This window comes from Myroides phaeus (assembly GCF_900099675.1).
Taxonomy (GTDB): domain Bacteria; phylum Bacteroidota; class Bacteroidia; order Flavobacteriales; family Flavobacteriaceae; genus Flavobacterium; species Flavobacterium phaeum.
In genome coordinates this window covers 115,343-173,013 of record NZ_FNDQ01000004.1, presented here as the reverse complement: position 1 = coordinate 173,013, position 57,671 = coordinate 115,343, and the positions used below count along the sequence as shown (strand labels likewise).

Annotated in this window: 46 protein-coding genes and 1 CRISPR repeat array (2 of these 47 running past the window's edge); of the genes, 40 read left to right on the top strand and 6 right to left on the bottom strand. The window is 35.8% G+C overall.

Going from position 1 to position 57,671, the window contains the following annotated elements:
• From BLT46_RS03645 to BLT46_RS03570, 16 genes are all read left to right on the top strand, one after another.
• Window positions 1–1,084: the 3' portion of a PH domain-containing protein gene (locus BLT46_RS03645; RefSeq protein ID WP_245722935.1), read on the top strand. It extends 413 nt beyond the left edge of the window; only the last 1,084 of its 1,497 coding nucleotides appear in the window; its start codon lies off the left edge, out of view; it ends in the stop codon at window positions 1,082–1,084.
• A gap of 476 nt (window positions 1,085–1,560) precedes the next feature.
• On the top strand, window positions 1,561–2,418 hold the full coding sequence (gene hisG / locus BLT46_RS03640; protein WP_090406361.1) for an ATP phosphoribosyltransferase: 858 nt from the start codon (window positions 1,561–1,563) through the stop codon (window positions 2,416–2,418).
• A gap of 20 nt (window positions 2,419–2,438) precedes the next feature.
• A complete protein-coding gene (hisD, locus tag BLT46_RS03635) occupies window positions 2,439–3,731 on the top strand; it encodes a histidinol dehydrogenase (RefSeq protein ID WP_090406358.1) in 1,293 nt (430 codons plus the stop codon).
• Window positions 3,721–4,779, top strand: a complete 1,059-nt coding sequence (gene hisC / locus BLT46_RS03630) for a histidinol-phosphate transaminase (RefSeq protein WP_090406354.1) — start codon at window positions 3,721–3,723, stop codon at window positions 4,777–4,779. The genes hisD and hisC overlap by 11 nt, the downstream gene beginning before the upstream one ends.
• Window positions 4,751–5,842 carry a bifunctional histidinol-phosphatase/imidazoleglycerol-phosphate dehydratase HisB gene (gene hisB / locus BLT46_RS03625; protein WP_090406350.1) on the top strand — a complete coding sequence of 364 codons (1,092 nt, stop codon included), beginning with the start codon at window positions 4,751–4,753 and terminating at the stop codon, window positions 5,840–5,842. The genes hisC and hisB overlap by 29 nt, the downstream gene beginning before the upstream one ends.
• Window positions 5,839–6,417, top strand: a complete 579-nt coding sequence (gene hisH, locus BLT46_RS03620; RefSeq protein ID WP_090406348.1) for an imidazole glycerol phosphate synthase subunit HisH — start codon at window positions 5,839–5,841, stop codon at window positions 6,415–6,417. Before hisB ends, hisH begins: the two co-directional genes overlap by 4 nt.
• Entirely contained in the window at window positions 6,414–7,127 is a 714-nt protein-coding gene (gene hisA, locus BLT46_RS03615) for a 1-(5-phosphoribosyl)-5-[(5-phosphoribosylamino)methylideneamino]imidazole-4-carboxamide isomerase (protein ID WP_090406346.1), read from the top strand. The genes hisH and hisA overlap by 4 nt, the downstream gene beginning before the upstream one ends.
• Window positions 7,121–7,873, top strand: a complete 753-nt coding sequence (hisF, locus tag BLT46_RS03610; RefSeq protein ID WP_090406343.1) for an imidazole glycerol phosphate synthase subunit HisF — start codon at window positions 7,121–7,123, stop codon at window positions 7,871–7,873. The genes hisA and hisF overlap by 7 nt, the downstream gene beginning before the upstream one ends.
• On the top strand, window positions 7,870–8,469 hold the full coding sequence (gene hisIE / locus BLT46_RS03605; protein WP_090406340.1) for a bifunctional phosphoribosyl-AMP cyclohydrolase/phosphoribosyl-ATP diphosphatase HisIE: 600 nt from the start codon (window positions 7,870–7,872) through the stop codon (window positions 8,467–8,469). Before hisF ends, hisIE begins: the two co-directional genes overlap by 4 nt.
• A 330-nt stretch (window positions 8,470–8,799) precedes the next feature.
• Window positions 8,800–9,018, top strand: coding sequence for a hypothetical protein (locus BLT46_RS03600; protein WP_090406337.1), 219 nt, complete (start codon window positions 8,800–8,802; stop codon window positions 9,016–9,018).
• A 1-nt stretch (window position 9,019) separates the two neighbouring features.
• A complete protein-coding gene (locus BLT46_RS03595) occupies window positions 9,020–9,748 on the top strand; it encodes an ATPase (RefSeq protein WP_245722934.1) in 729 nt (242 codons plus the stop codon).
• 267 nt (window positions 9,749–10,015) lie between these two features.
• Window positions 10,016–11,932: a histidine kinase gene (locus BLT46_RS03590; protein WP_090406334.1), complete on the top strand. Its 1,917-nt coding sequence runs from the start codon at window positions 10,016–10,018 to the stop codon at window positions 11,930–11,932.
• Between the two features lie 10 nt (window positions 11,933–11,942).
• Window positions 11,943–12,680: a LytR/AlgR family response regulator transcription factor gene (locus tag BLT46_RS03585; protein WP_090406331.1), complete on the top strand. Its 738-nt coding sequence runs from the start codon at window positions 11,943–11,945 to the stop codon at window positions 12,678–12,680.
• Window positions 12,681–12,882: 202 nt separating this feature from the next.
• Window positions 12,883–14,481 carry a DUF3137 domain-containing protein gene (locus tag BLT46_RS03580; RefSeq protein WP_090406328.1) on the top strand — a complete coding sequence of 533 codons (1,599 nt, stop codon included), beginning with the start codon at window positions 12,883–12,885 and terminating at the stop codon, window positions 14,479–14,481.
• Window positions 14,482–14,516: 35 nt separating this feature from the next.
• Entirely contained in the window at window positions 14,517–15,155 is a 639-nt protein-coding gene (locus tag BLT46_RS03575; protein WP_090406325.1) for a hypothetical protein, read from the top strand.
• Window positions 15,156–15,172: 17 nt separating this feature from the next.
• Window positions 15,173–15,532 (top strand): DUF3592 domain-containing protein, encoded by a 360-nt coding sequence (locus tag BLT46_RS03570; protein ID WP_090406322.1) that lies wholly within the window; start codon window positions 15,173–15,175, stop codon window positions 15,530–15,532.
• 466 nt (window positions 15,533–15,998) lie between these two features.
• Here BLT46_RS03570 and BLT46_RS03565 read toward each other — a convergent pair whose 3' ends face one another.
• Window positions 15,999–16,631 (bottom strand): DUF6266 family protein, encoded by a 633-nt coding sequence (locus BLT46_RS03565; RefSeq protein WP_090406319.1) that lies wholly within the window; start codon window positions 16,629–16,631, stop codon window positions 15,999–16,001.
• 657 nt (window positions 16,632–17,288) lie between these two features.
• Here BLT46_RS03565 and BLT46_RS03560 point away from each other — a divergent pair.
• The gene (locus BLT46_RS03560; RefSeq protein ID WP_090406316.1) at window positions 17,289–18,017 is read left to right on the top strand and encodes a toxin-antitoxin system YwqK family antitoxin; all 729 of its coding nucleotides are present in this window, start codon (window positions 17,289–17,291) and stop codon (window positions 18,015–18,017) included.
• 113 nt (window positions 18,018–18,130) lie between these two features.
• Complete coding sequence (locus tag BLT46_RS03555; RefSeq protein ID WP_090406313.1) at window positions 18,131–18,439, top strand: hypothetical protein; 309 nt, start codon at window positions 18,131–18,133, stop codon at window positions 18,437–18,439.
• A gap of 128 nt (window positions 18,440–18,567) precedes the next feature.
• Window positions 18,568–27,097: direct repeats of the CRISPR family, unit length 50 nt; unit sequence GTTGTGAATTGCTTTCAAATTATTGTATTTTTATCGTGTAATCACACAGC.
• A 106-nt stretch (window positions 27,098–27,203) separates the two neighbouring features.
• On the opposite strand, the gene cas2 is transcribed toward BLT46_RS03555, so the two are convergent.
• From cas2 to cas9, 3 genes are read right to left on the bottom strand one after another with little or no spacing between them, the layout of a single operon-like run.
• On the bottom strand, window positions 27,204–27,542 hold the full coding sequence (gene cas2, locus BLT46_RS03550) for a CRISPR-associated endonuclease Cas2 (RefSeq protein ID WP_090406308.1): 339 nt from the start codon (window positions 27,540–27,542) through the stop codon (window positions 27,204–27,206).
• A complete protein-coding gene (gene cas1 / locus BLT46_RS03545; RefSeq protein WP_090406305.1) occupies window positions 27,539–28,429 on the bottom strand; it encodes a type II CRISPR-associated endonuclease Cas1 in 891 nt (296 codons plus the stop codon). The genes cas2 and cas1 overlap by 4 nt, the downstream gene beginning before the upstream one ends.
• A gap of 15 nt (window positions 28,430–28,444) precedes the next feature.
• Complete coding sequence (gene cas9, locus BLT46_RS03540) at window positions 28,445–32,671, bottom strand: type II CRISPR RNA-guided endonuclease Cas9 (RefSeq protein ID WP_090406302.1); 4,227 nt, start codon at window positions 32,669–32,671, stop codon at window positions 28,445–28,447.
• 532 nt (window positions 32,672–33,203) lie between these two features.
• On the opposite strand from cas9, the gene BLT46_RS03535 reads away from it, so the two are divergent.
• A complete protein-coding gene (locus tag BLT46_RS03535) occupies window positions 33,204–34,229 on the top strand; it encodes a hypothetical protein (protein WP_143021854.1) in 1,026 nt (341 codons plus the stop codon).
• 273 nt (window positions 34,230–34,502) lie between these two features.
• Here the strand turns inward: BLT46_RS03535 and BLT46_RS03530 are convergent, their stop codons facing one another.
• Window positions 34,503–35,729 (bottom strand): MFS transporter, encoded by a 1,227-nt coding sequence (locus BLT46_RS03530; RefSeq protein ID WP_090406296.1) that lies wholly within the window; start codon window positions 35,727–35,729, stop codon window positions 34,503–34,505.
• Window positions 35,730–36,637: 908 nt separating this feature from the next.
• Between BLT46_RS03530 and BLT46_RS03520 the strand changes: the two genes are divergently transcribed.
• The 21 genes from BLT46_RS03520 (at window position 36,638) to BLT46_RS03420 (ending at window position 57,190) form a co-directional block, all read left to right on the top strand.
• On the top strand, window positions 36,638–36,982 hold the full coding sequence (locus tag BLT46_RS03520; RefSeq protein ID WP_090406290.1) for a hydrogenase maturation nickel metallochaperone HypA/HybF: 345 nt from the start codon (window positions 36,638–36,640) through the stop codon (window positions 36,980–36,982).
• 11 nt (window positions 36,983–36,993) lie between these two features.
• Entirely contained in the window at window positions 36,994–37,704 is a 711-nt protein-coding gene (gene hypB / locus BLT46_RS03515) for a hydrogenase nickel incorporation protein HypB (RefSeq protein ID WP_090406287.1), read from the top strand.
• Window positions 37,705–37,711: 7 nt separating this feature from the next.
• Window positions 37,712–38,194, top strand: coding sequence for a UreE family protein (locus tag BLT46_RS03510; RefSeq protein ID WP_090406284.1), 483 nt, complete (start codon window positions 37,712–37,714; stop codon window positions 38,192–38,194).
• Window positions 38,184–39,188 carry an ABC transporter substrate-binding protein gene (locus BLT46_RS03505; RefSeq protein ID WP_090406281.1) on the top strand — a complete coding sequence of 335 codons (1,005 nt, stop codon included), beginning with the start codon at window positions 38,184–38,186 and terminating at the stop codon, window positions 39,186–39,188. Before BLT46_RS03510 ends, BLT46_RS03505 begins: the two co-directional genes overlap by 11 nt.
• 15 nt (window positions 39,189–39,203) lie before the next feature.
• Window positions 39,204–40,211, top strand: a complete 1,008-nt coding sequence (locus BLT46_RS03500) for a FecCD family ABC transporter permease (protein ID WP_090406278.1) — start codon at window positions 39,204–39,206, stop codon at window positions 40,209–40,211.
• Complete coding sequence (locus BLT46_RS03495) at window positions 40,208–40,981, top strand: ABC transporter ATP-binding protein (protein ID WP_090406276.1); 774 nt, start codon at window positions 40,208–40,210, stop codon at window positions 40,979–40,981. The genes BLT46_RS03500 and BLT46_RS03495 overlap by 4 nt, the downstream gene beginning before the upstream one ends.
• Before the next feature lies 1 nt (window position 40,982).
• Window positions 40,983–41,483, top strand: a complete 501-nt coding sequence (locus tag BLT46_RS03490; RefSeq protein ID WP_090406401.1) for a GNAT family N-acetyltransferase — start codon at window positions 40,983–40,985, stop codon at window positions 41,481–41,483.
• A gap of 26 nt (window positions 41,484–41,509) precedes the next feature.
• Window positions 41,510–43,942, top strand: coding sequence for a TonB-dependent receptor (locus BLT46_RS03485; protein ID WP_176770715.1), 2,433 nt, complete (start codon window positions 41,510–41,512; stop codon window positions 43,940–43,942).
• Window positions 43,943–44,906: 964 nt separating this feature from the next.
• Window positions 44,907–45,287 carry a hypothetical protein gene (locus tag BLT46_RS03480; RefSeq protein ID WP_090406270.1) on the top strand — a complete coding sequence of 127 codons (381 nt, stop codon included), beginning with the start codon at window positions 44,907–44,909 and terminating at the stop codon, window positions 45,285–45,287.
• 134 nt (window positions 45,288–45,421) lie between these two features.
• Window positions 45,422–45,724, top strand: a complete 303-nt coding sequence (gene ureA, locus BLT46_RS03475) for an urease subunit gamma (RefSeq protein ID WP_090406267.1) — start codon at window positions 45,422–45,424, stop codon at window positions 45,722–45,724.
• Window positions 45,725–45,741: 17 nt separating this feature from the next.
• Window positions 45,742–46,116 carry an urease subunit beta gene (locus BLT46_RS03470; protein ID WP_090406265.1) on the top strand — a complete coding sequence of 125 codons (375 nt, stop codon included), beginning with the start codon at window positions 45,742–45,744 and terminating at the stop codon, window positions 46,114–46,116.
• On the top strand, window positions 46,113–47,834 hold the full coding sequence (ureC, locus tag BLT46_RS03465; RefSeq protein ID WP_090406263.1) for an urease subunit alpha: 1,722 nt from the start codon (window positions 46,113–46,115) through the stop codon (window positions 47,832–47,834). The genes BLT46_RS03470 and ureC overlap by 4 nt, the downstream gene beginning before the upstream one ends.
• A 132-nt stretch (window positions 47,835–47,966) precedes the next feature.
• Window positions 47,967–48,461: an urease accessory protein UreE gene (locus BLT46_RS03460; protein WP_090406260.1), complete on the top strand. Its 495-nt coding sequence runs from the start codon at window positions 47,967–47,969 to the stop codon at window positions 48,459–48,461.
• Between the two features lie 8 nt (window positions 48,462–48,469).
• On the top strand, window positions 48,470–49,159 hold the full coding sequence (locus BLT46_RS03455) for an urease accessory protein UreF (RefSeq protein ID WP_090406257.1): 690 nt from the start codon (window positions 48,470–48,472) through the stop codon (window positions 49,157–49,159).
• Between the two features lie 14 nt (window positions 49,160–49,173).
• A complete protein-coding gene (gene ureG / locus BLT46_RS03450; RefSeq protein ID WP_090406254.1) occupies window positions 49,174–49,812 on the top strand; it encodes an urease accessory protein UreG in 639 nt (212 codons plus the stop codon).
• 2 nt (window positions 49,813–49,814) lie between these two features.
• Window positions 49,815–50,603, top strand: coding sequence for an urease accessory protein UreD (locus BLT46_RS03445; RefSeq protein ID WP_090406251.1), 789 nt, complete (start codon window positions 49,815–49,817; stop codon window positions 50,601–50,603).
• A 36-nt stretch (window positions 50,604–50,639) separates the two neighbouring features.
• On the top strand, window positions 50,640–51,533 hold the full coding sequence (locus BLT46_RS03440; protein WP_090406248.1) for an urea transporter: 894 nt from the start codon (window positions 50,640–50,642) through the stop codon (window positions 51,531–51,533).
• A gap of 157 nt (window positions 51,534–51,690) precedes the next feature.
• Complete coding sequence (locus BLT46_RS03435; protein WP_245722933.1) at window positions 51,691–52,524, top strand: helix-turn-helix domain-containing protein; 834 nt, start codon at window positions 51,691–51,693, stop codon at window positions 52,522–52,524.
• A gap of 1,487 nt (window positions 52,525–54,011) precedes the next feature.
• Window positions 54,012–54,599, top strand: a complete 588-nt coding sequence (locus BLT46_RS03430; protein WP_090406243.1) for a Panacea domain-containing protein — start codon at window positions 54,012–54,014, stop codon at window positions 54,597–54,599.
• 11 nt (window positions 54,600–54,610) lie between these two features.
• A complete protein-coding gene (locus tag BLT46_RS03425; protein WP_143021853.1) occupies window positions 54,611–55,039 on the top strand; it encodes a hypothetical protein in 429 nt (142 codons plus the stop codon).
• 759 nt (window positions 55,040–55,798) lie between these two features.
• Complete coding sequence (locus BLT46_RS03420; protein ID WP_090406236.1) at window positions 55,799–57,190, top strand: aminopeptidase P family protein; 1,392 nt, start codon at window positions 55,799–55,801, stop codon at window positions 57,188–57,190.
• A 129-nt stretch (window positions 57,191–57,319) separates the two neighbouring features.
• Here BLT46_RS03420 and BLT46_RS03415 read toward each other — a convergent pair whose 3' ends face one another.
• Window positions 57,320–57,671, bottom strand: the 3' portion of a protein-coding gene (locus BLT46_RS03415) for a Crp/Fnr family transcriptional regulator (protein WP_090406231.1). Its footprint extends 224 nt past the window's final position; 352 of the gene's 576 nt are visible here — the last part of the coding sequence; its start codon lies beyond the right edge, outside the window; it ends in the stop codon at window positions 57,320–57,322.

The window sequence follows — 57,671 nt, the reverse complement described above, 5'->3', positions numbered from 1 at the left end:
GGCGTGGGCTGATGCAAATAACTTGAAAAAGATATTGTTAGAATATCAAAAGGAACAACAGCCAGCGAATGTTGATGAAGGTGCAACCGCTTCTACAGTTCAAAATACAAAAGAAATAGGTGTTGGAACCTTGTTAAAAGTGGGGTTAACAACCAACTATCTATATACAGCCGGACTTATCTTCGTATTTGTCAATATGTTTTTAGACTCTTTTGTTGGCAAGAAAGTATATGAAGAATACTTAGATGAAGAAAGTGTGTCCGAGTATGTAAGCAATGGTTTTTCTGCTGTTTACGGATTGTATATTGTCGCGTTTATCATCCTATTGGTATTGGTTGTTAATGTGTTTAGAACTTTGATGAAGTTTTGGGATTTCAAGATTACAACAACTAATAATACGTTGGTTTTATCACACGGATTGGTGTCAACAAGAAATACGATTATCCGTCCTAATCGCGTTCAAAAGGTTGTTTTAATACAGAATTACTTCCAAAAACTATGGGATATCACCAGTTTAAAGATTATTCAGGTTGCCGGAGTAGAAGGCGAAAACAACAAAACAGGATTAGAAATACCGGGTTGTTCTGCTGTTGAGAAAGCAGCTTTTTTTGATATTATTTACAACAAACAGGCAGAGAAAAGTACATTCTCATTGAAATACAACTACCGTTTCTTAGGCTTTAGAGCGTTTATGTTTATAGGTTTACCCTTGGCTATTTTCGCGTTTATGTATTACGGACAACTACCTTTCCAAAAGTTTATTAGCCTTGCATTAGGGTACAGTACCGTTGTTTTTGCTATACTATTTCGAATGTACAAAGTAGGGCGACTGTTTGTTAATGACCACTTTATTGTTTTGCGAACAGGCGTTTGGGACATCAAACACACGTACTTAGAGCCTCATAAAATACAGAAAATAACCCTATCTCAATTGTGGTGGCAACAATCGGCTAATGTTGGTAGTTTAACTTTACACACAGCTGGAGGCCCCTTGCGTTTCAGTACTTCAAAGTACAATGAATTAAAAAAACTACGCGATTTAATGCTTTATAAAGTAGAAACAGCAGAGAAGAGTTGGATGTGATATAGGGATATATCGGGAACTGAAAACTGATATACGTGATACGTCTGTGTGTGCGTGTATATCGTATAATTACCACTTTGTTAATCGGCCTGTTTTATCTATAGACCACGCTAATTAGCGTCTTCAGATTGCACATTTACACATAATATGACAATATATAGCAGTCTGTATATCCTTGCTTTTCATCACGTTACATTGAATAAAAAACATCTTTTTTTCAAAAAAAACACAAAAAAAGTTTGTGTAATTAAAAAAAACACTACATTTGAATTATACAAAAACAGAAAAAATGTTTACAAATAAATTACATCATCATCATCATTTAACTTGCACTCACGCGAGCAGATAATGTTATGATGTAAATTTAAACAACAATATATCTAATTATCCCGTTTGAGTAAGTCAAACGGGATTTTTGTTTTTATAAGCATTCTATACACCTGTATTGGTTTACTCAGACATTTAAAATTGAAACTATGAGTAAATTAAAAATTGCAATCCAGAAAAGTGGTCGTTTAAGCGAAAAGTCCTTAGAACTTATCAAAGAATGTGGCATTAAGATTCCAAACGGAGGAGGAAAACTAATCTCCGAAAGTACAAACTTCCCAATCGAAATCTTGTTTTTACGCGATGATGATATCGCTAAATACGTTGAACAAAATGTAGCTGATATCGGAATTGTTGGTGAGAATGCCTACTTAGAGGCTAACCAAAACGTAGATATTGTAGAATACCTTGGTTTTGCTTCTTGCAGATTGAGCTTAGCTGTATCTAAAAACACAGCATACACCGATATCTCCTTCTTCCAAAATAAAAAGATAGCAACGTCATATCCGATTATCCTTCAAAAATACTTGGAAAGCAAGAACGTACAAGCCAACATCGAGTTTATCTCAGGTAGTGTTGAAATTGCCCCAAGCATCGGATTAGCAGACGGTATCTGTGATATCGTAAGTAGTGGGTCAACCCTAATGTCAAACGGACTAAAAGAAGTAGAGAAAGTAATGGATAGTCAGGCTATTCTTATCGCAAGTCCGGGGTTAGCAGATGAGAAGCAAGCTATACTACAAAAACTGTTGTTCCGCATTAAAGCCGTTTTAAGAGCTAAAGAAAACAAGTATATCCTACTTAATGCACCTAATGAAAAGTTAGATGAAATCGTCAGAATATTACCCGGAATGAAAAGTCCAACCATACTTCCTTTAGTAGATGAAGGGTGGAGTAGCCTTCACTCTGTTATTCAAGAAGACAAGTTTTGGGATATCATAGACGAACTCAAAAAAGCAGGAGCAGAAAGTATTCTTGTCGCTCCAATTGAAAAGATGATTTTTTAAGCCAACCAACAGAATTACAGATGAAAACAGTACAATTTCCCCCACGTGAACAATGGGTAACGCTTTGTAGACGACCAAGTATACAAGCAGAAAACCTAACGGATAAAGTAGCCGATATATTACAACAAGTACGCACACAAGGCGATAAGGCAGTTTACCAATTAATAGAGAAGTACGACAAGGCGAGTCTTGACAACCTAAAAGTGAGCAATCAAGAGTTGTGTAACGCTATTGGTCAGGTAGATGAACAGTTGAAAGCAGCGATAAAAGTAGCTTATACCAATATCAAGAAGTTTCACGAATCACAACAAACACCAGAAGCAGTAGTAGAGACGAGTCCTGGGGTAAGCTGTTGGAGAAAGAGCAAACCAATTGAAAAAGTGGGATTATACATTCCGGGAGGAACGGCTCCTTTGTTTTCAACCTTACTGATGTTGGGAATTCCAGCGCAAATAGCAGGTTGCAAGCAGATTGTGTTGTGTACACCGTGTAATGCAGACGGCGTAGTTAATCCAGTTATTCTATACACCGCATCGTTCTTAGGCATCACCGAAATATACAAAATAGGAGGCGCACAAGCCATCGCCGCTTTTGCTTACGGAACAGAAACCGTACCTAAGGTGTACAAGATTTTCGGACCGGGTAATCAATTTGTAACCAAAGCAAAAGAGTTGGTGTCAAGTCAAGGAACGGCAATCGATATGCCGGCTGGTCCAAGTGAGGTGTTAGTCATTGCCGACAAAAATGCGGATGCAGATTTCGTAGCGGCAGACTTGTTATCTCAAGCAGAACACGGTACCGATAGTCAAGTTGTCTTAGTCAGTGATAACGAAGCAATATTAAACAAAGTACAACAAGCAATTGTGGCGCAAACAAAGGAGTTGCCAAGACGTGAATTAGTTGAGCAAACCCTGACCAATAGTCTGGTAATTCAGTTAAACAACATAGATGAGTGTATCGAACTGAGCAATGTCTATGCGCCTGAACACTTGATATTGGCAGTGGACAACTTCGAACAATACACTGATGCGATTGTCAATGCAGGTTCAGTATTCTTAGGGAAATACGCTTGTGAGAGTGCCGGAGATTACGCCAGTGGTACCAATCACACCTTACCAACAAACGGGTATGCAACAAGTTACAGTGGCGTGTCTTTAGATAGTTTTGTCAAGAAGATTACTTTTCAAACCATCACCGCAGCCGGAATCCAACAACTCGGACCAACTATTGAAATTATGGCAGCAGCAGAGCAGTTGGTCGCTCACAAAAATGCCGTTACCATTCGCTTAAAAAAGTTGAACAATGAACAGTAATATCACCGCTTTAGTGCGACAAAATATACAAAGTTTAGTGCCTTATGCCAGTGCGCGAGACGAATACAAAGGGAATGAGGGGGTCTTTTTAGACGCTAATGAAAACCCTTTCGGTTTGACCAACCGATACCCAGACCCGTATCAAAAGGAGTTGAAACAGGTAATTGCCGATATTAAAAACATAGACGCGGCCAACTTGTTTTTGGGAAATGGAAGTGATGAGGCGATTGACTTGGCTTACCGCATTTTTTGTGAACCGAAACAAGACAAGGCATTGGCATTTACGCCTACATACGGAATGTACGAGGTGTACGCTAATATCAACAATGTGGACTTATACACCTTGCCGTTGAACGATTTGTTTCAGATTGACAAGGCAAGTCTAACCCCGTATTTGCAAGACAACAGCATCAAACTAATGTTTATCTGCTCGCCTAACAATCCAACCGGAAATGTAATTGCAACGGAAACAATCGAGTGGATATTGGCTAATTTCAAAGGGATAGTTATTGTTGATGAGGCGTATATCGACTTCAGTAATAGCGTATCGTGGACACAGCGTTTGGGTGATTATCCTAACTTAATCATTCTACAAACCTTGTCAAAAGGATGGGGAATGGCAGGTTTGCGAATAGGAATGGCGGTGATGAATCAAGAGGTATTACAGTATTTCAACAAGGTGAAGTCGCCTTATAACATCAGCCAAATCAACCAAATGGAAGCAATTAAGGTGTTGAGTGACACCGCGGCATTTGACCAACGCATTGCTTTGTTGAACCAAGAAAAGGCAAGGGTGATTGAGGAACTTAACGCAATGGCAATGACCAAGCGCATTTATCCCTCAGATGCCAACTTTATTTTAGTGGAGGTAACCAATGCTAATGCGGTGTACAGCCAATTGATAGACAAGCAAATTATTGTGCGCAATCGCCATAGTGTCGTGCCTAATACACTGCGTATTTCAATCGGTACACCAACGGAAAACACCCAATTAATCAACACTTTAAAACAAATAGACAATGAAAAAGAAAGTATTATTTATCGATAGAGATGGAACAATCATCAACGAACCAGCTGACTTTCAAATCGACAGCTTAGAGAAGTTGGAGTTCCTTCCTCAGGTAATTACCAATTTAGCGCGTATTGCCAAGGAATTAGACTACGAATTGGTAATGGTGAGTAACCAAGACGGACTGGGTACAGCGTCGTTTCCAACAGAAACCTTTTGGCCTGCTCAAAACAAGATGTTGGCGGTATTGCAAGGAGAGGGAATCAACTTTGTGGACATCTACATTGATGAGTCGTTTGAACAAGAGAACAAACCAACGCGTAAACCTGGTATTGGTATGTTGGGCAAGTATGTGTATGGCAACTACGACTTGGCAAATTCCTTCGTTATTGGCGATAGGCTAACAGATGTTCAACTGGCTAAAAACCTTGGTGCACAGGCTATTTTAATTCAGGAGAACAACAATACAGAAGCCGCGTTAACAACGATGAGTTGGAACGACATCTATCAGTTTTTAAAAGCTAAACCACGCACAGCAACGGTGGTTCGCACTACCAAAGAAACCGATATTAAAGTGCAGGTGAACCTGGATAGTAATAAGGAGTCGCAGTTTGACACAGGCTTACCGTTTTTTGACCATATGTTAGAACAAATCAGTAAACACGGGGAAGTAGGGTTACAGGTGAAGGTAAAAGGCGATTTGCAAATTGATGAACACCACACAATGGAAGACACCGCATTGGCGTTGGGAGAGGCGTTCAAACAAGCCTTAGGCGATAAAAAGGGAATAGAGAGATACGGTTTTTTACTGCCAATGGACGATTGCTTAGCGCAGGTGGCTATTGACTTTGGAGGGCGACCTTGGATTGTGTGGGACGTGGCGTTTACCCGTGAGAAAATAGGAGATGTACCAACAGAAATGTTTTACCACTTTTTCAAATCGTTTAGTGATGCTGCACAGTGTAACTTAAACATCAAATGTGAGGGAACGAATGAGCACCACAAGATAGAGGCAGTGTTTAAAGCCTTTGCAAAAGCGATAAAACAAGCGGTATCACGCACAAATAATTACGAAATACCAAGTACAAAAGGAATCTTATGATAGCGATTTTAAAGTATAATGCGGGAAATATACAGTCGGTTGAGAATGCCGTACAGCGGTTGGGATATCAGACTATTGTAACGGATGATGTCAACGAATTAAACGCTGCTGATAAAGTTATTTTTCCCGGTGTAGGTGAGGCGTCATCGGCGATGGCGTATTTAAAAGAACGCCAGTTAGACGAGGTGATAAAGCAGTTGAAACAACCCGTTTTAGGCATTTGCTTAGGAATGCAGTTGTTGTGCCAATTTACAGAAGAAGGCAATACGCAGGGCATTGGTGTTTTTGACAACAAAGTGCGTTTGTTTCCAAGTACGGATATCGTGCCACATATGGGTTGGAACGATTGTAATACCCTACAAGGCCAGTTGTTTCAAGGCATACAAGAGGGAGCCGACTTTTACTTTGTACACAGTTATTGTGCTGAGGTGAATGAAAATACCATAGCTACAACAAACTATATTCTGCCTTTTTCAGCGGCTTTGCAAAAAGACAACTTTTACGCTGTGCAGTTTCACCCTGAGAAATCGGCAACTATTGGAAACCAATTATTAAAAAACTTTTTAAAATTATGAGAATTATACCAGCAATAGACGTAATAGACGGAAAATGTGTTCGCTTGAGCAAAGGAGATTACGACACTAAAAAAATATATGCAGACGACCCTGTTGAAATGGCGAAACGCTTTGAAGATAGTGGTATTCAATATTTACACTTAGTTGACCTAAATGGGGCTAAGTCAAACAAAGTACAGATAGCCGGATTAATAGAGGCGATTGCCACACAAACTAAGCTGATTGTGGACTTTGGAGGGGGAATTAAAACAGAGGAGGATGTGAAGATTGCCTTTGAATCAGGAGCTAATCAGATAACTGTGGGCAGTGTAGCTTTGAATAATCCAACGCTTTTTTACAGCTGGTTGAAAGAATACGGCAGCGACAAAATTATCTTAGGAGCCGATTGTAAAGACCGTCAAATTATGACCCAAGGTTGGCTTAAAGGCAGTAAGGTTGATGTGGTGGCTTTCATTAGCGAGTATATGGAGCAAGGCGTGAGTACGACCATTGTAACCGATATTGACAAAGACGGAATGTTGAGCGGACCTGCTTTTGAACTATACAATGAGATTATGAGTAAAACAGGTGTTGATTTAATTGCCAGTGGCGGTATCACCACCATAGCCGATGTGTTGAGGTTGAGAGAAATGGGGTGTGAGGGCGCTATTATTGGCAAGGCGATTTACGAAGGAACGATTACGTTAAAACAGTTGAGTGAGTTATGCTAAAAAAGAGAATAATACCGTGTTTGGACATTCAAAACGGACAAGTAGTAAAGGGTGTAAACTTTGAAAACATCAAACAAGCAGGTGATCCGATTGCGTTGGCAAAGCGCTATGTAGCAGAGGGAGCAGACGAATTGGTGTTTTTAGACATTACGGCAACTATTGAAAACAGAAAGACGTTAGTTGATTTAGTACGCGCTATTGCAAGGGAAATCAATATTCCGTTTACAGTGGGTGGCGGAATCAACAGTGTGGAACAAGCGAGGGAACTCATCCGCGCTGGTGCTGATAAGGTGAGTATAAACTCAGCCGCTATCCGCCGTGTGGAGTTGCTGAGCGAGTTGGCACAAGAGTTTGGCAACCAATGTGTGGTATTGGCCATTGACACCAAACAAGAGGATGACGTGTGGTGGGTGTATAGCAAAGGAGGACGTGAGAAAACGGACAAACAGACGTTAGATTGGGCACAAGAAGGCGTGCGTAGTGGGGCTGGGGAAATCCTGTTAACTTCTATGAATCACGACGGAACCAAAGGTGGTTTTGCACTTGAACTAACCAGTCAAGTAGCCGATATTGTTGATGTTCCCGTCATTGCATCAGGTGGAGCAGGGGCTATTGAACACTTTGAAGAAGTGTTTACTCAAACGCGTGCCACAGGTGCTTTAGCAGCCAGTATTTTTCACTACGGACAAGTGCCTATTGTAGCATTAAAACAAGCATTAAAAACAAAAAATATAGCAGTAAGATGAAAGAGAATATAGATTTTAATAAGGGAAATGGGTTAGTAGCAGTTGTAATTCAAGACGCATTAACAATGAAGGTGTTGATGCAAGCCTATATGAACGAAGCTGCTTTTGACCAAACCGTTGCAGAAGGAAAAGTAACGTTTTTTAGCCGTACCAAAAACAGGCTGTGGACAAAAGGAGAAACCTCACAGAACTACCTTTGGGTAAAGCGTATGCAGTTGGACTGCGATGGCGATTGTCTGTTAATTCAAGTAAAAGCAGACGGACCTACTTGCCACAGAGGAACAGAAACGTGTTTTGATACCACAGAAAGCAGTAGCAAAGGATTTGTGTACGAATTACAAGACGTGATTAGCAGTCGCATTGACAACAAAACAGAGGGTTCATACACCTATCAGTTATATCAACGCGGCATCAATAAAGTAGCCCAAAAAGTAGGAGAAGAAGCCGTTGAGGTAGTCATTGAAGCCAAAGATAACAACGCCGATTTATTTAAAAACGAAGCCGCCGATTTGATGTATCACTACCTGCTGTTGCTAAAAGCAAAGGGATTCACCTTAGAAGACATAGAAGCCGTTTTGAAAGAAAGACATCAATAAGAAGAGGGTTAACGGTTTACGTTATGACGTTTCACGTTTATCGGTTTCTGGTTCCCGGTTCCCTGTTTTCAGTTTATCGGTTTATCGGTTTTCAGTTTTCAGTTTTCAGTTCCCGTTTCACGCATATCGGTTTCCGTCAAGATGTTCTCTGTAGATCAGCTATATTGTCACTGAAAGTATAAATCACTAAACTATAGTTGACTTAAATTTGCGAATACGATCTAAATATATTTGTTTTGTTGAAGAATGATAGAGATTTTGTGTTGATTGTAATGTATTGACAAACAATGATTTTTGTTGTATATTTAAAGAAGTAAAAAGGATTAGAAGATGAAAACAAAAGAAATCAATAAGGAAAAACTTAATACGATACATTTAAAGGCTTCTAAAAATGCTATTCGCGTTAATAAAGCATTAGGCTTGTCTTACCAAAAAGTTGAAGGAGGACAATTAATCGAAGTAGGATCTGATGGTACTAAGAAAGTATTAGGTAAGCCGAAATTCGGAACAGTAAAAACAGAAGTGAAATCGTTTAAATTAAAACGATAATATGAAACGTTTTAGAATGTTTGGAGGTCCAAATGGTTCTGGCAAATCAACGTTATTAACGGGAATTGCAGAAGAGTGTTCAATAGGTTATTATGTCAATGCAGATGAAATTGAAAAAGAATTGAGGGCTAATGGGTTTATTGATTGTAGTAATTTTTTTCCTACTGAAGTAAGTAATGAACAGTGGTTGTTGTTTTTAAATAATTTGATAGAGAATGACACTCGTGTACAGCTGAATAGTTTGTCGTCAGTTAGAATTAAAGAGAACGTATTGATTATTGAGGCTCCAATTAATAGTTATATTGCAGCTGTTATTGCTGAATTTATGAGATATATTTTGTTGGATTGTGATGTTTCATTTTCCTTTGAAACTGTAATGTCTCATCCTTCAAAAGTAGAATTTTTGAAAGAAGCCAAAGCCAAAGGGTTTAAAACATATTTATATTTTATTTCGACGCAAGACCCATCTATTAATATTAGTCGTGTTGCTAATAGAGTTGGAAAAGGTGGACATGATGTAGATACAGATAAGATAGTTAGTCGTTATTACAGATCAATGGAATTATTATGTGATGCTTTTTTAAGTGTAGATAGAGCATATATAATAGATAGTTCAATGGAAGATGGTATATCGGTATTTGTTGAGAAAAATGGTGATGATGTTACCATTACAAGTGAAGAGGTACCAGAGTGGATTGGCAAGTATTTATTGGAAAAGTTACAGAAATAAATAGATAATTATAGAAGGGTGAATTGTTATTCATCCTTTTTTTTTATGTATTGTGGAAACGCGAAGTATCGCGTCTGAACCGAAAATTATACGTTACACATATCCACAAAGCCGTTTCACGCATCACGGTTCCCGGTTTTCGGTTTCCAGTTCCCGTCAAGACGTTTCACGCATTACGCATATCGGTTCCCAGTTCCCAATCAAATAAATTTTAATAAATCTTTATGAATACGTAGCTTTGACGCTCTTAAAAAAGCAAAGCAACCTATGGTCAATCGGCAGTTTACCCTATTTTTACTCTTAATTTTGTGTTTTTTCACTTCGTGTAAGCAACAACTTAACAACGAAGAAACCGCTCTTAACAATAAAGAGAAATACACCCGTACAACGGCAGATTACTTGGCGATGCTCCTATCCATAGACACCCTTAGCATTGAGGAAAAGAAGAAAGTAGTACAACAAGAAAAAGACCAATTTACAGCAGTTGCCAACAAAGAAGAAAATCCCTTTTATCACTATATAAGCGGATTAGAAGCATATCAAAACAAAGCGTTTGACGAGGCACAGCAACACTTTACAGCGATGCAAACAACAGCGCAACAAGCTGAAGTAACCCACCTAAAAGAACTGTATATTCTATATTCGGCATTAAACAGCAACGCAATTGCTGACGCAGCGTTGATGGAAGAATTATTGCTAAAAACAAGTGAAGCAGAAAAGGCAAACAGCAGTATTACTTTTCGCTTTTACGACGCTTTAGCACAAGCGTACTTCAAAAACAGAAACCCCGCAAAAGCCTTAGAATACGCAACCTTACACTTTGAAAACCATCCATTAAACAAGTCAGTGGTCGTTCAACAACGCTATTACGAAATATCGTTACTCTTGGCAATTACATCCGGAAACGAAGATAAAATCGACCATTTGAGAGACGAGTTCAAACGCTTGTTAGCACAAACACAAGACCCGTTAGCCACAGCGCGTTATTACGATTTAGAAACCTTTTACTACAACATAAAAAAGGACTACCCACAAGCATTAGCAAGTAGTCAGGAGAGTTTTAACCAATTGAAAAAGCTCGACGCACTAACCGTTGCCTCGTTCAATAACCTGGCTACCAGTTTTATCAAAAACAACTTAGTCGATTCGGCTTTAACCTATTACAAAGAAGGATTACACTGGGCAGACACCCGTAACAAAGGACAAGAAAAAGGAATTATTTACAGTGGATTAAGCAATACGTACAAGATAAAAGGCGACTATAAAAACGCATTAATAGCCTTAGACTCTTGCTATAAAGTAGAAACCGCAAACCAAGAAAAGATAAAAGCAGACTTCATAGCCGAGTTACAAACCAAATACGAAACCGAGAAAAAAGACTCAGAAATAACCTTATTAAAAACGAATAACGACTTAAACCAAAAAGTGATTAAGCAACAATGGCGTATGTTTACGGCATTCGGACTCCTTATTGTCTTCGCGTTTTTATATATGCAAATCCGCTATCGCCAACGCTTGTTAAAAGAGCGAAACCAGCGATTAGAAACGGAAAACAAAAAAATGCAAGTAGAACAACGCGCACTCCAATTGCAGTTAAATCCACACTTCATTTACAATTCCATTGCCAATTTACAAGGGTTAATTGTCAATGACCAAAAGCGACAAGCCAATGAATACCTGCTTGCCTTTTCAACCCTAATGCGCAATATCTTAGAACACAATCGCTGTGAGTTTATCACCTTAAAAGAAGAATTGACTACCATTAGCAATTACGTCAAACTACAACAAATGCGTTATGCTAACAAGTTTGAGTACACTGTCAATTGCCACGATATCCTCATAGACAATATTGAAATTCCGCCTATGCTATTACAGCCATTCGTTGAAAATGCCATTGAACACGGGTTTGCCCATATTGACTATGCAGGAAAACTGTCGATGGAAATAACACAGGAAAATCAGCACATACACATTTGTATAACAGACAACGGAAAAGGGCTGAACACCCCAAATCAAAAGTCACAAACTAAGAAGTCGCTATCCCAAACAATCACACAAGAGCGTTTAGACTTACACTATAATACCACTCAAAAAAGAGCCTATTTTGAGGTTGTAAACAAGGCAGACACCACACAACAAACAGGTGTAGTAGTTCATATTTATTTGCCAATTTTAATCGACTAAACCCAACAAAATGAAAGTATATATACTCGAAGATGAAGCCAATATCTTAAAATACATCCTCTCGTTAATCGTAGATATACCCTACTTACAAGTAGTTGGATATGCGGGGGAAATCAGCAAAGCAGAAGTAGAAATTGAACAACAACAACCCGATTTAATATTAGCCGACATCCACTTAAAAGACGGCAATAGCTTTTCGCTGTTTCACAAAATGGAAGTAAGCGCACAGATAATATTTATCACTGCTTATAGCAATTATGCCATTGACGCCTTAAACTTAGGGGCGTTTTCCTATCTGTTGAAACCCATTGATGAAGCGGAGTTTAAACAGCAAATAGACAGGTGTTACAACAATTTTGACGACCATAAAATCGACAAAAAGCAATTAGAAATAGCCTCTGATTATTACCAAAGTGAACAAGCGCCAACGCGTATTGCACTAAAAAACTTTGACTACACACAAATCGTACAAGTGCGCGATATTATGTATTGTAAAAGTGACAAAGGGTACACGACTTTTTATCTGAATAGCGGACAAAAGATAGTGGTGTCAAAAGTATTGAAAGAATACGAAGGACTATTGCCCAGCAACACCTTTATCCGTTGTCACCAATCCTATTTAGTCAATGTAAACTACATCAGCAAGTATTACAAAAACGGCTTATTAGAGTTGTTTACCAAACAAACCATTCCCGTATCCGATCGTAAAAAGGAAGTAGTCTTAGAATTTATAAGCAGTATTTCCTAAGTAAAATAGGGGTTTGTTAGTTATATTTTACACAATAAATTTGATAATTGTACTAAAATGGCAAAACGATTATTTGTAAAAAGAGTACGATAATTTACTAAAACGTAGCGAAAAAAGATAAGTTCCCTCAATCCATAAAATACCCTTTATTTTTGCGGAAAGTTGATAAATAAGGAAGTCAACTTGGTTAGTCCCCACAGTTATGAACCTGAGTGAAGCCCAAAAAATAATAGTAGCAGAATGTGACAGAGAAAAGAAAATAGCTCTGCGCAACCTTGTTGTCATCGTGGTAGTTGCTCTTATTATAGCGGTTTTACTTGTGGTTTATGCTTTAGACCCCCTTCAAAGTACCTTTTCAAAAACCATAGCTAATTTAGAAAATAGCAAAAACGTTGGTGCGTATTACAAAATTATCTTTCCGATTATCTTCCTTAGTCTGATTGCCTTTCCCTTAAATTCATTGCGCAATGTGATGAATAGAAGTAAGCAAGTTACAACTGTTTTTACGCGCATAAAGCAAGGTGAAAAAGGAGAAGTAGTCGATATTGAGAATGCCTATCTAACCATAGTTCCTCTATTAATTGTCAGGCTCACCTTAGATTCAATCAGTTATATAAAGGTACGTGTGGACCAAAAAGAGTTTACCCTTCCGGTTCCCCCTTTGGTGATTCCCCATATAACCAGAGCGTTAGCCCACGTAGATGTTGGCTATTACGAGCAGGTGATAGGCGCTATTTACGGAGAAAACAAACAAGAAATAGCAATAGAAGAACAAGGACAAACGAACTTAGCTCCGTTGCACACATTTCAAGCATTTTGCAGGCAAACCTTTGGTCAGCAGTTGTCCACTCTTGAAAAAGGACGTCATAAAGCAAACAAAGTACTTTACCTTCAAGTGGTCATTTCCCTTGCTTTAGTAGGCGGAATCATCTATTTTTCTACGGTTAATCCCGACTTTTTTCAGGACTCAGATAACCTATTTATGTTCATAGGTAGCTTTTTTGTAGTAATGACCATTGGTGCATTGGTGTACTATATGGGACAGCAGAATAATACCCCAAAGCAACAAAATACCAGAAATAAAGACACTTCATCAAGTTTACAAGAGGCAAAGAAAACCGTATTTACGAAGATTATCCACTTTATTAATCCCAAGTTTCAATACATTGAAAAAGGGCATTTATCCCTACCCGAAATATTGCAATCAGACCTACTGAAAGTCAAGCAGTACGCTGTATATGGGGGAGAACAATTTGTAGGATATTACAAAGGAATACCCTTTCAGTCGTGTAACCTAACCCTGACCTATCGCCCCAATATGCGCAGAGTCAAAGAAGCTGACGACACCGTATTTACAGGTAATTACTTCGTAGCGAGACCCCCTCAGAAGTTTGCCGTACCCATTTACATACACCCTAAAAAAGGTGTGTTTAGCACTGTAATGGACAACGAAATAGCCACTTATTTGCACAAAAGCGGCGAAAAAGTAGCTGTAAACAATGAAGCCTTTTTACAACAATTTACCGTTTACAGTAAAGACGAAACGGAAGTCAGAAAAGTATTAACTCCTGTGTTTATGCAGCGTTTACTGGCGATTAACAAACGCAGTAAAGGAAATGTGTATGTCGTACTAAGAGAGCACACCATAACCATTGCAAGTAATACATCTAATATAACGGAGGTAGGTTTACAAGCACAAGATGCGTTGTTTACCAAAATAGACCAAGCGTTATTAGACAAAATGTACCAAGAGATAGTAGGACAATTCGAAATAATAGACAACCTACAAATAGTTCAGTAAATAAAATAAGTATTAAATATTAAATCAAAGTAGTTATGAAAAAGATGATTTTGTTTTTAGCTGTTGCCACAACAGCAATGCTAACCTCTTGTGGAGGAAGTACAATTTTTCCACAAAACGAAGATAACGGCAAGCAAGTTAAAGACTTAGTAATTAAGAACTTCGGAGGAGATAAACAAGTAAGTGCAATCACCTTATTATCTCAAGATGAGCTATATGCAGCATTAGGAAGCGTTACAATTCAGTACAAAGACGGAGACAAGAAGTACGAGCAAACGTATGCAGACGGTAAAGTAGGCGAGCCAAAAGAAGAAATGGAGAACGCAATGGCAAAGCAAGCAAGCGAGTTAATTGCAAATATTCAGAATAAAGTAGGCGTTAAAACAGAAGCTAAAAAGGATTATACAGTAGCCTTAGAAAGTATTAATTACGATCAGATTCCGTACCAAGTAGGAGCAGCGGCAGCTATGTTAGAATCAGAATATGAGAAGTTTGTTTTGCGCAGCTACACAGTAAGAGTAGTAGGAGAAAACGAATTACAAGTACGCTTTGTTATACACGCACAAAAAATTGGAGAAGCAAAAGAAATGCGTGGCCGTAAGACAGTAACAAGCTATTACGATTTCACATTTGAAGTACAAAAAGACGGAACAGTTGATTTCGCAGGTATATAATTTAAAACAGATAAAAGATGCAAAGTAATTTAGCAAAAATCATCTTCCTTGTATTAGTAGTTGCAGGAGGAATCGGGGCTTATATGTTGTACAACGGAGGAATGTTTGACACCCGTAAATACAAAAGTGAGTATGTAACTTATGCCAAATCAGAAGCGACTATCGTTGATATTGAAGAAGTAAAAAGAAGAAAGTCGAACGAGCTTACGTGGACATTAGAATATAAAGATTATGCAGGCAATCTAAAAAAAGAGAGAATTGCAGGTGAATCTTTTATGCGTAAAAAAGTAGGTGATAAAATCGTTATTTACTACGACTCTGTTGCAAACCGTTTAGCGGTAACAGAACAACGCTATAAAGAAATAATGAGAGATTAATCTCGTTGTTATATAGAAAACACTTAGTTAGAGAATGAGCAAAAGAAAAAGATCCAATGCTTAAAAGTGAAGTCCACAAAGATGTTTTTGTGGACTTTTTTTTGTTTATAGTTATAAGCAATGTATATCACACCTCACGCTCCGTAGGGGCGCCGCCGCTTGTTGTTTATTAATAAACAACCCATTCCAAACATTTTAATGTATGATTAATTATAAATAATTAATTGTGGGTAAACACGTAGGTTTACCCCTACGTATGCCGCAATGCATCGTTATGATGAATATGATATGTGGAAATACGAAGTATCGCCTTTTTCCGATTAAACTAATAACCCGATTTACACCCACCACTGTTGTAGGGGAGAATTATTATTCGCCCACACGGCATACGACAAAATACATATCTACAAAGAGGCATCACGCCTCACGTATCACGCCTCACGTTTTACGTATCACGCATTACCTTCTATATCAATCCATAAAAATTCACACTTGTACTACATTCACTATCATCCTGTTTAGCAAAAAAGAACCACACAATACAATTTTTTGCTTTCCAATTTTCCGGTAAAGGCGACGTAAATGTACCCTCACTTCTAAACCCTTCTTTGTCAGGTAAGAAGAATAATTTTTGCTTTTTACAAAACAATACCGCTTTCGCCTTATCCGAGTCAAGTGCCAAATCACGCCCTCCATTAGGCGTCCAGTTAATACGCAATTCTTCGTCAGTAAGCGTTACCTCGGTAATCGTTGCAGCAGGCAAGTATCCCTTTGTAATCACAACCTGTTGGTAGTTGATTTGGAGGTTGTCATCAATGTCTTTAATTGCATATAATAAAAGATGAGAAAGCGCCAAGTTCGTACGTGATTTAGCACCTATTTTATGTCCGAAATACAGATCTGTAACACCGCTCAGAGGATATAAAAACTCGTGCGACAATTTAAACTTTTGTTGTTGTTTCAACTGAGCAGGAGTTGATTTGTATTTCTTTTTTCTGGGTTTAGTACGCATACATTTTTGACCTCTGTAATTGTATCCAATCACAGTGCCAATCGAACCGGTAAACTCACCTAAAAGACCATTTGGAATTCTTGCCATAATGAAAGATTATTTTATTTTTAAACAATAGAGTGTTGGTTGTCAGATTCTTATATGGTAAAATTAAATATATTTATAATGTCTTTTTTGGGCTATTGGCTATTTTGGGCTCAAATGACCACTTTTTTCCTTTCTTTTCCTTTTTTTTCCATTCTTTTCCGTTTTTTTCCCTTCTTGTCTCTTTTTCTGTCTTGTAGTCAAATTTTAATCAAACTCTTGTTATTACTGGGGTTGTACGTGTTTTATAGCAAAATGATACACATTGTAAAAAAGGGTATGTGAAAGGCAAAAAAGGTTTTTTTGAGGGGTAAAAAGTCATATTTAGCTAAATCAAAGGCTAATAGCAATCTAATTTTGAAGTGTAATTATTTGTGAATTAAAGGTGTTTTAATTAGCCCATGTTCGAGACATCTCCCACACAAGTACCACAGACCTTCGGAAATCAGCTTTTTTTCGGTAGGTGTGTGGTACAAATGTGGTATTTGTGTGGTACAAGGTCCGTATAAGTCTGTAATGATAGGTGGTTGAGGGGTGTTGGAGGAGGGGTTTTAAGGGGGATTAGAAAACAGGTTGATTTAAGTATTCACTACTTATATAATTGAAATTATCGTACTTTTATCAGCATACACAGTTAGATTTGTTTAAAATTAAGTAGTTATGAAAAGAGTTCTATATCTTTTATTTATATCATTTTCATTGGTGAATTGTTATGCACAAGAAGTTGATCTTAAAGATTTGGAGGAGAGAAATGGGGTGGCTTACGCTATTAAATCAGATAAGCCATTTAGTGGAACAGCGAGGAGTCTTTATTCCAATGGGGAAGTAAAATTTGTGGAGAGTTACAAGAATGGAATTTTAGAGGGAACCGCTAAGCGATATTATGAAAATGGGCAGTTAAAAGCAGAGGGAAATTATAAAAATGGGGAGATTGACGGTGTTCTTAAGGAGTATAATGAGCAGGGGAAAATAGCGTTTGAAACCAGCTACAAAGCCGGAAAGATAGATGGAGCTAAGAAACAGTTTTATGAGAATGGGCAATTGCGTACTGCATCAGATTATAAAAATGGGGAACTTAACGGAGTGATTAAAGCTTATTATGAAGGGGGACAACTTTCTGGTGAATCAAGATATATAGATGGGATAGCGAATGGTGTTACTATTGGGTATTTTGAGAATGGAAAGGTAGAGATAGAAGCAAATTATAAGAATGGGGTTTTAGATGGGGTGGTTAAGAAGTATTATAGGAATGGACAGTTACAGTCTGAGGTAGGTTATAAAGAGGGATCGCTGCACGGAATTATGAAGGGATATGATGAGAAAGGAAAATTAATGGGTGAAGCAAATTATGAGTATGACCTGTTGGTTGGGGAGGTTAAGAGGTATTAGTTTTTAGGTTGGGGTTTTATTGTGTAGAAATATAATTTGAAAGTTTTAAAAATTAAACTTTAGTTATTGGTATTAACTCAAGCTTAAAAGTTATAATTAATAATTTATTAAACATGAAAAAAGTATTATTTAGTTATTTTTTAATTGGAAGTGTACTTATTGCAAGCTGTAGTGATGATAAAGAGAGGAAAGACCAAGAAAAAGCGGATAAGGAAGCTCAACTTGATTTAAAAATAAAAGAAGCTGATAGATTGTTCAAAAAATATGGATGGGAAAACGATCCAGAAATTGATAGAAATTCAAAAGAGTTTAGAGAAGAATATGAAGAGATGGATTTGAAGCAATTAGAAGGTTTCTTAAAACAAATGAAAGAGGGGGTAATTTATAATGATACTATTGTAAACCAAATTGAAGGGGTTTAATGGTTGTGAATTGCTTTATTTCATTGGATAATATTTGTTTTGGTATTTAGTGATTTTACAATTCAAATTGTTGTATTTTTATCGTGTAATCACACAGCGTAATGTTGGTGCTGATATCGTCACGGTTGGTTGTGAATTGCTTTCAAATTATTGTATTTTTATCGTGTAATCACACAGCATTTGACGATTTGCCTTATTGCGTTGTGGTGTTGTGAATTGCTTTCAAATTATTGTATTTTTATCGTGTAATCACACAGCCAATTCCCCGATGCATGATTAAAAGTTTTTGTTGTGAATTGCTTTCAAATTATTGTATTTTTATCGTGTAATCACACAGCTCAGTAGGGGTATGGAATATGTCTTGTTGTGTTGTGAATTGCTTTCAAATTATTGTATTTTTATCGTGTAATCACACAGCATTTGACGATTTGCCTTATTGCGTTGTGGTGTTGTGAATTGCTTTCAAATTATTGTATTTTTATCGTGTAATCACACAGCACTTTTTAAAGATGTAGTTATTACTAATGCGTTGTGAATTGCTTTCAAATTATTGTATTTTTATCGTGTAATCACACAGCTGGCTTTGAAATAGATTATCAGACTTACCTGTTGTGAATTGCTTTCAAATTATTGTATTTTTATCGTGTAATCACACAGCCTAAACGCTTTCAACTGTCCTGCAATAGATGTTGTGAATTGCTTTCAAATTATTGTATTTTTATCGTGTAATCACACAGCAATGAAGGAGTATAAGCGAAGAAGTAGTGCGTTGTGAATTGCTTTCAAATTATTGTATTTTTATCGTGTAATCACACAGCAAAAGCGTAATTAGCACCTGCAACACATATGTTGTGAATTGCTTTCAAATTATTGTATTTTTATCGTGTAATCACACAGCGTTGTTTTCAAAATGATGTTCCAAGTCTATGTTGTGAATTGCTTTCAAATTATTGTATTTTTATCGTGTAATCACACAGCCCGAATTTGTAAATAGTTGTAGGAATAATAGTTGTGAATTGCTTTCAAATTATTGTATTTTTATCGTGTAATCACACAGCTATCGACTTCGGCGCCTACGGAGTCTATTTGTTGTGAATTGCTTTCAAATTATTGTATTTTTATCGTGTAATCACACAGCCCGCGAATTTATCGAAGCGGCCATAGATGCGTTGTGAATTGCTTTCAAATTATTGTATTTTTATCGTGTAATCACACAGCGTAAACTACGTAATGGTTAAAGAACGCCGTGTTGTGAATTGCTTTCAAATTATTGTATTTTTATCGTGTAATCACACAGCATGCATATTGATTAATATTTATTGCACTTCGTTGTGAATTGCTTTCAAATTATTGTATTTTTATCGTGTAATCACACAGCGTAAACTACGTAATGGTTAAAGAACGCCGTGTTGTGAATTGCTTTCAAATTATTGTATTTTTATCGTGTAATCACACAGCTTTCGGGGCTAACGATGTCGCTACCGTGTAGTTGTGAATTGCTTTCAAATTATTGTATTTTTATCGTGTAATCACACAGCGCAAAAGTGCTAATGGGTTACTCCTCAGTAGTTGTGAATTGCTTTCAAATTATTGTATTTTTATCGTGTAATCACACAGCCAGGTGCAAGGCTTGCAGTGTTTGCAAGCTGTTGTGAATTGCTTTCAAATTATTGTATTTTTATCGTGTAATCACACAGCTACCGTTACGGTGCAATGCCTTAACGGGGAGTTGTGAATTGCTTTCAAATTATTGTATTTTTATCGTGTAATCACACAGCAATACGTTTATCAGCCTTATCTCTGACTAAGTTGTGAATTGCTTTCAAATTATTGTATTTTTATCGTGTAATCACACAGCTAATGAGCAAAGGATAATGATAATAAGTGCGTTGTGAATTGCTTTCAAATTATTGTATTTTTATCGTGTAATCACACAGCCGATGAGTATTTATACTCGCATCAAAGTTTGTTGTGAATTGCTTTCAAATTATTGTATTTTTATCGTGTAATCACACAGCTTAAAGTGTTCTTTATCTCTTATACATTGTGTTGTGAATTGCTTTCAAATTATTGTATTTTTATCGTGTAATCACACAGCACGCTGTTTATAAAGTTCTCTTCAGTCCATGTTGTGAATTGCTTTCAAATTATTGTATTTTTATCGTGTAATCACACAGCTTTCGGGTGGTACAGTGTGTATTAATGTTAGTTGTGAATTGCTTTCAAATTATTGTATTTTTATCGTGTAATCACACAGCATTGCTCCAGAATTATCCACATATTTGCCTGTTGTGAATTGCTTTCAAATTATTGTATTTTTATCGTGTAATCACACAGCAGAGGGCAGAATATATGAGCGTTCCCCCTGGTTGTGAATTGCTTTCAAATTATTGTATTTTTATCGTGTAATCACACAGCTTGTGCGACTACGGATGCTGCGGTCGGTCGGTTGTGAATTGCTTTCAAATTATTGTATTTTTATCGTGTAATCACACAGCACATTCCTGAATTTTATTATTGGCTAATATGTTGTGAATTGCTTTCAAATTATTGTATTTTTATCGTGTAATCACACAGCAAATTGAACTTGACGAACATCAATTAAATGGTTGTGAATTGCTTTCAAATTATTGTATTTTTATCGTGTAATCACACAGCTAAGTGTTTTACCACCACCCGTACCGATTTGTTGTGAATTGCTTTCAAATTATTGTATTTTTATCGTGTAATCACACAGCCGCTTCAAAGCTCTTTACCTCGTAACCCATGTTGTGAATTGCTTTCAAATTATTGTATTTTTATCGTGTAATCACACAGCATCTTGAACCAGTCCAACCACACTTTTCATGTTGTGAATTGCTTTCAAATTATTGTATTTTTATCGTGTAATCACACAGCATAGTAATGTCTTCTCAATCTTTCAATATCGTTGTGAATTGCTTTCAAATTATTGTATTTTTATCGTGTAATCACACAGCATGGGTGTGAACCTTCCTTATTGTAAGATCGTTGTGAATTGCTTTCAAATTATTGTATTTTTATCGTGTAATCACACAGCCGCTTCAAAGCTCTTTACCTCGTAACCCATGTTGTGAATTGCTTTCAAATTATTGTATTTTTATCGTGTAATCACACAGCGAAGAAAGCGTAAATCTCAACTATACCGAAGTTGTGAATTGCTTTCAAATTATTGTATTTTTATCGTGTAATCACACAGCATCTTGAACCAGTCCAACCACACTTTTCATGTTGTGAATTGCTTTCAAATTATTGTATTTTTATCGTGTAATCACACAGCATAGTAATGTCTTCTCAATCTTTCAATATCGTTGTGAATTGCTTTCAAATTATTGTATTTTTATCGTGTAATCACACAGCATGGGTGTGAACCTTCCTTATTGTAAGATCGTTGTGAATTGCTTTCAAATTATTGTATTTTTATCGTGTAATCACACAGCTTAAAATAGGTCAAAATAGGTTGTTTGAGTGTTGTGAATTGCTTTCAAATTATTGTATTTTTATCGTGTAATCACACAGCTGACGCACGTAAATGGGTAGTTGCTAAAATGTTGTGAATTGCTTTCAAATTATTGTATTTTTATCGTGTAATCACACAGCTAAGTGTATGGAAGTATTAGACTATGCTTTGTTGTGAATTGCTTTCAAATTATTGTATTTTTATCGTGTAATCACACAGCTAAATTCAGTTGCAAACACTGCAAAGTCTAGTTGTGAATTGCTTTCAAATTATTGTATTTTTATCGTGTAATCACACAGCCCCCGTAGGCTTTGAAATCAAAAAGCAATAGTTGTGAATTGCTTTCAAATTATTGTATTTTTATCGTGTAATCACACAGCTCCAACTATTATTGTATTGTCGGTAGGGCAGTTGTGAATTGCTTTCAAATTATTGTATTTTTATCGTGTAATCACACAGCGTAATCTGCACGGCGTGCATTGTCGCCATGGTTGTGAATTGCTTTCAAATTATTGTATTTTTATCGTGTAATCACACAGCTAATACTGATTATAGTAATACTAAGTATAGGTTGTGAATTGCTTTCAAATTATTGTATTTTTATCGTGTAATCACACAGCTTTATGGCTGGCGCTTCGTATGTGGAGTCTGTTGTGAATTGCTTTCAAATTATTGTATTTTTATCGTGTAATCACACAGCAAAGAGTTACTTTTACCGATAACAGGCAGTGTTGTGAATTGCTTTCAAATTATTGTATTTTTATCGTGTAATCACACAGCAATCAAACAATTATAAAATTTATCTATTTAGTTGTGAATTGCTTTCAAATTATTGTATTTTTATCGTGTAATCACACAGCAATCCTACATTGATTTTTTCGAAGGCACTAGTTGTGAATTGCTTTCAAATTATTGTATTTTTATCGTGTAATCACACAGCCAGTAGAGAGAGAGGTAATTAAAGAGGTTTGTTGTGAATTGCTTTCAAATTATTGTATTTTTATCGTGTAATCACACAGCGTGTTTTTACGTCTACCAACAACTTAAAGTGTTGTGAATTGCTTTCAAATTATTGTATTTTTATCGTGTAATCACACAGCGACAACGCTTACGCACCTGGAGACTACACAGTTGTGAATTGCTTTCAAATTATTGTATTTTTATCGTGTAATCACACAGCAAAGAAAGAACACAAAGTAGATTAGGCTTAGTTGTGAATTGCTTTCAAATTATTGTATTTTTATCGTGTAATCACACAGCGTTATACGCTGTAACAGCAGCTGTATCTAAGTTGTGAATTGCTTTCAAATTATTGTATTTTTATCGTGTAATCACACAGCCGGGTTTGACAAAGAAAGAGCAGACAAGCTGTTGTGAATTGCTTTCAAATTATTGTATTTTTATCGTGTAATCACACAGCTAGCCTACTTTAACAGCATTCAAGGCTGGAGTTGTGAATTGCTTTCAAATTATTGTATTTTTATCGTGTAATCACACAGCCGAGAATTAAGAACAATTAGCGGACGTATAGTTGTGAATTGCTTTCAAATTATTGTATTTTTATCGTGTAATCACACAGCTATTTGTTTTGTTATATTACTCGACCAATTGTTGTGAATTGCTTTCAAATTATTGTATTTTTATCGTGTAATCACACAGCAGCGTTACAACCTAAAGGGAGCGACATAATGTTGTGAATTGCTTTCAAATTATTGTATTTTTATCGTGTAATCACACAGCTAATGATTGAACCAACAACTGGAGACGTTAGTTGTGAATTGCTTTCAAATTATTGTATTTTTATCGTGTAATCACACAGCACATGGAACGCAAGAGAGTGGAGATGTGTAGTTGTGAATTGCTTTCAAATTATTGTATTTTTATCGTGTAATCACACAGCCCAATGGAATAGATATACATAATGACAATAGTTGTGAATTGCTTTCAAATTATTGTATTTTTATCGTGTAATCACACAGCGGTAGCTACTGAATTAATTAAATTAGGTTCGTTGTGAATTGCTTTCAAATTATTGTATTTTTATCGTGTAATCACACAGCTAGTAGCGTAACCACCTTTGTTAATTGATTGTTGTGAATTGCTTTCAAATTATTGTATTTTTATCGTGTAATCACACAGCACCCTGTATATTGATTATCTATATATATAGGTTGTGAATTGCTTTCAAATTATTGTATTTTTATCGTGTAATCACACAGCTTTTTGAACCTGGAATAAACCGAATTGTTCGTTGTGAATTGCTTTCAAATTATTGTATTTTTATCGTGTAATCACACAGCAATTAAAACGAAAACAATATGAAAGCATTTGTTGTGAATTGCTTTCAAATTATTGTATTTTTATCGTGTAATCACACAGCTCTTTAAGCTCTCTATTTCTTCGCTCTTCTGTTGTGAATTGCTTTCAAATTATTGTATTTTTATCGTGTAATCACACAGCTATATATGCGTCAATTATATATTTAATAATGTTGTGAATTGCTTTCAAATTATTGTATTTTTATCGTGTAATCACACAGCTATATGTGCTTATACCCTCCTAAAGCTCCAGTTGTGAATTGCTTTCAAATTATTGTATTTTTATCGTGTAATCACACAGCAACTTGTTAGTGAAATAAGATTCGTCGATTGTTGTGAATTGCTTTCAAATTATTGTATTTTTATCGTGTAATCACACAGCAGCTCCATCATTTAGGCGATAAAACCACCTGTTGTGAATTGCTTTCAAATTATTGTATTTTTATCGTGTAATCACACAGCACTTTACTATTTGTACGTTTTCTTTGCCTTGTTGTGAATTGCTTTCAAATTATTGTATTTTTATCGTGTAATCACACAGCATAATTCATCATACATATTTTTATTTTCAAGTTGTGAATTGCTTTCAAATTATTGTATTTTTATCGTGTAATCACACAGCGATGGGTATCGGTCAATACTTTAATATTACGTTGTGAATTGCTTTCAAATTATTGTATTTTTATCGTGTAATCACACAGCTAAATATAGGCATTATTCAAGTATATTTATGTTGTGAATTGCTTTCAAATTATTGTATTTTTATCGTGTAATCACACAGCTAATGTTTTTAACTTATCAGTGTTATTAGCGTTGTGAATTGCTTTCAAATTATTGTATTTTTATCGTGTAATCACACAGCTGTAAGATTTCTGTCACCTCTTCTTTACTTGTTGTGAATTGCTTTCAAATTATTGTATTTTTATCGTGTAATCACACAGCACAGTATAGATAGTAGGTGCATCAATAGTAGTTGTGAATTGCTTTCAAATTATTGTATTTTTATCGTGTAATCACACAGCTAGTTTTGCAAGTAATTCAACAACAAAGGCGTTGTGAATTGCTTTCAAATTATTGTATTTTTATCGTGTAATCACACAGCACAATCCTTGACCTTGCAATTTAATCATTGGTTGTGAATTGCTTTCAAATTATTGTATTTTTATCGTGTAATCACACAGCCTTTTAGCAATTGCCGACTTCTCTAATTCTGTTGTGAATTGCTTTCAAATTATTGTATTTTTATCGTGTAATCACACAGCTGACCTTTTGCGTAACGTTTAAACATCTTAGTTGTGAATTGCTTTCAAATTATTGTATTTTTATCGTGTAATCACACAGCATTGTCCTCGTACAGATCCTTATAGTTTTTGTTGTGAATTGCTTTCAAATTATTGTATTTTTATCGTGTAATCACACAGCAAAATAGATATTGCTAAGTCGGCTTGGCAAGTTGTGAATTGCTTTCAAATTATTGTATTTTTATCGTGTAATCACACAGCGTTTGAAGTTAAGTTAATGGACACAGATGTGTTGTGAATTGCTTTCAAATTATTGTATTTTTATCGTGTAATCACACAGCTTGCGTTAAGATAGGCAAAACACATATTCAGTTGTGAATTGCTTTCAAATTATTGTATTTTTATCGTGTAATCACACAGCTCTAATTCCATAATTCTTTTAATGCGTCTTGTTGTGAATTGCTTTCAAATTATTGTATTTTTATCGTGTAATCACACAGCTTTTGAAGCTGTAAATAGAGTACCGACCAGGTTGTGAATTGCTTTCAAATTATTGTATTTTTATCGTGTAATCACACAGCCTTGTAAATGGAGTTAAACCTACAAAAGTTGTTGTGAATTGCTTTCAAATTATTGTATTTTTATCGTGTAATCACACAGCTTGTGGGTAATAATTATGATTTTTTAAACTGTTGTGAATTGCTTTCAAATTATTGTATTTTTATCGTGTAATCACACAGCTGACAATTACGCTCATCGAATATTAAACCAGTTGTGAATTGCTTTCAAATTATTGTATTTTTATCGTGTAATCACACAGCTTTTATCGTTAAGAATATCCGTAAACGTAAGTTGTGAATTGCTTTCAAATTATTGTATTTTTATCGTGTAATCACACAGCCATTTTAACGCCGAGTATAACAAGCGTATAGTTGTGAATTGCTTTCAAATTATTGTATTTTTATCGTGTAATCACACAGCAATGTTTTTTATAATGCTGTCTAACAACTTGTTGTGAATTGCTTTCAAATTATTGTATTTTTATCGTGTAATCACACAGCTTGCAGGGTTTTTTTTTGTTTACGTGGGATGTTGTGAATTGCTTTCAAATTATTGTATTTTTATCGTGTAATCACACAGCGATTTTAAAATTCTAGAAACTATATAATATGTTGTGAATTGCTTTCAAATTATTGTATTTTTATCGTGTAATCACACAGCATATTTTTGATAATAATCAGGGAGATTGTGGTTGTGAATTGCTTTCAAATTATTGTATTTTTATCGTGTAATCACACAGCTACAAACTAATCTCAAAAAACGGACAATATGTTGTGAATTGCTTTCAAATTATTGTATTTTTATCGTGTAATCACACAGCATATTTAGCAGTCGTTAAGATGTAAGATTGGTTGTGAATTGCTTTCAAATTATTGTATTTTTATCGTGTAATCACACAGCTAACATTTCTTTATTGATACAGTATGTTTAGTTGTGAATTGCTTTCAAATTATTGTATTTTTATCGTGTAATCACACAGCTATAGTAGTTGTAAGACCAGAAGAAGGATGGTTGTGAATTGCTTTCAAATTATTGTATTTTTATCGTGTAATCACACAGCCTCGTGAAAAGCGTTGTAAAACAAGGGATTGAGGTAGATTATAGGATGAATAAAAACCAAAAAAACGGCTATAAACTTAATGTTTTATAGCCGTTTTTTGTTTCTATTAGAAGAGTTCTAATTGCTGTGGCATAACGGGAAGCTCTGTTTCTTTTTTAGCAAAAAAGAGTTCCATTTGCCCAAATTGTTTATCTGTAATGCAGAGTATTCCAATTTTTCCCTCTGCTGGAAGTTGTTTTTTTACTCGTTTGATATGTACTTCTGCATTTTCTCTACTGGGACAATGCCTGATATAGATAGAGAATTGGAACATATTAAAACCATCATCTATTAAGTTTTTTCTAAACTTAGAAGCAACACTTCGCTGTCGCTTAGAATCTGTTGGCAAATCAAAAAATACTAATACCCACATAATTCGATATGCATTATAACGGCTAAAACTCATTTGATCATCGGATAGTGAATTACTCTACTTTCTCCTGAAAAGCATTTATACAGTGAACTTGTGGTAATGCTCAGTGCTGTCATTAAAGGTCTGATTAAGCCATTAATGTAAACGTCTTTTGTAGCAATTTTTAATAAATGTGCCTTGGCTTCTTTTGTTATTTCTGCTGGATTAAGCGGATTGCTTATCCATTCTAAAACCAATTCATCTACATAAGGGCGATAGGGCTCCATTAAATCATCTGCTAAACAATACGCATTATACTTATTGCGATGAAAGATTCCTAAAGTAGGGTGGAGGCCACTACACACAATGGCCCTTGCAACCATACTTCTAAGAATGGCGTATCCAAAATTGAGAAAGTTATTGGGCGAATCTCCTTCTCTGGAACGTGTAAAGTCGTCAAAAAGTTGCCCCCAATAATATTGCGCTGCAATGCCTTCCATATTCGTACTATCACCAGACTTAACCTCATTAAGGTATTTTGTCATTGGTTCCTCTACTAAACCTTGTTTGCGAAGTACCTCTTTTTGTTGATATATTTTAGCTTCAACAGTTTGTTTCCAAAGTTGCTTGCGCAAGGGTTCTGATATGTTTATTTGTTGTTTTAAGCGTTCAGAATGCTCAATATGACCACTAATCGGTAACATAAGTCCTACTGGTAAATGAGATTCATCACAACTAATAATGGCAACATTGTGTTGTTGTAAAAATTGAATAACAGGATGTGATATGGTGATTTGAGGATGATCTAATACTAAAAATCCTAAATCTTCAATAGGCACTGTTCCTTTGGTCTCTCCAGAGAGTGCATCGTCAATCTTTAATTGACGATGCGCTAACTTTAAATAGGAGGGACTACCAATGTAGATAGTTCGTTTGAGCATAATGATGCTAATTAGTTAATACTCGCCTATATGTACTATTTCTCCCAAATGATTGGTTCTTACTTTTATTATGTTTATTAAATTCTCAGGAGTCCTTATTGAATAATAAACTTTTTCAGCTAATGTTTTTTTGTTTTTTAAAGTTTCACCATCAATAGCTTTTGTTTCTAAGTGATGAGTAAACATATAGTTTTTTGTAGATATTTTTTGTACTCTAAATAGATGTTTACTTATAACTGCATAGTTTTTCTTATCAAATAAGTCAACTTCTTTGGGATTAAAATCATCTGTTGGAAACAAGAATAATTCATTTTGTTTCATTGTAAACAAAAACTTCCATCCTAAGTGTTGGTTAAGTGTTTTATCTATAATTGGCAACTGTTGATTTACGCGTTCTACTGCTTCAAAAAGAGAAACAACACTTTCTTGTAGTTTACCGTTTTCATCTTCATAGATTGCTACGTGATGGTTGTTTCCTGTACTAATGAAATCAACTGGTATTTCACGACCTTTGTTGTCTAAAATAGGTTGTCCTAAATGGTCTTTTTTAATGTGCAATGGTAAAGCATTTTTAACACCAGATATAGTTACCCTTTTGATTGCAATTCCCTTTTCTTCATTTAACCAAATAGGGTTTTTATCTAAGTCAGAAAATGCTGTTTTAGCATTGTTGTCATAGTCTTTTAACCTTTGTTGTAAAATTCGTTTCACCCCTTCATCAATTACTTTATCAATTTTTAGATCAGGTGAAACTTCTTTACGTATTGTATAATCATCTTCTAACCAGACTAATTTTACTATTTCTGGTACTTTGGTGTCTTTTTCTAAACTAATATAAATAGGTGTCTTGTTTAATGCATTTTTTCCTCCAAATGCTTTTTTAGGATCATTATTGTTTTCCTCTAAGCGCTTTAATAATAAGTTGCGATATGTTGGGTTACTAACTTGTTCAATTATGTCAACAGTAAATTTAGGACCTACCTTTTCTTCTTTGGATACGTATTGGCGTATTTTGCCATAGACTGTTTCTTTGTGTAATTGTCCTCTTGGTGTTAATGTTTGTTGTCCTACTTTTTGTCCACTTATTTTATTGATGTTTTTAGTAACAACTTTATTTTTAGCTTTATGAGAAATTAAGACATTTTCTAAATGGGCTTTTGCAATGTTTCTGAAATTAGGAATAGGTTCGTTAAACACTCTTTTTCTATTACCTAAATTATCTTTTTCAATATGAGTTTCTTTTGTTTCGATAGCAATAATAGTACTATGTTTTTTAGCATTTTCATTTTTTCTCGCATTCAGATTATTTAGGTATTGAATATGATTGTGTTTAGTAAAAGCAACAGTTAAGGCATCCATAGCGTGATGACGGTGGTCATTACGTTTAGTCCAATCAGTTATAACTTCTTTTTTATTACCATCTTTCATTTCAATGAATTCTGTCAGTCCTGCATCTCTATATTTTTGAAGATTAAGTTCTTTCATAACATTGATAAGCCCCCAATCATCACGTAAACGATCAGTAATTTTTCCAGAAGTAGAAACAACAAAACGCGTGATCTCAAATAACATCGACTTTGCTTTTTTAGCAATGTATTGTGTTTCTCGTAAATCTCTTTCAATGAAACCTTCTCCAATTTCATTTTCACGCATTAATAACTTCTTGTGTTTTGCTTTAGAGATACCTTCTGTTTGTCCTAAACTGAATAAATCTGTGACTCTTGTTTCAAATTCATTTGCTTTTTCTTGGCCATATTCCGAAAGAATAAAGTCATAAGCAGTCTGATTTCCTTTCTTAAGGTTTACATTACGACGCACTAATGTTTTATTTGAAAAACTATCATCAAATAATTTAGATTGTGGAATAATGTGCTCTATATCATACTCTTTAGTAAAGATGTCTTGTCTCTTGATATATTCATTTGTATATAAGTCTTTATAACCATTGTTTTTAAGTTCATTATATAATTTGAATCTTATAATATCATTTCGAGTAGGGTTCTTTATGCCATCTTCTTTTTGTAGTATTTTGATAAATTTCTCGTGGTCTGTTTTTCCTTGTGTCATTGATTTTGTTAGTTCTTCACGTTCCTTAGCATTTTTCTTAAGTTCACGTGCTAACTCAATACGGATTTCATCAAATTGAAAATTAGGTTCTTTTCCTTGAGCAACTAATTTCTCATTTTCTCCATCAATTAATGTGTTGATTACATTAATCATTTGATTTAAAATCTTTTCAACAACAGGATTTCTTAAACTATTTTTAGTTAAGATAGTTAAGCGACTTTTTAGTTCTCTCTTTTCATTTTCTTCTTTTGTAAGAGAATGTTTAGAGTGGTTATATCCAGCATATTCACAAGCAGAACTGTAATTGTTTTCTTTGATAAAAGGAAAGATTTTTCTTATAGCTTTTGAAGATAAGCTTCCATAGTCATCTTGAAATAATACATTACCTACACACTTTGCTTGTTCAAGTGTGAAGTTAAATTTCTTTTGTAGTAAATCATATAGTCTATCAAGTCCTGTTGGTGAGTTATCCTCTTCATATGAATACAACAAATGCCATAATTGGTAAGAAGCTTGTTTTTCAAAAGCTTTACCTTCTAAAGTAGCATCAAACTCTAAGATCTCTGTATTGATTCCTAAATGTTTAAAAATAGAGAATATCATTTCTTTGATTTCAGATGCGTTTACATCTAAATCACTTAATTCAATATCGTCTTTGTTCAGTTTTATTTTTAATTCATTGCGGATATCATAACCAGCAATGTCAATAATATCTAAGTAAGCGTTATATAATGCTTTGTTAGTATTGTTTCCTTCTAATTCTGAATAATTTAGCTCCCACTTTTTAGGTTTGTATTCAATTAGTTTAAGAACTTGGGCATTTGATAATTTGCCTTTTAAGTTTAATTCTTCAAATAAATGTTCTTTTTGTTCAGCTGCTAAATTTATTATTTCATTAGTTTCTTTATTTCTTAAAGTAACATTATGTAGTTGTTGCCAAATCTTAAACTCTTGAAATAGAGGAGAAGATTTAGGCGTAACGCGTTGTCCTATTGTTTTTGTTTTACCATTAATAACTTTCTGTTCTTGTTCAAATTCACAGAAACTAATAAGTCCTTTTTGTGACTTTAATTTGCGCTGATAGAAAATTATAGTATCTCTTATTTCCTCTTTTAAAATAGGTGTAAGTTCTTTTGGATAAAATTTAGATTGTGTATCCCATATTTTTTCAAATTCATCTAAGTAATCTTGTCTGTAAAAGACTTGGTTTTTTAGACGCGTATGTGGATTGTCAATTAATTGTTTGTAAAGATATTGTCCTACTGTCCATTGATTAAAGTAAAGTTCCTTACTTCTGTCGCTAATAGCACCTAAATAGCCAGATGAGTTATGTATTTGACCGTTTATTTCGGCAATCACAAAAGCAACGATTTCTTTGTCTAATTGTTTAGTCAAGGCATCAGCGCGCCATTGGTAGCTCTGTAGTCTTTTCTCGTCCCTTGTACCTTTATTATCAGCCGTGTTAAAGCTGTAACTTGTCCAGAATTGAGTAGAAGTTGCTCTAAGACCTTTACCTTTTAGTAATTCTTTAAATACAGGAGTAAATACTTCCGGATAGAATTTTTGTTGAAACGACCAAATTAAGTCAAGTTCTTGGTTTAAGTCGGAACGATAATAATCAGGTAATTTCTTAGTGCCTTGTTTAATTAACTGTAATGATAATTGACCTGGTGTTAGTTGTTCGTGATATAACCTTTTAGCAATTGCCATACCATCAATCAATTGTCCTTCTTCAGTGTTGTTAACTTTACGGCTACTTTTATAACCTCTTTTTTTGTTAATCATTAATAACACGCGAGATAATTCTTCTAAGCTGATTTGTTGCGTAGCTGCTTTATCTCTTAAAAGGAATGTTTCAAAAGTTGATTGATTGCCGTTTTCAGCTAAAAGAGTATTGTCTTTAATCCAATTGTTTTCTTTTAGAATACTGATAAGATGCTCACGTCTAAGTTTATAGCGCTGTAAGTTACGACGAGCAGATCGAGATAAGGTTCTCGTAGCGTTTGTTGTAATAGGCTTCCCTTTTTCAAAGTTTATTTGTTCATCAACAGTAAGTGGGTTTACACGTACGCCTATTTTTTCTATAGTAGATACTTCGTTTTCATTTTCAGCTTCATGAACGTAAGCCCATCCAATAGATGTTGTTCCTAAGTCTAAACCTAATATTTTCTTCATGATTGTTATTTTTTGTCAGTAAAAGGTGTGAATGTTTTATAATATTACGATAAAATATTTGATAATTATATTTTTTAGTATCAATAAATTCACATATATTTGTTTTACAATAATGAAAGCAATTCACAATAAGGATTATTCCGTTGTGAAAACATTTAGTTTGCCTCGACTATAACGGGGCATTTTTTTTATCCTCAATTTAATAGATCAACATAAATAGGCATTGCCTTTAAAACATAAGAGAATCCCCATACTTCACTTGAAGTATGGGGATTTTTTGTAATCTATCAATAGGGTAAACTTTATAAATGTGGGGTTGTAAGATGACTGATATTATACTTGTAGGTTACACATTTAGTGGAGTTTACAATTGATAGACAAACAGCTAACCTTGATTATAGGCGTAATAATTATTTCGCCATTTGTAAAGATATTTTAACATCCCAGTAATTATTTTTCTATATTGTGTTCTCTTTCAGCTTACTAACGATAAGTGTAGAAACAAATTAAACCAAACTAAATTGAGTGAATTATGAAGAGTATCAGAGGAATTATAGTATTAGGGACACTGTGTTGTCTGCCTTTTGGGACTGTTTTTGCTCAAGAAAAAAGGAGTGATATGAAAGAAGAAAAGGTGTTTTATGACGAAGATGACAAGCGATTGTACAAGCGTATTTTGAAGGATGAAAAAGGAAGGGTGGTTGAAGTGGAAGACAATGGTTTTATGATTGATGGTAAGCCTCAAAAGATGTATAAAGGGGTTTATAAAGAGGGTAAACCGTTTGAGGGGTATTTCAAAGAGGGTAGAATACTGTCTGAGATTAACTTGATTAACTATTATGAACAGGGTGAGCGAAAAGCACAGTATTCTTACGATTACTTGGCAAGAGATCAGTTTGCTGCTCCGTTTATGTACGATTTAGAAACGGTGTATGAAGGAGGAAAAGTTAAGAGTGGGCGAGTGTATAAGGAAGTTGAAGAGGGGAATGCTGTGGGAATTGTCAATTATGAAGACTTTGAAGAGAAGAGCCTGTTCATAGATCTGTTTGAGATGCATTATTTTAACCGTATTTCGTTTGAATTAACGGACGATCAACTGTTAATTAAGGATATGAGCGGTGAGAGTTTAATAGTGGTTAAAAAGGCTGGTAATAAGCTTGTGGCTGATTATTTCATCAAGGGGCAACACTTGTTTACGGCTAAACCGTTTATTGAAGTGGTTAAAAAGGGTTCTCCGTTGTCAATGACTGTGTATTACAAAGATGCAAAGGAGGTAGAACAGGAGTTTAGTTTTAAGCGTTTGCCGTTTGATTCAAATATGGATCAGTTTGCTAATCAGTTTTTAACGCCTATATTTTTGCAGTTTCCGGTTGTGTTTGATGGTTCCCTTGGGCAGTTGCTAAGTGCTGTTATAAGCAAGTTTGATGTGATTGCGAAAGACTTAAATGCAATTGAAAGCTTTGCTGATTTACTGCCGTTTAGTGTTTATCCGTTTGATGAAAAAAAGATAGTAGGTGTAGAGGAATACGATGAGAAAGGTCAGCTTGTAAAAGAGTAAATTGCTTTTTATATATAATTCAAAACTCCCTTGTTTAATTTGATTAACAAGGGAGTTTTTCTTTTTGTGCTGTATGTATAAAAATAGTAATCAAATTATGTTTATGATATTTAATTGAGAGGGTGAGTAAAGGAAGGTATATAAATAAAAAACCTCAGAACGAATTCTGAGGTCAATATCTTATTTTATAGTGCTGCTTTATAGCAGAATGTATAAAGGGGCACTTTTGTCTTGCAAATTTACACCATTTTCTGTAAAATACACAAAACCACACTATCTATTTTGTTGAACCAAACGGTTGATGCGCCCCATTAAGAAAATACTGATACAAGACACAATAATCACCATATATGCTACTTTATCGTAATTGATTAACGGACTGGTAGCAGATTCTTGATAGACGATTAATCCGGATATTGTGGCTGCGATACCTCCTGATATTTGTTGTATAGACGAGGAAATACTCATATAAGCCCCTCTGTCTTTAGAGTATGGAATGGCACTGCTCAAAGCTGTTGCGGGTACCATTCGACTCATAATTCCGATCATCATTAAGATATTAGTGGTTACGACTAACCAAAACGGGATTTGAAATAGGTTGGTATACACAACAGATACGGTCATTAACCAAATACTGGCAAGGGTAAACAAGCGGTATTTGTCCATACGGTCACTTAGTTTACCGATGAATGGCATTAAGGCAAGTGAGCTTATCCCTGATATCATAAATAAGATAGGCAACTGGTCTGGGTGTACGCCTAAGTTGTTTACTGCGAATATGGTTCCAAACGGCATTAGCATAAATCCCCCTACTGATAAGAAACAGATTGACAAAAAGCCGATGCGGTAATCTTTGTGTTTTAAGGTATGCCAAAGGTGGGCAACCACTTTCTTGTTTTGTTGTAATTTTAAGTGCTCGGTTACCGGTTTAAAGTAAATAGCAATGGCAAAGGCAATAAGGATAGACAAACCGACAATCATAAAAAACGGCGCTTCCCAATACCATTTGTTGGCAATATACAAGCCAATCGGAATACCTAATACCTGACTTGCTCCAAAGCCCATTTGTACGTAGCCCATAACGCGACCTCTTTGTTGTAAGCTAAACAAATCGGTGATAATAGCCATAGAGATTGAGCCTATTACTCCACCAAATAATCCGGTTACTATACGCGCCAGTACTAACGTAGTGTATGAATTAGCAAGGGCACAAAAAAGGGTTCCTATGATAAACCCAACGTAAAAAAACAGCAGTAGCTTTTTGCGGTCAAATCGGTCTGCAAAGCCCGCCGTTAGTAATCCCGCTATACCCGCACTAAAGGCGTAGGCAGATACGGCAATACTAAAGTCTTTGGTGTTCATATCTAAACTCTTTAACAGCAAATCACCTAAAGGAGCCATTACCATAAAGTCAAGGATTACGGTAAACTGCGTAATGGCAAGTATAAAAATGGCGAATTTCTGATAGCTGGTAAAAGCGTTATTTTGTGGTTCTGTCATATATAATGTATTGGGCATTAATTGAATATATCTTCCTATTTTTTAATGCGTATAAGTCAAATTGAGATTTAGTGTAGAAACAACAGATGTGCCAAAACTACTAAACGAGGGCAAAGATAGTTGTTTATTGATGGGATTGACCTTTGAAAGTGTTAATGCTATACATAATAATTGTGTTTTTTATTCAAGAAAAGTGCCATTTTGATTTTTGGGAAAAATGATTTGATTTTTAGCAGAAGGCTATTTTATGGCAAGTGATAAATATCGAAATGAAATAAAGTGACGGTCTCTAAATTATCCCTCTTTTGTGCTATTTTTTTTGGTTTAAAAGGGGGCTAAAGCACTTTTTTAATACTATTTTAAACTTCTTTTTCTTGCGGGAATACTAATGAATTTGTTTTGTGTTTTTTCTATTAAAAATAAGGTGTGTTACTTTTTTTCTTATTTAGGCTTGTATTTTTAGGTTGTTTTCTAATTTTTTTAGTGGATGTTATGCAATTTTTCAGAAATATAAGAAAATATTTAAGTAATGAAAAAAGAAGATAGAAATCATAAAGTTTTGTGAACCCCTATTTTATGGTAGAATAGTCAAGATTTGTGCTATTTGTGCCTTGAGATACCTCGTAATTTTGTCCTGTTTTAATAACGAAAGTGTGATTATTATTAAGCCTTCAGTTAGACTTAACAGAGGAAAAGGATTAAAACATTCATTAGCTATTGGGCACATTTTAGTAAAGAAAAGTGTAAGTGCCATTTCTGACATTTTATAGCTACTATATATATTCTATTTATTGGACAAAAAATAAGGCTTTTTATGCAAAATATGATTTTGCAATTAAAAAAGGCCTGGATTTTGCGATGAATAGATTGACTCATATTTTATTGTAATTAAAAGACGTATTGAAGTTATGCACGAATTAACAATCGTAAAAGATATTTTTTCAACACTTGAAGAGCATTATCAAGCGAAAAGTGAAGATATCGTCAAAATAGAAATTACAGCGGGTTTATTGTCAAATGTACAGCCTGTTCTTATTCAGAATGCTTTTGATGCTTTTATAGCAGATAACGAAACGTATAAGGATATGGAATTGGATGTAGTAGTACAAGATATCATTGCTCATTGTGATTCCTGCAATAAGGATTTTAAAGTCGAGTTTCACAAGTTCGTATGCCCTTGTGGACAACCTTCGTCAAATATTGTACAAGGAAATGACTTATTTATATCAAAAGTAATATTTAAACAAGCTTAAAAATTAATACTATGGCTAGCAATCCAAAAAGTTTAGGAAACCGCGTAGGTTCACTTCAATGTGATAATACAACTCTTCACTTATTAAAAGCAAATGACTATGTAGCAAATGCTATTCGTGAGAAATTGAAAAATGTATGTGTGATTAATGTTTGTTCTTCTCCTGGATCTGGTAAAACTACTTTGATGCAAGAAACGGGTAAGAGATTAGCCAATGATATAAACATTTCGGTATTAGTGGGAGACCCTGAAACGGATAGAGATGCTGTGCGTATGCAAGAGGTAGGGATTAATGCTTTGCAAATCGTAACAGGTGGTATGTGTCATATTGAAGCACAAATGATTCTTCAAGCGTTAGACCATATCGACTTAAGTGAAACTGACTTGTTGTTTATAGAAAACGTAGGTAACTTATTATGTCCGTCTGCTTTTGACTTAGGAGAGGATTACCGCGTTACTTTATTGGCGACTACTGAAGGGGATGACAAACCTAAAAAATACCCAAGAATGTTCTTAACAAGTGAGTTAATGGTTGTTTCTAAAGCTGACTTATTACCTTATGTACCTTTTACAGTTGAGAACGTTACTAAAGATGCAAGAGAAGTGAATCCTAATATTGAGGTGCTTACAATCAGTACTTTAAAAGGAGATGGAATGGACCAATGGTGTCAATGGTTGAAAGATAAAGTAGCTGAGAAAAAAGCTAAAAATACTGAAGAGTAATTTCTTTATGCAAGAGGTTATTCTAATAGATGAGGTTCTGTCTGCTGAAGTAGGTTGTTCAAATGAAGTTGCTGATGTGTTTGAGATTGAATGGTTTGAAACGCAAAAGCAATTGATTAAAAGACAGACTAAGCAGGGGGTAGAACTTCATCTTACTAAAACAGTGAATAGAGATTGGCAACAGGGAGATTTGCTATGTGCAAATGGGGTTTGCTTGGCTAAAATAGCTGTAAAACCTGCCTTGTGTATTGTCTTCTCTTCTGATGTAGAGCGCGAAGTAGCAGACTTTTGTTACTATATAGGCAACAGGCACTTACCGTTGTTTACCGATGCTGACAAGAAATCGTTTACCGTGCCTTATGACGGGAATTTATACGAGCAATTACTTGCGAAACTAAATGATAAAATCAGCTTACAAGAAAAAACTTTGTTGATGCAAAACGAAGTGAAGAATGTGAGAAAACTAATAAAATTATCTAATGAAAAATAAACAATTTCTATTCTTCGCACTTGTGATGATTAGCGCTGTTTTTACCAATGCGTGTAAGTCTAAAGTAGAAGAGAAAGAGCAAGTGCAACAAACAAGTGTTACTGCGTTAGATTGTAGAGATAAAGAGATTACGCTTGACGCTGTGGCACAACGTATTGTTGTTCTTTATGACCCACTTGTAGATGATATCTATATGTTAGGAGCTCAAGATAAATTAGTGGGTATTCCGCAACAGGTATATCAAAAAGAAGATACGTTTTCTTTCTTGTCTAAACTGGATAAGAGAATTGCCAATAAAGAGATTGCTACACCGAGTTTTGGTGGTGGTTCAAGTAATATAGAGTCAATTATCGGGTTACAGCCTGATTTGGTGATTACGTTTGACAAAGACATTGAAACAGTAGAGCAGTTAGAACAATTGGGAATTAAAGTATATACGGTATCAAGCAAGAGTCAGGAGGTTATTTATAAGGAATTGATAGGAATGGCGACGTTGTTAGGTAAAAAAGAACGTGCTGAAGAGATTGTTACTTATATCAGAGCAGAGGTAGCAAAAATGCAAACAGCTAAGTTCGAAAATCCTAAAACAGCTTATTATGCTTGGTCTAAAGGGCGTGTGTTATCAACTTCAGGAAAGGGTACTTTAATGGATTTGGCAATTAATTTGTCTGGAGCAGTAAATGCTTGTCCTTTAGAAATGGAGGCGCCAAATGTAGGAGCAGAGACTTTGTACAAATGGAATCCTGATATCATTATCCTTTGGGACTCAAGTCAAAATGATGTGTATAGTTTGAAAGAATTAGAAAACTTACCAGCAGTTAAAAACAAACACGTATATGAAATGTACCCAACATTCTATTACGACCCCCACACAGTTAAGTTTTTATTGTTTGCTAAGCAAGTGCGCAACTGGTGTTACAACGAGAAATCGGCAGATGAGCTGAATGTTGAAATACAAGCGGTGTTAAAAGAGCTATATAAAACGAATAATTAGTTAGATAAATAGAATATGGGGAATAAGCTAAAAGTAGCGTTATTGTGGGTAGTTCCTATCGTTTTAGTCATAGGTTCACTGTTGTTAGGTTCAACAGAAAACCTGAGTCTAAGCGAGTTGCTACACTATGCTGGGCGAATGTTTGCACGTTGGCAAGGGCAGGATATAGCTACAAGTCCAATTGAGACTATTTTATGGAAGGTAAGAATGCCACGTATCATCTTGACTTTTTTAGTGGGGGCTTCTTTAGCGTCTGCTGGTGGTGTATTACAAGCCATTTTTAGAAACCCAATTGTAGATCCTTTTACGTTAGGGATCTCCTCAGGGGCTGCTTTTGGAGCGGCGTTGGCAATGCTTTTTCCCTTTATGTCTATTAACTTATCTGCTTTTGCCTTTGGTGTGTGTGCTGTTTTAATGACGTATGGTGTTTCCTATGCTGGTAGTCGTACTTCAATTGTAAGTATGGTGTTGTCAGGAATTATCATATCCGGAATTTTCACAGCTTTGCTAACGCTATTGCAATATTTAAGTGATCCGTATAAGTTGCAAGCGATTATACAATGGACAATGGGTAATTTACACACGGCCTCTTGGTCAAAAGTAAATATGGCTGTTTATCCTATTGTAATCGGACTGGCGGTGATCGTCTTTTTAAGATGGAAGCTTAACTTATTGTCGTTAGGAGACAACGAAGCACTGGCGGTAGGGGTTAATCCAAAAGTATTAAAGCTGGTGTTAATTGCCGTATCTACTATGATTACAGCTTCGTCTGTAGCGGCAGTAGGTGTAATTAGCTTGTTTGGATTAATTGTACCTCATATCAGCAGAATGATTTTCGGACCAGATAACAGTATTTGCGTTTGGGCAAATATTAGTATCGGGGGAGCATTCTTATTGGTAATTGATGATTTTTCAAGGGCTATAATGCCGTTTGAGATACCTGTAGGTGTATTTACAATGTTGATTGGTGCTCCTATTTTTATCTACTTAATGAAGAAAAGTTTAATGAATTGGAACGGATGAGCAGTATAATTTCAATAAAAGACTTGAGTTTTTCGTACGGAAAAGAACAAGTGTTGAACAAGGTGAATGTTCAGTTTGCAAAAGGGGAGTTTTCTATTATTCTGGGTAGAAATGGTAGTGGTAAATCAACGCTGTTTAATGTGTTAGCAGGGTTGGAACAAAAATATACTGGTGAAATTATCATTGGTGATACGGAGAGAAGAAAGATTAAACCGGGACAACAACAAGGAATACGCCTTGGGTTTTTAACGCAGTTTCATCAAACGACTTTTCCTTTTAAAGTGAAAGACGTGATTTTGACGGGGCGTGCTTCTTTTTCTAAGTTTTCACCCAGTGAGGAGGACCACCAAGCGGTAGAAGATGTGTTGAATCAATTTGACTTAGCCCACTTGAAAGACAAGGCATATACGTCATTGTCTGGGGGAGAGCGACAATTGGTTTTACTGTGCCGCGTATTGGTTCAAAAACCAGATGTATTGTTGTTAGATGAACCAACAAATCACTTAGACTTACATTATCAAGTGGCTGTATTAGAGTGTGTACGCGCCTTGGTAGATCAAGGGACTACGGTACTTTGTGTGATGCACGACCCCAATATGGCATTTATGTATGGTGATAAGTTTTACTTAACGGAGAACAAGCGCCTTTTAGACGTAAATACGTGTGAACAAGAAGAATTGCACGAGTTGCTTGAAAAGACGTATAAGTTGCCGTTGACGTATTTACAGAATAATGGGCGACCATTATATGTTCCTTCAAGAAAGAAATAAGATGGAAAAAATACAGGTTACCAAAGTAACGCTGGCAGACGCCCAGGAGATATTACAATACGTAATAGAATTTAGAAAAGTGTTGTTTCCAATGCTTGACCCTGTTAAAGTACCGGGTGACTTAGCCAATTTTAACGAGGTGTATATCAATAACCCTAAGGGTGTTTTTTTACAAGCTCGCGATGAACAAGGAAACTTAATTGGCGTAATTGGAATGATGGAATACGATCACCGTTTTCCGTATTTAGATTACAGTCAATATACTACAGTAGAAGTAGCTCGCTTATTTGTAGAGCCTGCTTATAGACGTAAAAAAATAGCACAACTCTTGGTTGACGAACTGAAGAAAGTTGCTATTGACAAGGGCATCAATATGTTGTACCTACACACACATCCGTTTTTGACTGGCGCTTTTGAGTTCTGGCAAAAACAAGGATTTCGCTTAATTAAGGATGCAGAAGAAGGAGGTTTCTCTACACTTCATATGGAGCATCCACTGTAAAAAGAAACTACAAAACCACTAAATAGATGAAACAAAAATCACTTTTTTGGAAGTTATCAATCCTATTGGTATTTCTTCCCATGATTTCTATTGCCCAAGTTTCCGAAACTGTTTTCGGAGTAATTCTAAACGGAAAGGGTAAGCCTATTGCTGATGTATTGGTTGCAGCACCACAAAAAGCGCTAATGACAGAAAGCAATGACAAAGGGGAGTTCCGCTTTGGAGATAAAGTTGAGTTGCCAATTGATATTGAATTAACGGCAATTGGCTACAAAACAAAAGTTGTAACACTTAAAGAAGGAGTTTACAGTGCGGATAAAGGGATGAGTATCACTTTAGAAGACGACAAACAACAATTAGATGAGGTATTGGTAACAATTCGCCGTGATAATTCGTACTTGACAAATAGTACTGTGTTAGGAGGAAAGTTTAGCGGTAAGTTGAAAGACTTAGCACAGTCAGTATCCGTTGTTTCAAGTGAGTTGATGGAAGATAAACAAGCGTTTCAAGTAACCGATGTGGTACAAGATTTAGCGGGTGTAACACAAGCCTCATCTTATGATGAGTTTGTTGTACGTGGGTTTAAAACAGGATACGACAACGGGATGCGTTTGATGAACGGACTTCGTTCTGCTTACGGATTTGGAGAGAGTTACTACCGTTCTCCGATGACAATCAACTTAGAAAGTGTTGAGGTGTTAAAAGGACCTGGAGCTTCGTTATTTGGAGATATTTCACCTGGTGGAACAATCAATATGGTTACTAAAAAACCATTAGAAGAACACAAAGGATTAGTTACAATAGCTGCCGGAAGTTTTCAAACATTGAGAACAACGTTAGACGTAGGTGGACCTTTAGATAAAGAAAAGAGAATATTATACCGTTTGAATGCTGGTTATGAGGATTCTAAAACATTTAGAGATATTAATAACCGCAAGAACTTTGCTGTAGCACCATCGTTTACCTTCAAACCAGTTGACGGAACACAGATTGATGTAGATTTAATCTTTGACCAGTTTAACGGGTATTTGGATAGAGGAATGAGTATCAAAGGAAAAGACTTGTACGCTTTACCTCAATCGTTTACGTTGAGCCAACCGTCAGATTTCTTTAAAACGAAAACAACTACGTTAAGTGGTCGTTTATCACAACGCATTGTTGATAATTTAAACCTATATGTAAACTATCAAAAGTCTATCTATCAAGAGGATTTGAACGAGCATAGAACGCTGAACTCTTTTGCAGATGAGGCGCAGACTATTGTAAACTTGCGTTATTTTGACCGTCACGGGAAAGAGTACACAGACAACTTAGTGTCTTATTTAAAATGGGATATCTACGGTAAAAACTTTGATAACCACATTGTATTTGGTGTTGATTACGCTCAGTATAAGGGAGATAAGAACAGTTGGCAACGTGAAGCGAGATCAAAAGAGGAAGATGGAAAGATTGTTCCGTTGACATTTGATACAAACAACCCAGTTTACCAAGGGGCAGATACAAGTACGTATGTGTGGAGATCAAACTCTCAGTACCCATTTATGAGTCCGTATAAAAGTACAGGAATTTACGTACAAGACCAGATGAGTATTGGCGAGCGTTTCAAAATGGTATTAGGATTGCGTCACGAAAATTACAGATCAGAAAGTACAAACTTAAAAGACGATTACACAGCAACACAAAATGTGTGGTTGCCAAGAGTTGGAATGACGTATAAGATTAACGAGCAAATCAACTACTTTGCAAGTTACTCACAAGGATACGTACCAGTAGCGGCAAACTTTGTAGTGAACCACAAAGATTACGGTTCAGATACTCCGTTTAAAGCAGAGCGTAGTTTCCAAGTAGAAACAGGAGCAAAAGCAGGGTTTTTAAATAACCAATTGCAAATGGACTTGTCTTTGTTTAGAATTGAAAGACAAAATATGTTGATTGGAACAGGGCGTGTAAGCGATGCAGGATTACCAGTGTACAGACAATCAGGAAAGGTTGTGTCACAAGGAGTTGAGTTAGACGTACGCGGACAAATTACGAAAGAGTTTCAGGTAATGGCAAACTACACCTTTAACGACACAAAAGTAAAAGACTCTGAGATTCCGTCAGAAGTAGGACAATCTCTACCAGGAGCACCAAGAAATTCGGCAAGCGTTTGGATGAAATATGTTTTCTCAGACACAGCGTTAAAAGGATTAGGATTTGGAGCAGGTGTGTACTACGTTGACCAAAGAAGATTAAGTGATAGTTCAGAAAAGAACGCACAAGGAGAAGCAGTTTGGGGGTATTTACCATCATACACAACAGCTAACGTAGCCTTGTACTATCACATCAATAAATTTAAAGTAGCTGTGAATGTAAATAACTTATTTGACAAATATTACTTCTTAGGAGGATTTGACTACACTCGTGTATTTGCAGGAGCACCGAGAAACGTAATGGTTTCTTTAGGATATAACTTTTAGTTAGCTTGGCCGAAAGGTCAGACAGATTTTTAATTTTTAATTGCAGATGAAAAGCAGTGGTGGACGTTTGTCTGCTGCTGCTTTTTATTTTTAGGAGGTATCTTTTGTAAGAAAGACACAGTAGAAAGTTAGGAGCTAAGCATAAACATCACTTTTTTAAAAGAAGCAAGATAAATGAAGCTTTAAAAGGTATTGTATTGTAATTAAGAACAGATCAAAGTCCAGTTTTAAACGGACCATGTTCGAGACATCTACCACACAAGTACCACACTCCTTCGAAAAAAGCCCTTTTTTCCGAAGGAGTGTGGTAGTAATGTGGTAGTAATGTGGTATAAGTATCAAAGAAGACTGTAATAACAATGCTTTAAAGCCTATTCTTTTAGGTAATAGTGGTACTAAAACAACAAATATTAGTGCGCTATCATAATTTATTGTACAATAGGCAATAGAATTAAATTGACGATTTAAAAAAAGAGTAAGTGTTCAATTTGACTGATAAAAAGAGCTTAAAAAGGTATCTGCAAAAGAATATTTATTACAAGAGAAGGGTACTTTAAAAAAAACAAATAATGGTGTTGTACTAAAAGTATTTAATTGTATTAAAAGATGCGTTTTTGGTAAAATGAGCTATAAGGTTTTGTATAAACTTCTTACAAGGAGTATTTTTACTTAATTTTTTATAATTAATTCCCAATATGTACCTAAAAAAAGGGAATAGCACGTTTCTTGTTGGTCAAAAAAAGTCATTTTGTAAAGTTTAAAAAGGTGATATTTCTCGTAATGTCAAGTATATCAAGGGAATTAAGCTTTTTAAAACAGAAAATAGCCCAAAAAAAAACAAAAAAAAAGTGATAAAAACCTATTTTATGGTAGTATAGTCAAGATTTGTGCTAACAGCATAGTACTTGTCGGTTTTATATTTGTACTTATAATTTCAGTAGAATAAACAACAACAAAATCTTGTATGAAAGAGATAATTTATTTTATCGTTTTAAGTTTCTCTCTTCTTTGTTTTGGTTTGACATCAACTAACCAAAACAGAGGAGGCATACGAGGTGAAGTAAACTCTACTGTACACTTTTCGACAACAAAGGTTTCTTCGGAACACATATATAAAGTAAGCCAACATCCCCACGTTGGTATCGAGCTTGAATTAAGTGAAGATACTAACACAGCAGAATTTATCGGATTATTGATAGAGGACGCTTTGGCTTATTTCTTTTTTAACAATGTAGATTACTCTCCAAGAGGACTTCCTAATGGACAGAATGAACAGTGTGCTCACTTACTGCAGTATAGAGCCAAGTACATCCTGTACCATTCTTTTAAATTACCTATCGTATAATCACTATTTAGTGATCCTTAGGTCTTTGACACTCATTGTGTTAAAGAATACTTATCTATGAAAATTTTAAGCTAATCGGCATCGTTTATGATGTTGGTTAAGATAACTATTGTTCAATTTTAAATAAATTCTGTATGCACTTAGTACCAAGAGAAACAGAGAAATTGTTATTGCATTTAGCAGGAGAACTTGCTAAAAAGCGTAAAGCAAGAGGGTTGAAATTAAACTACCCTGAGTCAATTGCCTTCATTAGTAGCGAATTATTAGAAGCTGCACGTGATGGAAGATCAGTTGCTGAATTAATGCAATTCGGAGCTACTTTATTAACACGTGATGACGTAATGGAAGGAATTCCAGAAATGATCCACGATGTTCAAATCGAAGCTACTTTCCCAGACGGAACAAAATTAGTAACTGTTCACAATCCTATCCGTTAATTTAAAAATTAGTAAAAATGATTCCAGGAGAATATTTTATTAGAGAAGAAGATGTTGTATGCAACGAAGGTAGAGAGATTACTAAAATCGTTGTAGTAAACACAGGAGATAGACCAATTCAAGTTGGTTCACACTACCATTTTTTTGAAGTGAATAAGATGATGGAGTTTGACAGAGCTGCTGCTTTCGGAAAACGCTTAAACATTATTGCAAGTACTGCTGTTCGTTTTGAACCAGGAGAAGAAAAAGAAGTTGCACTTGTGCCATATGCAGGATTAAGAAAAATCTACGGACACAATGATTTAGCAAACGGAGAGACAATCTCAGAAGAAGCTAAAATTGCAGCGGTTAAAAAAATGGAGAAAAATCACTTTAAAAACAAAAAATCATGAGTTTAAACGTAAGTAGAGTAAACTACAGCGCTATATTCGGACCTACAGTAGGTGATAAAGTGCGTTTAGGTGACACAGATATTATCATTGAAGTTGAAAAAGACTTCTCAAGTTACGGAGATGAAGTAAAATTTGGTGGAGGTAAAACGGTAAGAGATGGTATGTTACAGTCATCTAATCACATGGCTGAGGAAGGTGTACTTGATATGGTTATCACAGGAGTTCTTATCATTGACCACTGGGGAATTGTAAAAGGAGATATCGGTATCAAAAATGGAAAAATCGTTGGTGTTGGTAGAGCTGGTAACCCAGACACAATGGACGGTGTAACAGAAAATATGATCATCGGAGCATCTACAGAAGTTCACGGAGGAGCAGGATACATTATGACTCCAGGTGGTATTGATACTCACATTCACTACATCAGCCCAACACAAATTGAAACTGCGCTTTTCAGTGGTGTAACTACAATGATCGGTGGTGGTACAGGACCAGCAGATGGAACTAACGCAACTACTGTTACTCCAGGTAAATGGAATATGAAACGTATGTTACAAGCAGTTGATGGATTGCCAATGAACTTTGGTTTCTTTGGAAAAGGAAACGTAGGAGCAGAGCAACCAATCATCGAGCAAATCGAAGCTGGAGCATTAGGAGTTAAGATCCACGAAGACTGGGGAGCTACTCCTGCTACAATTGACAGAGCGTTATCAGTTGCTGATAAATACGATGTTCAGGTAGCTATCCACACAGATACATTAAACGAAGCTGGTTTCTTAGAAGACACAATGCAAGCGATTAATGGACGTGTTATTCACACTTTCCACACTGAAGGAGCTGGTGGAGGTCACGCACCTGATATCATCAAAGCAGCAATGTACCCTAACGTATTACCTGCTTCTACAAACCCAACTCGTCCGTTTACAAAAAATACAATTGACGAGCACTTAGATATGCTTATGGTATGTCACCACTTAAGCAAAAATATCCCAGAGGATGTTGCTTTCGCTGACTCTCGTATCCGTCCTGAAACTATTGCAGCTGAGGATATCTTACAAGATCACGGTGTATTCAGTATTATGAGTTCTGACTCTCAAGCAATGGGTCGTGTTGGTGAAGTTATCACAAGAACATGGCAAACTGCTGATAAGATGAAAAAACAAACTGGATTCTTACCAGAAGATGAAAGTGCTGAAAACGATAACTACAGAGCAAAAAGATACGTTGCTAAATATACTATCAACCCTGCAATTGCTCACGGTATTTCTAACTACATCGGATCTATCGAACCAGGTAAAATTGCCGATATGGTACTTTGGAAACCAGCTTTATTTGGAGCTAAACCAGAGATGATTATCAAAGGTGGTATGATTGTAGCTTCTAAAATGGGAGACGCTAACGCATCTATCCCTACGCCACAACCAATCATCATCAGAACAATGTTTGGTGGATTAGGAAAAGCAGTTAAAAACACTTGTTTCAACTTCGTTTCTCAAGCTTCTTTAGAAAAAGGAATTCAAGAAGAATACGGATTAGACAAAACTTTATTACCAGTAGCTAACTGTCGTAATATCTCTAAGAAAGATATGATTCACAATGACGCAACACCAGAGATCATTGTAAATCCAGAAAACTATGAAGTGTTAATTGACGGTAAGAAAATTACAAGTAAACCAATTGACGAAGTGTCTTTAGGGCAACGTTACTTCTTATTTTAATAATACAATCAAGGTGTAAACCTTTTGCACCTTGATCTTTTAGCCCTTTTTAAAGCATTAGCTGTTACTGCTAATAGCTAATGCTTCATCAAGGCAAGTAGAAAAGGAATATAAAAAAGTCTCTCATTTATCATGATTATAACAAAAGCATTGCGCAATGATATCACAGCCTTAGACAATTCGGAAGTCGATGTATTGTCTATTGAGTGGTTTCAAACTCAGAAGAGAATACAACGATTGCGAACAGCGTCAGGAAGGGAAGTGGCGATTAAGTTTATGGACAAAGGTCAAGAACTAAGACACGGAGATGTTTTAGTTGACGATGAAACAGGAATGGTTGTCGTTCGCGTTCTCCCTTGTGACTCAATCGTAGTGCAGTTTGATGATCTTTTAAATTTAGGATTAGTAGCTTATGAAGTAGGAAACAAACATTTAGCTCTTTTTGTAAAGGAGAATAAGCTGCTAATGCCTTTTGAAAGACCAATTTATTTATGGCTACAACAACAAGGATATGCACCAAGTGTTCAATCAGAAGTGTTATTACACAAGTTGAATGCTAATGTAGATCCTAGCCATAATAAACGCTTTTCTTTTCAAATGTCAAAAACTATAATGTCAATAAAATAATAATTACTATGCAGAGTCAGTTTTTAGGAAGATTATTACACTTATCAGATCCTACTTTACCCATAGGTGGTTACACTCACTCAAACGGGTTAGAAACTTATGTACAAGAAGGACTTGTAAATAGTAAGGTAACTGCAGAAGAATATGTTAGACATAACTTGTGGTATAACCTTAGATATAATGATGCCGCTATCATGAAATTAGCTTACGACGCTGCTTCAAAAGGGGATTTAGCTGAATTAATCAAGCTTGATCAAGAGTGTAACGCACTAAAAAGCCCAATGGAAGTACGCCAAGGAAGTCAAAAATTGGGAGTGAGGTTGTTTAAAATATTCTCGAGATATGTAGATAATCCGTTAGTAGAACAATGGGGACAAATTATCAGAGAAAAGAAAGCTTATAGCCACTATTGTGTTCTATTCGGAATGTTTGCTTACTTAATGGAACTTCCTATTGTAGAGGCTATGCACGCTTATTATTACAATGCTGCAATAGGTATGGTAACCAATGCCGTAAAACTTGTGCCACTGGGGCAGTTAGACGGACAAGATATCCTATACTATTTGCACGATGATTTATGGACGTTGAGCCAAGAGTCCCTAAACCTTGACCGTAACTTAATTGGATTGTGTAATGTAGGTTTTGATATTCGTTGTATGCAACACGAAAACCTTTATTCTCGATTGTATTTATCATAATAAAACTCATAAAAATGGAAACTAGAAAATATGTTAAAATTGGAGTAGGAGGACCAGTAGGTTCTGGTAAAACTGCTTTATTAGAAAGTTTAAGTCGTCGTTTAATGAATGAGTATGACTTAGCTGTAATCACAAACGATATTTATACAAAAGAAGATGCGAAGTTTATGGCAGAAAACAGTTTGTTGCCAGCAGACCGTATCATCGGAGTTGAAACAGGTGGATGTCCTCACACAGCAATTAGAGAAGACGCAAGTATGAACTTAGAAGCTGTTGATGAATTAGCACACCGTTTTCCAAACTTAGAGTTAATCTTAATCGAGAGTGGAGGAGATAACTTATCATCTACTTACAGTCCGGATTTAGCTGATATCACAATCTTTGTACTTGACGTAGCAGAAGGAGAAAAAATGCCTCGTAAAGGTGGACCAGCTATTACAAGATCAGACTTATTGTTGATCAATAAAATTGACTTAGCGCCTTATGTAGGAGCAAGATTAGAAGTAATGGAAGCAGATGCACGCTTAATGCGTAAAGGAGCTCCATTTGTATTCTCAAACTTAAAAACAGGAGAAGGACTTGATGCTATTATCGGTTGGATTAAAAAATATGCTCTATTAGAGGATGTTGAAGAACCAAATTTAAAACGATAAGCATGATATGTTCTTTAGATATTAAAGTTGAGCAACGTGACGGTGTATCCTTCTTAAAGGATGCATACGTTACTCAACCATTCAGAATTGTTCCAGTGGGACAATATCGTCGTGATAAGGCAGCTTATCTGATGATTATGAGTTCATCACCGGGATTGTTAGACGGAGATGACCACAGACTTGAAGTGAAAGTGGCAGAGCATTCGAAGTTACAATTGCAAACGCAAGCGTACCAACGTTTATTCCATATGAGAGACAAGTCAACACAAACAATGGCTATCAACCTTGAAAAAGGAGCAGCCTTTGCGTATGTACCTCACCCTGTTGTACCTCAGAATTCATCAACATTCATTAGTCACAACATCGTTAATCTGGCAGAAGATTGCCAATTCTTATTAAGTGATATTGTTACTTGTGGACGTAAGATGTCTGGAGAACAGTTTGAGTACAATCACTTTCAAAACTTAACAGAAGTTTTCGTAGACAATGAAATGGTCTTAAAAGACAATGTGTTGTTACAACCTGAGTTGATGCCTATCCAAGGATTGGGAATTTTAGAAGGTTTTACACACCAAGGAACATTGATTTACTGTAACACAGCTAATGTGGCAGTAGAAGAATACATCACTTACTTTCACGCTCAGTACAAAGACGTTGAAAACATCGTTTTTGGAATTAGTAAAACAGAGCAAGACGGCTTTGTAGTAAGGGTACTTGGTTATGGTGCAGAACAACTATACAACATCTTCCAGGAGATTCAACAAAAATTGTGGAGTGAACTATTCCTATAAAAAGAGTTCAAAAATTTTATATTTTAAAGTACGTTTATGAAAACGATTGTTAGTCATTATTACAATGCATTGTTCAAAGGATTTGGACAAATTATGTTACAGGGAAACGCAATAACAGGAATTTTATTTATTGCAGCTATTTTTTACGATTCAGCACTAATGGGAGTAGCTGGTATTGTGAGTAACTTAGTAGGTATCGGAACTGCAAAGTTGATGAAGTTCAATGATGAAGATATCGAAAACGGACTATACGGGTTTAACGCAAGTTTAATCGGGGTAGCCCTAATTTTCTACTTCCAATCTAATGTTTGGGTGTGGTTGGGTATTGTTTTAGCATCAGTATTAGCTACTATCGCTATGGGTTACGCTGTGAAATACAAACTACCAGCATATACATTTCCATTTGTAGGGATGACGTGGATTACACTTTTTGTGTTAAGTATCCCAGAATTAGCTATTCCATCCGTGCCAGAACACTTCGTTGACATTCAAGAATTAGACGATTTCTTAATTGAAGGACACGCATTCGGACAAGTAATTTTCCAAGGAAGCTTCATAGCAGGTGTTATCTTCTTTTTAGGAGTATTCATCAGTAAGCCGATCAATGCGCTATACGCTTTTGTAGCAGTAATGATTAGTGTTTTCATTTCTCACTACGTTGATATCTCAGACGATTTAGTAAAAGAAGGAGTTTTAAGTTTCAACGCTGTACTTTGTGGTATTGCTATGGGAGGAGATAAAGTTAGGGACGGAATATACGTTTTAGTAAGTGTAACTATTGCAACGTATATAGACGCTTTAATGATAGAATATGGATGGACAGCCTTAACATTCCCATTTGTATTTTCAATGTGGTTAATGTATCCAATCAGAAGATTTGATGGCTGGTTAGTCGATAAATATTTTTCTAAAAAGCAAGAAATAGCATAGAAAAGTCTTTTTTTATTACAATTATAACACATTGAGACCTTCGTATTACTTAATTTAGCTTTGCTTAATAAATAAAAAAAAGGTCTTTAATTTTATATCCAATATGTCCAAACCTTCAATACAAATTCTAAATAATTATCAGTACAAAAAGCTGTTTTTGCCAGATATTAATGAGCACAGCCTTTTTAATGAGAGTAAGATACAGATATATCGTATTGAGGATTATTTGAGAGGCATCGTAATGCCAGTTATCCCGTACCGTACTACGTTTAACTTTATGATTTTTGTAACTACAGGTACCCTAACGCAACACCTTGAAAGTGGAGCGTACACCTTAATTGCAGGAGACGTAATCAACGTAAAACAAGGGAATATTACAGCTACGTTGTCTATATCGGCAGACATAGAAGGCTTCTTTGTTGTTTACGAGAGTGAGGTTATCACCGATATTTCTTTAGGTAGTACAGATTTACAATTCTTTACAATGAACCCTTATGTAGTTTTAGACGACACCAATGCTAATTGGGTTAGACGCGTATTAGAGCTGCTGGAAGAGGAAGTAAATGGCGAAACTAAAGATATGGAAATCAGTATAGCGTTATTGCTAACTGTCTTAAAGAAGATCATTAGAACAGATATTGAGAATAAGACCCCAATGACAAGGCAGTTAGATATTGCCTTTAAATTCAGAGAGTTGGTACAGAAATTTCATATCGACCATAAAAATGTTCTGTTCTACGCAAACCTTCTCCACATTTCAGAGAACTATCTCAATAAATGCGTCAAGGAAGCAACAAATAAACCCCCGAAGCAGTGGATTAATGAAATTAGTATTCTGCACAGTCAAATCTTATTACAAGATAAGACCAGAGATATCGCTGGTATTGCCTTTGAACTGGGCTATAGTTCAGCTTCATACTTTACTCGTTTATTCAAGAAAGTAACAGGATATTCGCCAAGCGATTATCGAAAACAGAAGTTTATTTTGTAGTAAAAAACATATATAACCCAAAAGCACCTTTTCAATTGATTAGGTGCTTTTTTTGTATCTGGAACTGAGAAGCGGGAACCGAAAACGGGGAACCGGTATGCGTAAAACGAAAGACGTGATGCGTCTTTGTGGATATATGCCGTGCGGGCGAATAATAATCCCCTACTTTGGTGGTGGATGATAATCTGGTTATTTAAAATGGTAATTCGGTTCCCGGTTTCCCGTTCCCGAAATACGTAATACGTCTTTGTGGATATATACCGTATAATTTTGGTGTGTATATCCGTGTGATTTGACACATAGTATATCGGTACAGATGCGATACTTCGCGTCTAACATTTGCATATTCCATTTGCATTGCGGTATCCGTAGGGGTAAACCCTCGTGTTTACCCCCAATTAATTATTTATAATTAATCATATATAATGTTTGTTTATAAATAAACAACAATGGACGAACACACGGGTTCGCCCGTACTGAGCGCGATACGTGATATACATTGTGTCGCATGCCGTGCGGGCGAATAATAATTCGCCCCTACCTTGGTGGTTGGTGGTAATCCGAAAACGGGGAACAGGGAACCGATATACGTAAAACGTGATGCGTCTTTGTGTATATGTATTATGCAGGTTTGTTTATAAATAAACAACAAGGGGCGAACACACAGGTTCGCCCGTACGAGCGCGATACGTGATATACATTGTGTCGTATGCCGTGCGGGCGAATAATAATTCGCCCCTACCTTGGTGGTGGGTGGTAATCCGAAAACGGGGAACGGGGAACGGGAAACCGAAAACCGATATGCGTAATACGTAAAACGTGATGCGTCTTTGTGTATATGTATTATGCAGATTTGTTTATAAATAAACAACAAGTGGCGAACACACAGGTTCGCCCGTACGGGCGCGATACGTGATATACATTGTGTCGTATGCCGTGCGGGCGAATAATAATTCGCCCCTACCTTGGTGGTGGATGATAATCTGGTTATTTAAAATGGTAATTCGGTTCCCGGTTTCCCGTTCCCGAAATACGTAATGCGTCTTTGTGGATATATGCCGTATAATTTTGGTATGTATATCCGTGTGATTTGACACATAGTTTATCGGTGCAGACGCGATACTTCGCGTCTAACATTTGCATATTCCATTTGCATTGCGGCATCCGTAGGGGTAAACCCCCGTGTTTACCCCCAATTAATTATTTATAATTAATCATATATATATAATGTATAACGTGAACCGAAAACCGATATGCGTAATGCGTCTTTGTGGATATATATTATGCGGGTTTGTTTATAAATAAACAACAATGGGCGAACACACAGGTTCGCCCGTACCTTGGTGGTTGGTGGGTAAAATAAACAAGTAATAAGTAACTAATATAGATGTTTTTTAAAACACATTTATAATGTTAAAAAATTGTAATAGAGGATGTTATTGCGTAATTTTAAATTATATCTTTGCATCACAATAAGAAGAAAAATAATGAAAAAAGAGGAGATAATAGATAAAGTTGGAAATACTCTGATTTACTTTGCAGATCAGATGCCTTATCTATCCAAAACAAAAGCGTTAAAATTAATTTATCTATTAGATGAGATGTCAATAAAACGCAGTGGTATTCCTTTTTTTAACCTATCATACGAAGCTTGGAAGTTCGGTCCTGTAAACCAAGAGATCTTCACTCAATTAGACAGTAATGAAACCTTAGCCTCACTAAAGCGTTACATTAGTATAGATAAACAACAAGGCAAAGGGTCTTTCATTAAATCAATAAGCACATTTAACAATGACGAGTTTTCTGATAATGACATTACATTATTACAAGAGTTAACGACACAAGTACAAGGGTTAAATGCAGAACAATTGGTTGAAATGACACATCACAAAGGAGGACTTTGGTATACGTTAGTTGTAGAAAAGGGCTTGCTTGACGACTTTACGAATGGCGTTAGGAACACGAGTGATTTTAAAATTGACTTTCACAAATTAGTAGAAGAAGATCAATTGAAAAAACACCTCTTAGAAGAGTATGAAGAGATGCAACGTTTTACTACAAATTACTCATTCTAAAAACTATTCAGTTGGAGGCAGGAACGTTGTTATATATCAAAAACTATATGTTTGACAATGGTCAGAGGAAAGACAAATTCTTTTTAATACTAAAGAGAGTTGGAGATTCAGACGCATTGTTAATCAGCTTACCTTCCAGCAAAGACTATGTACCATCAACACAATCAAATTGCGTAGAGATTTCAAGTGCTAATCAAACTGCCTTTATTTTTAATGCCGGGGAAATAATAACCAATACTAACTTCTCATTTAGTGTTCGTACTTATTTGTATGGTCAATACATCACAGTAAAAAGTGTTGATGATTTTAATAATGATTACCCACAAGAAGGCAGAGATTATGAAAAGATAGGTAAACTGAAATATCGTATTTTACAACAGGTAATAGACTGCTTTAAACAATCCGCTACTGTAAAAAATAAGATTAAAAAGATACTATAAGTATTACCGGGAACGGGGAACCGAAAACCGATATGCGGGAACGGGGAACCGAAAGACGTGATGCGTGAACCGTATAACGAAAGACGTAAAACGTAATGCGTCTTTGTGTATATGTATTATGCAGGTTTGTTTATAAATAAACAACAAGGGGCGAACACACAGGTTCGCCCGTACGGAGCGCGGTACGTAATATACATTACGGAAATTGAAAAAACGGAAAACCGGAAACCGGAAAACCAGAATATCAATACCAACCGATACGTTTAAATAACGAATTACCATTGTAAACGTTAACTTCACTTTTCAACCGATACCTCTAATTGACGAAATATCATTAATGTACAAAAATGTCACTTATTAACTGATGCGTCTGTGGCGGCCTTATTTGTTTAGCGAGCGTCAAATGTTTGAAGATGCCGCAAAATGAAAAGGTGTTTGAAGCGTAATGAAATGGAGCAAGTTCTTTTCATTTAGGCATTGAAAACTAATTTGACCGCTAAAGAAATAGAGCCTTGATTTTTTTGCTTCGTTTTTTTATCAAGACATCGAAGATTCACAGTTCATTGATGTTAAAAATAAAATACTCGCTGTACAAAAATGAAGAGAAGACATCAGAAAAACGAAGTTTTTCAAAAAGTTGTGAAAGCGCAGCTTTCAAAAAAATGAAAAGAATGAATAAGAAATGCATAGCTTTCAAAAAACAATTCATTTGATATTCTCCTTCAAACTACCTACATTAGAAGTCTAAATACTTACGCTATGTTTAACACGACAACTTATAACAACAGAAGAGCAAAATTAGCTGATAATGTACAAGCTAAAGGTCTTTTACTATTTTTGGGAAACATTGAAAACCCTGTAAACTTCGAAGACAACACCTATCACTTTAGACAAGATAGTTCGTTTTTATACTATTTTGGCATCCAACAACCCCATTTAGCAGCAATCATCGACTTAGACGAAAACAAAACAATTGTCTTTGGAGATGAGATGTCAATTGACGCAATCGTATGGATGGGGCGCCAAGAAACACTTAAAGAGAAATGTGCAAAAGCAGGAGTAGAGGAAACTCGCCCTTTCGCAGACTTATACACGTACCTTAAAAAAGCCCAAAGCGCACAACGTCCAGTGCATTACCTACCGCCATATCAGTCGGTAAACAAAATATTGTTGAGCGATTTGTTAGAAGTGCCAATCAAACAATTATCGCCATCCGTGCCAATGATTCAGGCTATTGTAGCACAAAGAGAAATCAAAGAAGCACAGGAAATTGTGGAGATTGAAAAGGCATTAACGGTAACCAATGAAATGCACTTATTGGCTATGCGTATGAGCAAGGCAGGCGTTAAAGAATACGAGATTGTCAGTGCTATTCAGAACGTAGCCGGAAGCCATAATTGTGAGTTGGCATATCCGTCTATCGTAACCATAAACGGGGGAATTCTGCACAACCATTATAAGATGAACACCTTACAGTCGGGGCAATTACTGTTAAACGACTCAGGATGTGAAACAGCTATGGGATACGCGTCAGACTTAACACGTACATTTCCAGTGGACAAGAAATTCACAGCAGAACAACGCGATTTGTACAATGTGGTATTAGCTTCGTTTGAAGGAGCGAAAGCAGAATTGAGAGAAGGAACCAAGTTTAAAAACGTTCACTTAAAAGCAGCAGAAATATTGTCGCAAGGGTTGATCGACTTAGGGTTTATGAAAGGAAACGCACAAGACGCAGTAGCCGCACACGCACACACGATGTTCTTCCAATGTGGATTAGGACATATGATGGGGCTTGATGTACACGATATGGAGGACTTAGGAGAGCAATACGTAGGGTACACGGCAGACGAACCAAAGGAAACAAGCATTTTTGGTTTAAAGTCACTCCGTTTAGGAAAAGCCTTGAAAGCTGGCCACGTATTGACAGTAGAACCAGGGATTTACTTTATTCCAGAGTTAATCGAAATGTGGGAAGCAGACAAGAAAAATGCGGAGTTCATCAACTATGAAAAAGTTAAGGCGTTCCAACATTTCGGGGGAATCAGAATAGAGGATAACTTCTTAATTCAAGCCGATGGTTATCAACACTTAGGACCAGAATTGATTAAAACCGTTGCTGAAATAGAAGATTACAAAGCGAAGTTTTAAGAAAACATACATACTAAGAAAGGGCGAATATTACTTCGCCCTTTTTATATTTTAAGTTCTAACAACTTCTCCAAAAGCGTGTTAAACGATGTAGCAAACGCGTTTTAACCGTTTACAGATCAACAGTGATTACTCTTCGCCTTCGTGAATTTTCTTCAACGACCTATTCAACGTACGGGTTGTAATTCCAAGATAAGACGCCATATCCTCTTTCGAAATGACCACATTCTCTTTTTGTTGTAGTTCCAACAACTTCTCCAAAGCGTGTTCAACCGTATATAACTGTTGAAAAGAAGCACGTTGACTGGTGTTATACACACGTACCGCCTCAACCTCTAAAATCGTATTATTAAACGTGATATCTGTTTTCAGTAAATGCTCAAAAACCGACAGCGGAATAATATACGCATTCACAGGTGTAATTGCCTCCACCGAGCACAAGCAGTTCCTTTTACTCAAGTATTCAATCTCACCCATAATC

Coding starts and splice junctions, on each gene's coding strand:
- ureA (WP_090406267.1), top strand. CDS start 45,422: ATGCACTTAGTACCAAGAGAAACAGAGAAATTGTTATTGCATTTAGCA.
- cas1 (WP_090406305.1), bottom strand. CDS start 28,429: ATGCTCAAACGAACTATCTACATTGGTAGTCCCTCCTATTTAAAGTTA.
- ureG (WP_090406254.1), top strand. CDS start 49,174: ATGGAAACTAGAAAATATGTTAAAATTGGAGTAGGAGGACCAGTAGGT.
- hypB (WP_090406287.1), top strand. CDS start 36,994: ATGGCTAGCAATCCAAAAAGTTTAGGAAACCGCGTAGGTTCACTTCAA.
- cas9 (WP_090406302.1), bottom strand. CDS start 32,671: ATGAAGAAAATATTAGGTTTAGACTTAGGAACAACATCTATTGGATGG.
- BLT46_RS03440 (WP_090406248.1), top strand. CDS start 50,640: ATGAAAACGATTGTTAGTCATTATTACAATGCATTGTTCAAAGGATTT.
- BLT46_RS03585 (WP_090406331.1), top strand. CDS start 11,943: ATGAAAGTATATATACTCGAAGATGAAGCCAATATCTTAAAATACATC.
- BLT46_RS03505 (WP_090406281.1), top strand. CDS start 38,184: ATGAAAAATAAACAATTTCTATTCTTCGCACTTGTGATGATTAGCGCT.
- hisG (WP_090406361.1), top strand. CDS start 1,561: ATGAGTAAATTAAAAATTGCAATCCAGAAAAGTGGTCGTTTAAGCGAA.
- BLT46_RS03565 (WP_090406319.1), bottom strand. CDS start 16,631: ATGGCAAGAATTCCAAATGGTCTTTTAGGTGAGTTTACCGGTTCGATT.
- BLT46_RS03560 (WP_090406316.1), top strand. CDS start 17,289: ATGAAAAGAGTTCTATATCTTTTATTTATATCATTTTCATTGGTGAAT.
- BLT46_RS03420 (WP_090406236.1), top strand. CDS start 55,799: ATGTTTAACACGACAACTTATAACAACAGAAGAGCAAAATTAGCTGAT.
- BLT46_RS03490 (WP_090406401.1), top strand. CDS start 40,983: ATGGAAAAAATACAGGTTACCAAAGTAACGCTGGCAGACGCCCAGGAG.
- BLT46_RS03555 (WP_090406313.1), top strand. CDS start 18,131: ATGAAAAAAGTATTATTTAGTTATTTTTTAATTGGAAGTGTACTTATT.
- hisB (WP_090406350.1), top strand. CDS start 4,751: ATGAAAAAGAAAGTATTATTTATCGATAGAGATGGAACAATCATCAAC.
- hisF (WP_090406343.1), top strand. CDS start 7,121: ATGCTAAAAAAGAGAATAATACCGTGTTTGGACATTCAAAACGGACAA.
- BLT46_RS03600 (WP_090406337.1), top strand. CDS start 8,800: ATGAAAACAAAAGAAATCAATAAGGAAAAACTTAATACGATACATTTA.
- BLT46_RS03590 (WP_090406334.1), top strand. CDS start 10,016: ATGGTCAATCGGCAGTTTACCCTATTTTTACTCTTAATTTTGTGTTTT.
- hisC (WP_090406354.1), top strand. CDS start 3,721: ATGAACAGTAATATCACCGCTTTAGTGCGACAAAATATACAAAGTTTA.
- BLT46_RS03460 (WP_090406260.1), top strand. CDS start 47,967: ATGATTATAACAAAAGCATTGCGCAATGATATCACAGCCTTAGACAAT.
- BLT46_RS03455 (WP_090406257.1), top strand. CDS start 48,470: ATGCAGAGTCAGTTTTTAGGAAGATTATTACACTTATCAGATCCTACT.
- BLT46_RS03595 (WP_245722934.1), top strand. CDS start 9,020: ATGAAACGTTTTAGAATGTTTGGAGGTCCAAATGGTTCTGGCAAATCA.
- BLT46_RS03530 (WP_090406296.1), bottom strand. CDS start 35,729: ATGACAGAACCACAAAATAACGCTTTTACCAGCTATCAGAAATTCGCC.
- BLT46_RS03510 (WP_090406284.1), top strand. CDS start 37,712: ATGCAAGAGGTTATTCTAATAGATGAGGTTCTGTCTGCTGAAGTAGGT.
- hisIE (WP_090406340.1), top strand. CDS start 7,870: ATGAAAGAGAATATAGATTTTAATAAGGGAAATGGGTTAGTAGCAGTT.
- BLT46_RS03470 (WP_090406265.1), top strand. CDS start 45,742: ATGATTCCAGGAGAATATTTTATTAGAGAAGAAGATGTTGTATGCAAC.
- hisD (WP_090406358.1), top strand. CDS start 2,439: ATGAAAACAGTACAATTTCCCCCACGTGAACAATGGGTAACGCTTTGT.
- BLT46_RS03570 (WP_090406322.1), top strand. CDS start 15,173: ATGCAAAGTAATTTAGCAAAAATCATCTTCCTTGTATTAGTAGTTGCA.
- BLT46_RS03445 (WP_090406251.1), top strand. CDS start 49,815: ATGATATGTTCTTTAGATATTAAAGTTGAGCAACGTGACGGTGTATCC.
- hisA (WP_090406346.1), top strand. CDS start 6,414: ATGAGAATTATACCAGCAATAGACGTAATAGACGGAAAATGTGTTCGC.
- BLT46_RS03480 (WP_090406270.1), top strand. CDS start 44,907: ATGAAAGAGATAATTTATTTTATCGTTTTAAGTTTCTCTCTTCTTTGT.
- BLT46_RS03520 (WP_090406290.1), top strand. CDS start 36,638: ATGCACGAATTAACAATCGTAAAAGATATTTTTTCAACACTTGAAGAG.
- BLT46_RS03500 (WP_090406278.1), top strand. CDS start 39,204: ATGGGGAATAAGCTAAAAGTAGCGTTATTGTGGGTAGTTCCTATCGTT.
- hisH (WP_090406348.1), top strand. CDS start 5,839: ATGATAGCGATTTTAAAGTATAATGCGGGAAATATACAGTCGGTTGAG.
- ureC (WP_090406263.1), top strand. CDS start 46,113: ATGAGTTTAAACGTAAGTAGAGTAAACTACAGCGCTATATTCGGACCT.
- BLT46_RS03580 (WP_090406328.1), top strand. CDS start 12,883: ATGAACCTGAGTGAAGCCCAAAAAATAATAGTAGCAGAATGTGACAGA.
- cas2 (WP_090406308.1), bottom strand. CDS start 27,542: ATGAGTTTTAGCCGTTATAATGCATATCGAATTATGTGGGTATTAGTA.
- BLT46_RS03535 (WP_143021854.1), top strand. CDS start 33,204: ATGAAGAGTATCAGAGGAATTATAGTATTAGGGACACTGTGTTGTCTG.
- BLT46_RS03485 (WP_176770715.1), top strand. CDS start 41,510: ATGAAACAAAAATCACTTTTTTGGAAGTTATCAATCCTATTGGTATTT.
- BLT46_RS03495 (WP_090406276.1), top strand. CDS start 40,208: ATGAGCAGTATAATTTCAATAAAAGACTTGAGTTTTTCGTACGGAAAA.
- BLT46_RS03430 (WP_090406243.1), top strand. CDS start 54,012: ATGAAAAAAGAGGAGATAATAGATAAAGTTGGAAATACTCTGATTTAC.
- BLT46_RS03575 (WP_090406325.1), top strand. CDS start 14,517: ATGAAAAAGATGATTTTGTTTTTAGCTGTTGCCACAACAGCAATGCTA.